The organism is Micromonospora sp. DT62 (assembly GCF_049847285.1).
GTDB classification, from domain to species: domain Bacteria; phylum Actinomycetota; class Actinomycetes; order Mycobacteriales; family Micromonosporaceae; genus Micromonospora; species Micromonospora reichwaldensis.
Window position 1 is genome coordinate 1 of sequence record NZ_JBNCOB010000013.1, and the last position, 56938, is coordinate 56938.

At 73.6% G+C, this 56938-nt stretch carries 51 protein-coding genes, 1 tRNA gene and 1 pseudogene (1 of these 53 cut by a window edge); 16 read left to right on the forward strand and 37 right to left on the reverse strand.

All coding sequences use genetic code 11. The features are described from left to right. Positions 1 to 124: 124 nt before the first annotated feature. Positions 125 to 197 (forward strand) — tRNA-Arg (locus ACPXCB_RS18755). Between the two features lie 492 nt (positions 198 to 689). Here ACPXCB_RS18755 and ACPXCB_RS18760 read toward each other — a convergent pair. From ACPXCB_RS18760 to ACPXCB_RS18870, 23 genes are all read right to left on the reverse strand, one after another. Next, on the reverse strand, positions 690 to 998 hold the full coding sequence (locus tag ACPXCB_RS18760; RefSeq protein ID WP_425876941.1) for a hypothetical protein: 309 nt from the start codon (positions 996 to 998) through the stop codon (positions 690 to 692). Positions 999 to 1781: 783 nt separating this feature from the next. Next, positions 1782 to 2306: a flavin reductase family protein gene (locus tag ACPXCB_RS18765; RefSeq protein WP_425876942.1), complete on the reverse strand. Its 525-nt coding sequence runs from the start codon at positions 2304 to 2306 to the stop codon at positions 1782 to 1784. 4 nt (positions 2307 to 2310) lie between these two features. Then, positions 2311 to 2682 carry a VOC family protein gene (locus tag ACPXCB_RS18770; RefSeq protein WP_425876943.1) on the reverse strand — a complete coding sequence of 124 codons (372 nt, stop codon included), beginning with the start codon at positions 2680 to 2682 and terminating at the stop codon, positions 2311 to 2313. Positions 2683 to 2737: 55 nt separating this feature from the next. Then, positions 2738 to 3658 (reverse strand): methionyl-tRNA formyltransferase, encoded by a 921-nt coding sequence (locus ACPXCB_RS18775; protein ID WP_425876944.1) that lies wholly within the window; start codon positions 3656 to 3658, stop codon positions 2738 to 2740. Then, positions 3655 to 4881: an argininosuccinate synthase gene (locus ACPXCB_RS18780; protein ID WP_282313095.1), complete on the reverse strand. Its 1227-nt coding sequence runs from the start codon at positions 4879 to 4881 to the stop codon at positions 3655 to 3657. The genes ACPXCB_RS18775 and ACPXCB_RS18780 overlap by 4 nt, the downstream gene beginning before the upstream one ends. Positions 4882 to 4886: 5 nt before the next feature. Continuing rightward, the gene (locus ACPXCB_RS18785; protein ID WP_425876945.1) at positions 4887 to 5645 is read right to left on the reverse strand and encodes a HalD/BesD family halogenase; all 759 of its coding nucleotides are present in this window, start codon (positions 5643 to 5645) and stop codon (positions 4887 to 4889) included. A 13-nt stretch (positions 5646 to 5658) separates the two neighbouring features. Beyond that, positions 5659 to 8088, reverse strand: coding sequence for a condensation domain-containing protein (locus ACPXCB_RS18790; protein WP_425876946.1), 2430 nt, complete (start codon positions 8086 to 8088; stop codon positions 5659 to 5661). Further along, the gene (locus tag ACPXCB_RS18795) at positions 8081 to 9646 is read right to left on the reverse strand and encodes an amino acid adenylation domain-containing protein (RefSeq protein ID WP_425876947.1); all 1566 of its coding nucleotides are present in this window, start codon (positions 9644 to 9646) and stop codon (positions 8081 to 8083) included. The genes ACPXCB_RS18790 and ACPXCB_RS18795 overlap by 8 nt, the downstream gene beginning before the upstream one ends. Positions 9647 to 9656: 10 nt before the next feature. Next, on the reverse strand, positions 9657 to 10598 hold the full coding sequence (locus ACPXCB_RS18800; RefSeq protein WP_425876948.1) for a hypothetical protein: 942 nt from the start codon (positions 10596 to 10598) through the stop codon (positions 9657 to 9659). After that, positions 10595 to 11290: a 4'-phosphopantetheinyl transferase family protein gene (locus ACPXCB_RS18805; RefSeq protein ID WP_425876949.1), complete on the reverse strand. Its 696-nt coding sequence runs from the start codon at positions 11288 to 11290 to the stop codon at positions 10595 to 10597. Before ACPXCB_RS18805 ends, ACPXCB_RS18800 begins: the two co-directional genes overlap by 4 nt. After that, on the reverse strand, positions 11284 to 12423 hold the full coding sequence (locus tag ACPXCB_RS18810) for an acyl-CoA dehydrogenase family protein (protein ID WP_425876950.1): 1140 nt from the start codon (positions 12421 to 12423) through the stop codon (positions 11284 to 11286). The genes ACPXCB_RS18805 and ACPXCB_RS18810 overlap by 7 nt, the downstream gene beginning before the upstream one ends. Next, positions 12416 to 13573, reverse strand: coding sequence for an acyl-CoA dehydrogenase family protein (locus tag ACPXCB_RS18815; RefSeq protein WP_425876951.1), 1158 nt, complete (start codon positions 13571 to 13573; stop codon positions 12416 to 12418). The genes ACPXCB_RS18810 and ACPXCB_RS18815 overlap by 8 nt, the downstream gene beginning before the upstream one ends. Next, complete coding sequence (locus ACPXCB_RS18820) at positions 13570 to 13812, reverse strand: phosphopantetheine-binding protein (RefSeq protein WP_089002193.1); 243 nt, start codon at positions 13810 to 13812, stop codon at positions 13570 to 13572. The genes ACPXCB_RS18815 and ACPXCB_RS18820 overlap by 4 nt, the downstream gene beginning before the upstream one ends. A 7-nt stretch (positions 13813 to 13819) precedes the next feature. After that, positions 13820 to 15070: a type III PLP-dependent enzyme gene (locus ACPXCB_RS18825; RefSeq protein WP_425876952.1), complete on the reverse strand. Its 1251-nt coding sequence runs from the start codon at positions 15068 to 15070 to the stop codon at positions 13820 to 13822. Next, positions 15063 to 16562, reverse strand: a complete 1500-nt coding sequence (locus ACPXCB_RS18830; protein WP_425876953.1) for a class I adenylate-forming enzyme family protein — start codon at positions 16560 to 16562, stop codon at positions 15063 to 15065. Before ACPXCB_RS18830 ends, ACPXCB_RS18825 begins: the two co-directional genes overlap by 8 nt. Continuing rightward, positions 16559 to 17797, reverse strand: coding sequence for an acyl carrier protein (locus tag ACPXCB_RS18835; protein WP_425876954.1), 1239 nt, complete (start codon positions 17795 to 17797; stop codon positions 16559 to 16561). Before ACPXCB_RS18835 ends, ACPXCB_RS18830 begins: the two co-directional genes overlap by 4 nt. Positions 17798 to 17807: 10 nt before the next feature. Then, positions 17808 to 19139 (reverse strand): TrpB-like pyridoxal phosphate-dependent enzyme, encoded by a 1332-nt coding sequence (locus ACPXCB_RS18840; RefSeq protein WP_425876955.1) that lies wholly within the window; start codon positions 19137 to 19139, stop codon positions 17808 to 17810. Beyond that, the gene (locus ACPXCB_RS18845; protein ID WP_151453759.1) at positions 19136 to 19405 is read right to left on the reverse strand and encodes an acyl carrier protein; all 270 of its coding nucleotides are present in this window, start codon (positions 19403 to 19405) and stop codon (positions 19136 to 19138) included. Before ACPXCB_RS18845 ends, ACPXCB_RS18840 begins: the two co-directional genes overlap by 4 nt. Beyond that, positions 19402 to 20682, reverse strand: a complete 1281-nt coding sequence (locus ACPXCB_RS18850) for a glutamate-5-semialdehyde dehydrogenase (protein WP_425876956.1) — start codon at positions 20680 to 20682, stop codon at positions 19402 to 19404. The genes ACPXCB_RS18845 and ACPXCB_RS18850 overlap by 4 nt, the downstream gene beginning before the upstream one ends. Continuing rightward, positions 20679 to 21419, reverse strand: a complete 741-nt coding sequence (locus ACPXCB_RS18855; RefSeq protein ID WP_425876957.1) for an SDR family NAD(P)-dependent oxidoreductase — start codon at positions 21417 to 21419, stop codon at positions 20679 to 20681. The genes ACPXCB_RS18850 and ACPXCB_RS18855 overlap by 4 nt, the downstream gene beginning before the upstream one ends. Continuing rightward, a complete protein-coding gene (locus tag ACPXCB_RS18860; RefSeq protein WP_425876958.1) occupies positions 21416 to 22141 on the reverse strand; it encodes an alpha/beta fold hydrolase in 726 nt (241 codons plus the stop codon). The genes ACPXCB_RS18855 and ACPXCB_RS18860 overlap by 4 nt, the downstream gene beginning before the upstream one ends. Beyond that, the gene (locus ACPXCB_RS18865) at positions 22138 to 25329 is read right to left on the reverse strand and encodes a non-ribosomal peptide synthetase (protein WP_425876959.1); all 3192 of its coding nucleotides are present in this window, start codon (positions 25327 to 25329) and stop codon (positions 22138 to 22140) included. The genes ACPXCB_RS18860 and ACPXCB_RS18865 overlap by 4 nt, the downstream gene beginning before the upstream one ends. Then, a complete protein-coding gene (locus ACPXCB_RS18870; protein ID WP_425876960.1) occupies positions 25326 to 25574 on the reverse strand; it encodes an acyl carrier protein in 249 nt (82 codons plus the stop codon). The genes ACPXCB_RS18865 and ACPXCB_RS18870 overlap by 4 nt, the downstream gene beginning before the upstream one ends. Positions 25575 to 26344: 770 nt before the next feature. Between ACPXCB_RS18870 and ACPXCB_RS18875 the strand changes: the two genes are divergently transcribed. Genes ACPXCB_RS18875 through ACPXCB_RS18885 form a run of 3 tightly spaced genes read left to right on the forward strand, consistent with a single transcriptional unit; the run spans position 26345 to position 31166 of the window. Then, positions 26345 to 27703, forward strand: a complete 1359-nt coding sequence (locus ACPXCB_RS18875; protein ID WP_425876961.1) for an MFS transporter — start codon at positions 26345 to 26347, stop codon at positions 27701 to 27703. Continuing rightward, complete coding sequence (locus ACPXCB_RS18880; protein WP_425876962.1) at positions 27700 to 29250, forward strand: amino acid adenylation domain-containing protein; 1551 nt, start codon at positions 27700 to 27702, stop codon at positions 29248 to 29250. The genes ACPXCB_RS18875 and ACPXCB_RS18880 overlap by 4 nt, the downstream gene beginning before the upstream one ends. Before the next feature lie 41 nt (positions 29251 to 29291). Next, entirely contained in the window at positions 29292 to 31166 is a 1875-nt protein-coding gene (locus ACPXCB_RS18885; RefSeq protein WP_425876963.1) for a BTAD domain-containing putative transcriptional regulator, read from the forward strand. Between the two features lie 80 nt (positions 31167 to 31246). On the opposite strand, the gene ACPXCB_RS18890 is transcribed toward ACPXCB_RS18885, so the two are convergent. Then, positions 31247 to 31642 (reverse strand): RidA family protein, encoded by a 396-nt coding sequence (locus ACPXCB_RS18890; RefSeq protein WP_151455537.1) that lies wholly within the window; start codon positions 31640 to 31642, stop codon positions 31247 to 31249. 237 nt (positions 31643 to 31879) lie between these two features. On the opposite strand from ACPXCB_RS18890, the gene ACPXCB_RS18895 reads away from it, so the two are divergent. After that, entirely contained in the window at positions 31880 to 32857 is a 978-nt protein-coding gene (locus ACPXCB_RS18895; RefSeq protein ID WP_425876964.1) for a zinc-binding dehydrogenase, read from the forward strand. 9 nt (positions 32858 to 32866) lie between these two features. Here the strand turns inward: ACPXCB_RS18895 and ACPXCB_RS18900 are convergent, their stop codons facing one another. The 3 genes from ACPXCB_RS18900 to ACPXCB_RS18910 form a co-directional block, all read right to left on the reverse strand. Further along, the gene (locus tag ACPXCB_RS18900) at positions 32867 to 33529 is read right to left on the reverse strand and encodes a class I SAM-dependent DNA methyltransferase (RefSeq protein ID WP_425876965.1); all 663 of its coding nucleotides are present in this window, start codon (positions 33527 to 33529) and stop codon (positions 32867 to 32869) included. Between the two features lie 247 nt (positions 33530 to 33776). Then, positions 33777 to 34376 carry a ClpP family protease gene (locus ACPXCB_RS18905; RefSeq protein WP_425876966.1) on the reverse strand — a complete coding sequence of 200 codons (600 nt, stop codon included), beginning with the start codon at positions 34374 to 34376 and terminating at the stop codon, positions 33777 to 33779. A 138-nt stretch (positions 34377 to 34514) separates the two neighbouring features. Further along, positions 34515 to 35012 (reverse strand): helix-turn-helix domain-containing protein, encoded by a 498-nt coding sequence (locus tag ACPXCB_RS18910; protein WP_425876967.1) that lies wholly within the window; start codon positions 35010 to 35012, stop codon positions 34515 to 34517. A gap of 195 nt (positions 35013 to 35207) precedes the next feature. Here ACPXCB_RS18910 and ACPXCB_RS18915 point away from each other — a divergent pair, with 195 nt between their 5' ends. Further along, the gene (locus ACPXCB_RS18915) at positions 35208 to 36221 is read left to right on the forward strand and encodes a potassium channel family protein (protein ID WP_425876968.1); all 1014 of its coding nucleotides are present in this window, start codon (positions 35208 to 35210) and stop codon (positions 36219 to 36221) included. Between the two features lie 298 nt (positions 36222 to 36519). Further along, positions 36520 to 38340, forward strand: coding sequence for a trypsin-like serine protease (locus ACPXCB_RS18920; protein ID WP_425876969.1), 1821 nt, complete (start codon positions 36520 to 36522; stop codon positions 38338 to 38340). Positions 38341 to 38472: 132 nt separating this feature from the next. Here the strand turns inward: ACPXCB_RS18920 and ACPXCB_RS18925 are convergent, their stop codons facing one another. The 3 genes from ACPXCB_RS18925 to ACPXCB_RS18935 form a co-directional block, all read right to left on the reverse strand. Next, positions 38473 to 39507, reverse strand: coding sequence for a 2-oxoacid:ferredoxin oxidoreductase subunit beta (locus ACPXCB_RS18925; protein WP_425876970.1), 1035 nt, complete (start codon positions 39505 to 39507; stop codon positions 38473 to 38475). Next, positions 39500 to 41347, reverse strand: a complete 1848-nt coding sequence (locus ACPXCB_RS18930) for a 2-oxoacid:acceptor oxidoreductase subunit alpha (protein ID WP_425876971.1) — start codon at positions 41345 to 41347, stop codon at positions 39500 to 39502. The genes ACPXCB_RS18925 and ACPXCB_RS18930 overlap by 8 nt, the downstream gene beginning before the upstream one ends. Before the next feature lie 313 nt (positions 41348 to 41660). Next, complete coding sequence (locus tag ACPXCB_RS18935; protein ID WP_425876972.1) at positions 41661 to 43070, reverse strand: hypothetical protein; 1410 nt, start codon at positions 43068 to 43070, stop codon at positions 41661 to 41663. Between the two features lie 131 nt (positions 43071 to 43201). On the opposite strand from ACPXCB_RS18935, the gene ndhC reads away from it, so the two are divergent. Further along, on the forward strand, positions 43202 to 43579 hold the full coding sequence (ndhC, locus tag ACPXCB_RS18940; RefSeq protein ID WP_425876973.1) for an NADH-quinone oxidoreductase subunit A: 378 nt from the start codon (positions 43202 to 43204) through the stop codon (positions 43577 to 43579). Between the two features lie 81 nt (positions 43580 to 43660). On the opposite strand, the gene folP is transcribed toward ndhC, so the two are convergent. Next, positions 43661 to 44530, reverse strand: a complete 870-nt coding sequence (folP, locus tag ACPXCB_RS18945; protein WP_425876974.1) for a dihydropteroate synthase — start codon at positions 44528 to 44530, stop codon at positions 43661 to 43663. 200 nt (positions 44531 to 44730) lie between these two features. Here folP and ACPXCB_RS18950 point away from each other — a divergent pair. The 4 genes and pseudogenes from ACPXCB_RS18950 to ACPXCB_RS18965 form a co-directional block, all read left to right on the forward strand. After that, positions 44731 to 45270: pseudogene (locus ACPXCB_RS18950) on the forward strand (DivIVA domain-containing protein); the annotation flags it as partial. 347 nt (positions 45271 to 45617) lie between these two features. Next, positions 45618 to 46115 carry an SRPBCC family protein gene (locus tag ACPXCB_RS18955; protein ID WP_425876975.1) on the forward strand — a complete coding sequence of 166 codons (498 nt, stop codon included), beginning with the start codon at positions 45618 to 45620 and terminating at the stop codon, positions 46113 to 46115. A 190-nt stretch (positions 46116 to 46305) separates the two neighbouring features. Beyond that, complete coding sequence (locus tag ACPXCB_RS18960; protein WP_425876976.1) at positions 46306 to 46887, forward strand: DNA-3-methyladenine glycosylase I; 582 nt, start codon at positions 46306 to 46308, stop codon at positions 46885 to 46887. A 13-nt stretch (positions 46888 to 46900) separates the two neighbouring features. Next, on the forward strand, positions 46901 to 47530 hold the full coding sequence (locus tag ACPXCB_RS18965; protein ID WP_425876977.1) for a hypothetical protein: 630 nt from the start codon (positions 46901 to 46903) through the stop codon (positions 47528 to 47530). A gap of 193 nt (positions 47531 to 47723) precedes the next feature. On the opposite strand, the gene ACPXCB_RS18970 is transcribed toward ACPXCB_RS18965, so the two are convergent. Together ACPXCB_RS18970 and ACPXCB_RS18975 are read right to left on the reverse strand one after the other, a co-directional pair. Continuing rightward, positions 47724 to 48515, reverse strand: coding sequence for an enoyl-CoA hydratase-related protein (locus ACPXCB_RS18970; RefSeq protein ID WP_425876978.1), 792 nt, complete (start codon positions 48513 to 48515; stop codon positions 47724 to 47726). A gap of 2 nt (positions 48516 to 48517) precedes the next feature. Next, the gene (locus ACPXCB_RS18975) at positions 48518 to 49336 is read right to left on the reverse strand and encodes a PaaX family transcriptional regulator C-terminal domain-containing protein (protein WP_425876979.1); all 819 of its coding nucleotides are present in this window, start codon (positions 49334 to 49336) and stop codon (positions 48518 to 48520) included. Positions 49337 to 49525: 189 nt separating this feature from the next. Between ACPXCB_RS18975 and ACPXCB_RS18980 the strand changes: the two genes are divergently transcribed. Both ACPXCB_RS18980 and ACPXCB_RS18985 read left to right on the forward strand, forming a co-directional pair. Further along, positions 49526 to 49693, forward strand: coding sequence for a DUF3117 domain-containing protein (locus tag ACPXCB_RS18980; RefSeq protein WP_007455245.1), 168 nt, complete (start codon positions 49526 to 49528; stop codon positions 49691 to 49693). A 129-nt stretch (positions 49694 to 49822) separates the two neighbouring features. Further along, positions 49823 to 51289 (forward strand): leucyl aminopeptidase family protein, encoded by a 1467-nt coding sequence (locus tag ACPXCB_RS18985; protein ID WP_425876980.1) that lies wholly within the window; start codon positions 49823 to 49825, stop codon positions 51287 to 51289. 46 nt (positions 51290 to 51335) lie between these two features. On the opposite strand, the gene ACPXCB_RS18990 is transcribed toward ACPXCB_RS18985, so the two are convergent. Beyond that, positions 51336 to 51923: an O-methyltransferase gene (locus ACPXCB_RS18990; protein ID WP_425877060.1), complete on the reverse strand. Its 588-nt coding sequence runs from the start codon at positions 51921 to 51923 to the stop codon at positions 51336 to 51338. A 279-nt stretch (positions 51924 to 52202) separates the two neighbouring features. Here ACPXCB_RS18990 and ACPXCB_RS18995 point away from each other — a divergent pair, with 279 nt between their 5' ends. Continuing rightward, positions 52203 to 53546, forward strand: a complete 1344-nt coding sequence (locus tag ACPXCB_RS18995; RefSeq protein ID WP_425876981.1) for a S1C family serine protease — start codon at positions 52203 to 52205, stop codon at positions 53544 to 53546. 74 nt (positions 53547 to 53620) lie between these two features. Beyond that, complete coding sequence (locus ACPXCB_RS19000) at positions 53621 to 54043, forward strand: preprotein translocase subunit TatB (RefSeq protein ID WP_425876982.1); 423 nt, start codon at positions 53621 to 53623, stop codon at positions 54041 to 54043. A 107-nt stretch (positions 54044 to 54150) separates the two neighbouring features. Here the strand turns inward: ACPXCB_RS19000 and ACPXCB_RS19005 are convergent, their stop codons facing one another. The 3 genes from ACPXCB_RS19005 to ACPXCB_RS19015 form a co-directional block, all read right to left on the reverse strand. Beyond that, the gene (locus ACPXCB_RS19005; RefSeq protein ID WP_421457120.1) at positions 54151 to 55299 is read right to left on the reverse strand and encodes an Mrp/NBP35 family ATP-binding protein; all 1149 of its coding nucleotides are present in this window, start codon (positions 55297 to 55299) and stop codon (positions 54151 to 54153) included. 162 nt (positions 55300 to 55461) lie between these two features. Beyond that, complete coding sequence (locus tag ACPXCB_RS19010; protein WP_425876983.1) at positions 55462 to 56076, reverse strand: DUF1003 domain-containing protein; 615 nt, start codon at positions 56074 to 56076, stop codon at positions 55462 to 55464. Beyond that, positions 56069 to 56938, reverse strand: partial view of a magnesium transporter MgtE N-terminal domain-containing protein gene (locus tag ACPXCB_RS19015; RefSeq protein ID WP_425876984.1) — the 3' portion only. It continues 417 nt past the right edge of the window; only the last 870 of its 1287 coding nucleotides appear in the window; its start codon lies beyond the right edge, outside the window — the gene reads right to left on this strand; the stop codon is at positions 56069 to 56071. The genes ACPXCB_RS19010 and ACPXCB_RS19015 overlap by 8 nt, the downstream gene beginning before the upstream one ends.

Sequence of the window (56938 nt, forward strand, 5' to 3'; positions counted from 1 at the left end):
CGGAGTACTTCTTCGGTGCAGGCATCGCTGGTGTTCCTCCCAGGTTTCGATGTCTCCATCAAACCCGGTGCGGGACACCCTGCCACCCCAGGTGAACGCCTGGGTCGCTAGACTAGGCCCTCGCGCCCTCGTAGCTCAGGGGATAGAGCATCGGTTTCCTAAACCGTGTGTCGCAGGTTCGAATCCTGCCGGGGGCACCTCGAAGATCAGCCAAAGCGCCATCTGAGCAGCGGATACGTCCGTACGTCGATCGATCGACCTGTGCAGCCGGATGCCACCTGAAGCCGCCGTTTGCAGCCGTGTGCGAAACACGTGCAATGACCTCGGACCGCATGAGTGGGGCTGTTCGTGCAGGTCAGTGTCCCCGCCAAGGATGAACGATGGGATGCGCGTCTGCAGTGTCACGAACCCGCACTGACGCGTGCTCAGTGGTTGACCGCATGGGCGGCTGTTTCGCGCTGCTCGACGGCACGACTCGTCGAACCAGATAACGATCTTGTTGGGGTGGCGGCGAGGAAAGCGGCCCGCGGAGCGGAGTGTCGGTCGACCAGTGAACGCACCGCGGCGACGTTGTGCGTCTTGCGGGCGAGCTGGTACGTCCTCCGCGCCCCGGGCAGATCGCCGACGACCGGAAGGAGTGCGCCTGGTGGTGCCCGACGAACTCCTTCCGGCTATCGGCGAGCGGTGGCTCAGTTGAAGGTGTAGCAGTACAGCTGCACGTTGGCGGTGTAGTAGTAGTCGCTGACCTTCGTGCTGCTGCTGTAGGTCGTGCGGCAGTCGAGGTAGGTGTTGAAGCCGCCCATCTGGGCCTTCCACTTGGCGTCGTTCTCTGCCGACCAGATGGCGAGCGAGGCGGAGGATCCCGAGCCGTAACCCGTGTACCAGCCGACTGCGTTGGCTCCAGCGTCGGCGGACGCGGGGGCCGCACCCACCAGCATGGACACCGCGGTCGCGCCGGTGACGGCGGTGGCAGCGAGGATCTTTCGAATCGCGCGCATTGAAGCTCCGTTCTGTTCGAAGGGATGCCCTGAGCCTGCCACGAGAATCAACTACTGTCAATTCAATCGTGCCTGGTGTTGAAAGTTGTTAAATCGTTCGTGGGGCGCGAAAGCGGTTTCGAGGATGTCGTCTGCTGCCCCGGTGCAGGTAGAGGGCTTGAGGCGGCGTTCCGTGCCGCGATCCAGGCGGTAACAACTGCTTTCAGGTCGGTGAGACTGCGCCTGGCAAACCGACGCTGCGTACCTGATATGTGGTTCCAGTTCGGTCCTGGTCCGCCCGTTCGACGGTGCGGAGGAAGCGCACAACTCCTGGTGGAGGCGTATGCGCTGGGTCTGGCCGATGGGCCCACGTCCACCGCGGCAACAGGTCGGTGGTGCTGTGGCAGACGTATTCTATGGTCACTGTCCGTCAAATTGGGGCAATCCCAGAGGGCATGACCACGGGGCGGCGCGGGCCGGTTCGTAACTGGTCGTTCGACCTGGCGCACCATGCTGTTGTTGGCCGCGATCGAGGTGGTTATGGCGACCGGTGCGGGGACGAGTTGCGGAGTCGCGGTCGAGCCGCCCTTGGGCGTTGGACCATTTGCCGCTTGCTCTTGCCCTAATGGCTTGGAGCGCCTTCCGTGGCAGCGCGGGCGAAGGGAATTGGCCATGACGCGACACTGCTCGTCCCGAAAGGGAGGGGCTCGTTTGTCTGGTTGCCATCCTCTGCACTCCGTCGTCGTACCCGAATCGCAGCCCGCGCGGCGCGGGGCGGCGGACGCCGCCGGGTGGGGTGGGCCTTCACGCGGCTGACACCGCCGGGGGCGCCGGCGCGATCGACCGGTACGACCCGTGGAGATAGAGCAGCGGCGCCTTCGCCGGATGCAGTGGGCCGTACGACACCGCCTCCCCGATGACCACCGAGTGGTCGCCCTGGTCGGAGAGGTCGCGTACGCGGCAGTCGAAGTAGGCCAGTCCCTCGCTGAACACGAGGCAGCCGGTGGCCGGCGCCCGGTGCACCCGGACGCCGGCGAACGCGGCCGCGCCGGAGGGCCGCCGGGCGTCGGCGAACCAACGGGCGACGTCCCGTTGGTCCGCCGCCAGCACGGTGACCGCGAAGATGCCGGAGTCGCGGATCTGGGTGAGCAGTCGACTCCGGTGCTTCAGGCAGGTCAGGACCAGGGTGGGGTGCAGCGAGACGGTGGTGAACGAGTTGACCGTCATCGCCAGCGGGATGTCGTCGTACACGCTGCTGACGATGCCGACGCCGGTGGCGAACGCCCCGGCGGTACGGCGGAACTCCACTGCCCGGTCCTGGTTGGTCATGGCGTCAGTCCTGACCCCAGACCAGGCAGAACGGGTGTCCCACCGGGTCGGCGTAGACGCGGAAGCCGTGGTTGCGGCTGCCGCCGCCGCGCAGCCGGGTGGCGCCCAGCCGCAGCACCGCCTCCTCGGCCTCCTGGATGTCGTCCACCTCCACGTCGAGGTGGGCCTGCTGCGGGAAGGCCGGATCCGGCCACTGCGGCGGCTGGTAGTCGGCGACGCTCTGGAGGCAGAGGCGGGGATGCCCGTCCGGGCCCTTCAACGTCACCCAGTACCCGTCGCTGTCGGCCCACTCCAGGCCGGTCAGCTCGACGTAGAACTCCGCCAACTTCTCGGCGTCCGGACAGTCCAGCACCACCGAGTGCAGTCGACCGATCATCCGACCTCTCCCGTCATCGTCGTACGCGCGATGACCGGCGCCCCCGGTCACCGTGTCAGTGAAGGTACTCGCCGAAGGTGGTGAAGTAGTCGATGGCGCGCACGGGTGGCCCGGTCTCGGTGGAGACCTGGAGCAGCACCACCCCGCGGTCGTCGCCGTCGCCCGGTCCGCCGCTGGCGACGACCACACCGCCGTAGTCGGCCTTGACGATCCGGCCGGGCGTGCCGCCGTGCGCCCGGGTCGGCCGGGTGGCGGCCTTGACCCACAGCCGGAACCCCCGGTGCGTCGTCCACGCGTTGACGAACGGGTCCGACTGGCCGCGCACCAGGTCGCAGATGGTGGTGGCGCTGTCCCGCCAGTCGATGCGGGTGTCCTCGACCCCGATCCGGTGGTAGAACGACGCGCCCTCGGGCGGCTGCGGCTCGCCCCGGTGCCCCTCGGCGACCCGCTCCAACGCCTCCAGCGTGACCGGCACGTACTCCGCGAGGAGGCGCTCCAGGATCTGGCCGGCGGTGTCGTGCGGGCCGATCTTCACGCGGGCCTGGGTGATGATCGGGCCGGTGTCCAGCTCCTCCGCCATGTAGTGCACGGTGAGGCCGGTCTCCTCCTCGCCGTTGCGGATGGCCCAGTTGACGGCGCCGAACCCGGCGTACGCGGGCAGCAGCGCGTCGTGCGTGTTGACCGCGCCGCGTTCCGGAATGCGCAGCACCTCCGCCGGCACCCGGGTCCGCCAGTTCGTGGAGACGATGAGCTCCGGTGCGAGGTCGCGCAGCTGCTCGTGCAGGTCGGGCTCGCGAGCGGTGGCCGAGTAGCGCACCGGCAGTCCCAGGTCCGCCGCGGCCAGCTCCACGTCGGGCTCGCCGAGCCCGCTGAACTCGGCCCGGTGGGTGAGCACCAGCAGCACCTCGTGGTGCGGCGCGATGCCCCGCAGCACGGTCGCGCCGAGCTCGCCGTACCCGAAGAAGACGATCCTCACGGCTTCGCCGCCCCGGTGGCCCGCCCGGCCCGGAAGCGGACGGTGTTGACCCGCAGCCAGCCGGAGGAGTCCCGCTGGTCGAACACGTCGTCCGCCTCGAAGGTGGCGAACGCGGTGTCGTAGCGGCTGTGCGGGGAGCGGCGGCCGATCACCTGGACGGTGCCCCGGTGCACCCGCAGGATCGCGTCGCCGGTGACGTCCTGCTGGCTGAAGTCGATGGCGGTCTGCAACATCAGCCGCTCGGGGGCGAACCACAGGCCCCGGTAGACCAGGGCGGTGTACTTCGGCATCAGCTCCTCCTTGAGCTGCGCCACCTCCGGGTCGAGCACCAGCGACTCCACCGCCCGGTGGGCGTGCCAGAGCAGGCTGCCCGACGGGGCCTCGTAGATGTTGCGGGTCTTCATGCCGAAGATCCGATTCTCCACGATGTCGAGCCGGCCGATGCCGTGCCGGCGGCCGATCCCGTCGAGCGTCTCCAGCACGGCGCTGGCCGACAGGGGCGTCCCGTTGACGCCGACCGGGTTGCCGCCCTGGAAGTGGATCTCCACGGTCTCGGGCTCGTCCGGGGTGTCGGGAAGGTCGCGCACCCGGAACAGCAGCCCCTCGGGCGCGGGCTGCGCCGGGTCCTCCAGCGCCTCACCCTCGTACGAGGTGTGCAGCAGGTTGCTGTCGATGGAGTACGGCCGTTCGCCGCTGCTCAGGTCCAGCTCGATGCCGTGCCTGCCGGCGTACGCGAGCAGGTCGCTGCGGGAGGCCAGGTCCCACTCCCGCCACGGGCTGATCACCGTGAGGTCGGGGCGCAGCGCGGCGAACGTCATCTCGAAGCGGATCTGGTCGTTGCCCTTGCCGGTGGCCCCGTGCGCCACGGCGTCGGCGCCGACCTCCTCGGCCACCCGCACCTGCGCGGCGGCGATCAGCGGCCGGCCGATGGAGGACCCCATCAGGTACTGCCCCTCGTAGAGGGCGTTGGCCCGGTACATGGGGAAGGCGTAGTCGCGGGCGAACTCCTCGCGCAGGTCGACCACCCGCACCTCGTCGGCGCCGAGCTTCTCGGCCTTGCGGGCGGCGGTGTCCAGCTCCTCGCCCTGCCCGAGGTCCGCGATGAACGCGGTCAGCCGGCAGCGGTACCGCTCCTTGAGCCAGACCAGGGCCACCGACGTGTCGAGCCCGCCGGAGAAGGCGAGCACGATGTGCTGGGGGGCGATGTTGTTCCGAGTCGACATGATGGTCACACCTCTCCGGCGGGCACGGTCGCCCACAGCTGGTCCATGGTTTCGTGGGTGAAGTCGCGGGTCAGGTCGGACGTCGAGGCGTACCCCATGTTGATGATCTTGCGGCGGCCCTGGCGGACCGGGGCTACCCGGTGCAGCGTGGTGTTGGTCCGCATCAGGTACAGGTCGCCGGGGAACAGCTCCATCGAGTAGATCGGACGGCTGACCAGCGCCCGGTTGATCTCCGGACGCTCCTTGTTCCAGACGGTGTTGGGCACGCACTGGACGAAGCCGCCATGCTCCACCGGCGGGCACTCGACCACCCAGACCAGGGCGAAGGTGAAGTCGTCCCAGTGCCAGCCGTGGGTGTCGCCGTCCTTCTCCAGGCAGGTGATGACGAACTGCTCCGGCTCGTACGGGCAGGGGTGCACCGGCTCGCCGGCCACCTCCGACAGCACCCGCAGGATCGGCTCCGCGGTGTAGATCCCGTTGATGACGGTGCCCAGTTCGGCGATCTCGGCCCGGGTCACGTTGCGCATCCGGCGCGGCGTGTAGTCGGTCTCGGCGAACCGCAGGTCCCGGCGCGTGCCGGCCTTGTCGATCAGCTCGTTGACCTCGTCGGCGACGGCCTTCTTGACGCTGTCGGGGGCGACGAAGGAGACCTTCGCGTGCCCCAGGTAGGAGAAGTCGCGGCGGGCCGTGGCGATGTCGTCCGGCGCCACGTTGCGCTCCACGTGCTCCCGCAGTTCCTGGTACAAGACTCTCGAGTCGAACACGGATCCTCCTTGGTTAACCTCGCGCCGCCGCGACGCGCGCGAAATCGATGACGGCCGCCGCCACCTGCGTCACGGCCGCGGAATGCAACACTCCGAAGTGGTCGGTGCCGATCCGCTGGGACCGGGCCGCCCCGACCCGCGCCGTCCACTGGGCGAGCTGCGCGTCGAGCAGGTCCGCGCCGATCACCAGCCCGGGAGTGTCGACCGGGCCGTCGTGGACGTACTCGGCGCTGGCCCGGACGTGGCGCTCGTAGCTGCGCCACCGGTGCGCCAGCAGCGCCGTGGGCACGGGTTGCTGGACGGCGGCCAGGCTGGCCGCGAGCGCGCCGAGGGCCAGCCGCTCGTCGAAGCCGGCCGGCTCCGGGCCACCCGTCACCCGGGGCCTCGGGGCGTCCGGCTCCAGGTCGAGGGCCCGGTGGATGTTCTCGGTGAAGGTGTCGAAGCGCTGCCGGACCTCGTCGGCCGGCAGCTCGTACCCGACCGGCGGGGCCGAGTCCAGCACGACCAGCGCCGAGCGCCGTCCGACCTGGTCGGCGGCCATCTGGTAGGCGACCTGACCGCCGAAGGACCACCCGCCGAGCAGGTCCGGGACCAGCCCCGCCGCGTCCAGGTCGGCCCGGTACCGCTGGGCCAGCGCCGCTACCGTCGGCAGCTCCGCGCTGTCGCGGGAGGCGGTCACCCGCCAGTGCTCCGGCAGCTCCGCCAGCAGGTCCTGGTAGTCCTGCGGGCTGCCCCCGGCGCCGTGCACGAGGTGCAGGTGCGGCCCCGGGCCCGCCCGCAACTCCACAAGCGTCGACTCCGCCGCCACCGGCTGCGACCCGTTGCCCAGCAGGTCGGCCAACCGGCGGGGGGTCGGCTCGCCCAGCCACCGCACGACGTCCACCGCCGGCCGCCCGTCGGCCGTCAGCGCGTCCACGAGGCGCAGGGCGCTCAGCGAGTTGCCGCCGGCGGCGAAGAAGTCGACGTCCGCGTCGGCCGGCGGACCGCCGAGCACGTCGGTCCAGGCGGCGACGACGTACTGCCAGTCCGCCGACTCGGGCAGCGGGCCGGTCGCCCGGTCGCGGTCCACTGTGGCCGGGGCCGCGCGGCCGGCCCGGGCGCGGGTGGCGACGTCGAACGAGCCGACCGTACGCTGCGGCTCGGCGCCGCCGTCGGCCAGCACCTCGTCCAGGTCGTGCAGCAGGGCCAGCACGCTGCTCTCCCGGTAGCGCCCGGTGTGGTACTCGATCTCGGCGAGGTAGCCGCCGTCGGCCTCCCAGACGGACATCGCCAGGTCGGCCCGGGCGGCCCGGTTCGGGCTGGGCAGCAGCGTCGCCGGGACCGGGCCGAGCCGCAGGTCGGTGCCGATCGGGCCGAGGTAGCTCAGCAGCAGCGGCGCGGGATCGCCCAGCGCGCTCCGGGTCGCCTCGGGCAGCGCCCCGAACACCACCGGGTACGGCACCGCCTGGTGGGTCAGCATCTGCCACATCCCGTCCCGGGCGGAACCCACCACCCCCGCGACGGTGTCCGCCCCGTCGACCGTGGCCCGGGCCACGCAGAGGTTGGCGGTGTACCCGAGCAGCGCCTGGTCGCGGGCGGTCATCCGGTTCGCGGTCACCACGCCCACCGCCACGTCCGGCCCGGCGCCGGCCCGGGCGAGCACGATCTGCGCCGCGCCGAGGATGACCGCGAACGGGGTGGCGAAGGTGGCCTTCGCCAGGGCGGCGATCCCGGCGCCCGCCTCGGCGCTGAAGCCGTAGCACAGGATCGCGCCGGGTGCGCCGCTGGCCACCTCGCCCGGCAGGTCGGGTTCCAGGACGGCGGAGGCGGCACCCGTGAGCGCGTTGCGCCAGTACGCCAGGCTCTTGTCCCAGCGGCCGTCCGTGCGGGCCGCGGCCTGCTCCCGCGCGTACGTGCTGAACGGCACCGGGTCGGCCGGGAAGCTGACGGCACGTCCCTCCCGCGTGGCCGCGTACGCCTCGGACAGCTCGCCGACGAGCAGCTGGACCGCCCAGCCGTCCAGCACCACGTGGTGCACGGTCAGCAGCACCTCGTGCCGGTCGCCGACCCGGACCAGGGTGATCCGGGCCAGTGGCGCCGCCTCCGGTTCCATCGGCCCGGCGTGCACCTCCTCGGCGACGAGCCGCAGCAGGGTGCCCGGGTCGGCCGGCCCCGGGTCGTCCACCTCCACCCGGTGCAGGCCCACGACGATCCGGGGCGCCACCACCAGCGTGACGGCGTCCGCCTGCCGGACGACCGAGGTCCGCAACGCCTCGTGCCGGTCGACCATCGCCTGCCAGGCGACGGCCAGCGCCGCCTCGTCGAGCGGCTCATCGACCGCGAGCCGCCAGGTGAGGTGGTAGACGGACCGGTTCCGGGCCCGCTGGTGCACCCACCACAGGGCCTCCTGCATGCCGGTGGCCGGGACCGGGCCCGGGACCGCCCCGGCGTGCTGCTCAGCCACGGGTGGCGAGCAGCTCGGAGGTCAACCGCTTGCGGTCGACCTTGTCCACCTCGGTCAGCGGGATCTCCGCCCGGTGGTGGAACGCCCGTGGCCGCATGTACGGGGGCAGGTGTCCCACCAGGTGGGTGAGGTCGTCGTCGGCCAGCGCCGCGCCGGTGTAGACGGCGTGCAGGTCCAGCTCCCCGTCGGCGCCGGCCACGGTGAGCACCACGGCCTCCACCACGTCCGCGTGGGCGCGCAGCGCGGCCTCGATCTCGGCCAGCTCGACGCGGTTGCCGCGCACCTTCACCTGGTGGTCGATGCGGCCCTGGTGCACCAGCTCGCCGAACTCGCGACGGACCCGGTCGCCGGTGCGGTACCAGTGCTCGGCGGTCAACGGCCCGGTGCCGTCGTAGAGCCGGGCCCGGTCGCCGTCGAAGGAGACGAACCGGCCCGCGTTCTCCGTCGGGTCCAGGTAGCCGGGGAAGCGCTGCTCACCGCGGACGCACAGCTCGCCGTCGTCGCACGGGCGCAGGTCCTCGTCGAGCAGCACGTAGTCGAGGTGCGGGTAGATGTCCCCGATCGGCACCGACCGGTTCGACGACTCGATCCGGGCGGCCGGGTCGGCGGGCACCTCGTACGCGGTGACGATGACCGTGGTCTCGGTGGGGCCGTAACAGTTGATCACGGCGGTGTTCGGCGCGGCGGCCGTCCAGTCGTTGACCTGCTCGATGGTCAGCGGCTCCCCGCCGAAGGAACTCAGCCGCAGCGTCGGCATGCTCTCCGGCGCCAGCGCCCGCAAGCGCTTGGCGAACGAGATCAGCGACGGCACGGACAGCCAGTGCGTGAGCCGCTTCGTGTTGATGAAGCGCACCGGCGTCAGCACGTCGCCGCGCTGCGCCACGCACAGGGTGGCCCCGGTGCCCCACGCGCCGAACATCGCCAGGATCGAGCCGTCGAAGCACATCTCGAAGGTCTGCGAGACCCGCGACTCGGGCCGGAACCGGTACCGCTTGGTCACCTCGGTCAGGAAGGAGTCGACGTTGGCGTGGGTCGCCGGCACGCCCTTGGGCTTCCCGGTGGTGCCGCTGGTGAAGATGATGTACGCGAAGTCGTCGCGGCCCCGCTCCACCTCCGGCGGGATCTCCGCCGCGTCGCCCGGGGCGAGGAACCGGCGCCAGCCCTCACCGGTCAGGTCGAGGACCGTGACGGTGGTCTGCGCGCGGAACTCGGCCAGCCCGTCGCCGGAGGTGTCGTCGACCATGACGAGGTCGAGCCCCGCCTCGTCGGAGATGGCGAGGTTCCGGGCCGCCGGATTGGCGGGGTTGAGCGGCACCACCGTCGCACCCAGCCGCAGGGCGGCCAGGTAGGCGATGTAGCCGACGAGGCTGCGGGAGGTGAGCAGCCCGACCCGTCGGGGTGGCCGTCCCGGCGCGCGCTGCATGGCGGCCGACAACCGCTCGGCCGCGGCCCGCAACTCGGCGTAGGTCAGTGCGTCCGAGGCGACCTCGATCGCCACGTTGTCCGGGTACTGCCGGGCTGACGTACGGAACCAGTCGTAGAGGGTACGGGTCTGCATCGCACATCCTTCACAAGGTCTGCCGGTGCGGGCGTTCCGCCGCCGGCGCTGGGGTGGTCGACCGGTCTCGTTCCAGGTGCCGCAGGTGGTCGAAGGTGGTCCGCACCAGCGCGGACCGGGGGCGTCCCCGACGGGCCGACTCCACCGCGAAGCGCAGCGCCCGGGGCAGGTCCGCCCAGGCCCGCACCGCCTCGTCGTCGCCGAGGTGGCGGTACCGGAACGTCCGGTGCTGCGCGACGGCCCACAGGTCGTCCAGGTGCGCCCCGGCGGCCTCCGGGTGCGCGACGACGTGGTCGCGGAGGAACTCCAGGGCCGCGTCCTCGTCCAGCAGCCAGTCGCCGGGCAGCTCCGGCTCGTCCCCGGGGGCGCCGGTACGGACCAGCCACTGCGGGTGCCCGCCGGCCGGCGGGGGCAGCCAGAAGCCGAAGGCCAGCGCGTTGCGCCGCTCCTGCTCCGGGCGCCACGCCGGCGGCGGGGTCATCGCGGCGAGCAGCCCGGCGGTGCCGAGCCAGCCGGCGTACGGCTCCTGTTCGCCGGCGGGCAGCAGCCCGCTGAACCCGTCGACCACGTGCCAGTCGTCGCCGCGCCGGTCGTCGACCAGCAGCCAGTGCGGCGCGTGGGCGGTGCCGCCGGCCGAGGGGGACCAGGGCAGCGCCGCGTTGTCGGTGACCACCAGCACCCGGCCGTGGCGCCGCAGCTCCGCGTCGACGGACTCGACGACGCCGTCGACCGGGGCGGTGGCCCACGCCAGCCGGGTGCCGTCCGGCAGCCGGTCGAGCGGCACCCGGTGGTGGGAGAAGGCGAGCTGCCCCTCCGGCAGGTCCGTGCGCACCGCGACGCGTACCGAGTCGGCGAACCGGTCGGGGGTGTCGGCGAACTCGCCGGCCCGGTAGCCGGCCAGGTTGGCGGTGTAGCAGCTCAGCCCGGCGAAGCGGGGGTCCGGGGCGGTCATCGCGTACCCACCAGGTGCGCCACGCTCGCCGGCACCCGGCTGTGCCCGCGCAGGCTCACCCACCGCAGGTCGGCCCAGTGGCCCGTCCGCCGTCCCGCCGGCACTGGAATGGCCCAGGGGCGGCCGGCGAGGCCCGCGCCGGTCGCCTTCACGCACGCCTCCTGCACCGTCCAGATCCAGGCGAACTCGCGGTCCCGGGCCGGTGCGGGCAGCCGGTCCAGGGCGGCGCGGACCGCCGGGGCGCAGCAGCGGCGCAGCAGGGCCGGCGGCGCGGGCACGGGCACCTGGACGTCGACGCCGACGGGCACGCCCCGGCCGATCGCGGCGGCCACCGTCCCGGCGTCGTGGGACAGGCTGACGCTGATCCCCGGCCACTCGGGCAGGTGGGGCTGGCCGCCGTCGCGGGCGGCGATCGGCGTGGCGCCGGCCGCCCGGCCCAGCTCGGTGGCGAGCAGCAGGCGCAGCAGCGCCCGCGCGGCCAGCCGTTCGGCGCGCGGGCCGGCGGGGAGGTCACCGACGGTCGCCAGGTCCGCCGGGGCCGGCGGAAGGTGGGCGAGCAGCCGCTGCTCGGCCACGGCCACCCGCACCCGGGCGCCCAGCCGCAGCCGGACGATGCCCCGGTGGCGGCCCGTCGGGTCCCGGCGCGGCCGTGCCCGGCAGGCCAGCGCCGTCCGCTGCCGGGCCGTCACCACGGCCGGTCCCGCAGCAGGTCCGGCACGTGCTCGGCGATCCCGGCGAGCATCGCGCCGGTGGCGCCGCCGGCCGTGGCGAACATGCCGGCGGCGGCCCGCAGCTGCGCCAGCCCGCCCTCGGCGTACGCCTCCGCGCCGAGCAGGGCGGCGCACTCGCCGAGCACCACGTCCAGGCCCTGCGCCACCGAGGTCTTCAGCAGCATGCTGGTCACCAGGGGCTCGGTGCTTCTCCGGTGGGCGTCGCAGGCCGCCTCGATCCGCCACGCCTCCACCACGCACCGGGCGAACCGCTCCCGGATCGCCGCGTTGTCCCAGGCCCGGCCGTCGCCGAGGGGACGCTCGACGAGCCGGCGGTGGGTGTCGGCGAGCACCCGCCGGCACATCGCGGCGGCCCACACGCCGCCCGCGAAGCGTTCCGTGGCGATGTGCCGGGCGAAGCTGACCATGCCCCGGCCGGGCCGGCCGACCAGGTACGACCGGTCCAGGCACACCTGGTCGAAGTGCAGGTCGCCCAGGCCGGCGCCGGTCAGCGGGGTGCCCCGGGTCGCGGACACCCGCACGCCGGGGGCGTCGGTGGGCACCAGCACCCACACGAAGCTGGTGAAGTGCCGCTGCGGGCGGTGCCGGGCCAGCACGAGCGCGTGGCCGGCGGTGCGGGCGTTGGTGATCCACCGCTTCCCGCCGTCGAGCACCAGCGACCGGTCGTCGAGGCGTACCGTCGTGCCCAGCTCCATCAGGTCGGAGCCGGCGCCGTCGCGGTCCGTCGCGGCCAGCGCGAGCGTCGCGCGACCGGCGACCGCGTCGAGGTACGCGGCCCGCACCGGCCCGTCCGCCGGCTCCGCGTCGACCTGTTCGCGCAGGACGGGCAGCGCGCTGGCGACCTGGACGCAGACCGACAGCACCACCCCGACCGGGCAGTACGCGTCGAGGGTGCCGAGCAGCCCCGGCAGCTCGGCCGGCCCGAGGTCACGCAGCAGGCCGTGCTCGCCGAGCGCCCGCCAGACGGCCCGGGCGTCGGCGGGGGTGGCCAGCCCGCGCAGCGCCGCCTCGACACGCGCGGCCACGTCGGCGCCGGGCGCCTCCGAGCCGGGTGCCGTGGTGGCCGCCGCAGGTGCCGTCCGCAGCTCAGGCAAGGTGCACCTGCCGGTCGCGCAGCGTCAGCGCCCCGTTGACCAGCAGCAGCCGGTCGTTGGCGTAGTTCAGCGAGGCCGACCGGAGGTCCCGGAAGACGCGCTCCAGGTACAGCGGCGACGACCTGAGGTAGCCGTGCCGCAGGCCCACCAGCTCCACCATCTCGTCGGCGGCGGCGAAGCACTGCTCGGCGGCGTGCACCTTCAGGGAGTTGACCAGCAGCTGCGTCGACGGGTCGGCCACGTCGGGGCTGCCCTCCACTGCGGCGACGGTGTGCCGCAGCAGGGCGTTGACCAGGTCGAGCCGCCCCCGGACCCGGGCCAGCCGGGTCAGCAGCAGCTCAGAGGAGGGATCGAACTGGCCCCGGCCGGCGTCGCGGATGTGGTGCAGGATCCGCGACAGCGCACCGGTCGCCGCGCCGAGCCACGCCGCCGACCAGCCGATGTGCGCCAGCGGGCCGAAGGTGGGGGCGACGATCTCGCGGAACTTCCCGGGAGCGCCGATCACCTGGTCGGCCGGCACCCGCCCGGTCAGGCGCATCGGCACGCTCTGGGTGGCCCGCATCCCGAGCGGCTGCCAACCGCCGCGCACCTCCAGCGTGAGCTGGTCGCGGCGGGCGTACACCAGGGAGACCTGGCTCGGCGAGGTGGCGTCCGGTGCCAGCGTGGTGATGAGGTACGCGTCCGCGTGCTGGCCGCCCGTCACGATCGGGGCGTCCCGGTCGATCGTCAACGTCCCGGCGTCCTGCCGGACCGTCGACTCCGAGCTGAGCAGGTGCCCGCCCTTGCCGCGTTCGGTGGTGACCGAGGCGAGGTAGACGTCGCCCTTGCCGAGCTCCGGCAGGAGCCGCGCGGCGAGGGGCCCGTCGGCGTGCCGGACCACCGCCACCACCTGCTGGCAGTGCATCGCGAAGATCAACGCGACGGACATGTCCACCCGGGCCAGCCGCAGCGTCACGTCGACGAGGTCGCCGAGCCCGCCGCCCCCGCCGCCGTGCTCCGCCGGCACCAGCAGGCCGAGCAGCCCGGTCGCCCGCATCGCGTCCAGCGCCGCGACGGGGAACTCCGCCGACTCGTCGGCCTGCTCCGCGTGCGCGGCGGCGGCGGCCAGCACCTGCTCCAGCGCGCCCTCGTGGCGGGTCGCGGTGCTCACGCCGCCCGCCCCCGCAGCGACTCGATGGTGTTCCACAGGCTGCCCGCGGTGGCGAAGGTGCTGTCGGTCAGCAGCTCGTCGGGCATGGACACGCCGTAGGTGTCCTCGATGGTGAACAGCAGCTCGATCGCGCGCATCGAGTCCAGGCCCAGCTCGTTGAGCGAGGCCTCGGCGGTGATGGGCTGCGTTCCCGCGTACTTGAGGAACGGCTTGAGCAGGTCCGGAAAAGCGGCGTCCATTGTCAGATCAACCCCTGTCGCTGCCGATGACGGTGTGCCGGGTGAGCTCCAGCCGGGTCACGCCGGTGATCCGGCCCCCGGCGACGGTGACCTCGACCGGCATGGGATGCGCGAGGAAGGCCACCAGGCTGGCGTAGAGGCCGTACGCGCCCACGTTGGGCACGGCGACCAGCTGGCCCGGGACCAGTGGCGGGAGGGCTGCGGCGCGGGCCCACGTGTCCAGCGGCGTGCACAGCGGACCGGTGACGATGGTCCCGGGCACCGGCGCGCCGGCCGTCGCGTCCACGGTTACCAGGTCCGGCACGATCGGGGGCAGCCGGCGCAGCCCGGACATCCCGCCGAGGTGGTGGATGCCCGACTCCAGCACGACCACGGTGGCGCCCTGCGACCGCTTCACGTCGAGGACCCGGGTGACCAGCGTGCCGCAGGTGCCGACCAGGTACCGGCCGGACTCGAAAGCCACCCCCGGCCCGCGCTCCGGCCAGCCCGGGAAGGCGTCGCCCAGCAACGCCGTCAGCCGGTCCGCCAGCTTCGGCAGGTCCGGCCGGTCGCCGGCCCGCGCGAAGGGCGCCCCGAAGCCGCCGCCCAGGTCGATCAGTTCCGGCTGCGTCCCGGTCGCCGCCGCCAGCCGCCGTACGGTGTCGACGGACTGGGTGAACTGGGCGAGCAGGGCGTCCTCGCCGTCGACGTTGCTGCCCATGTAGAGGTGGAACCCGACCGGGGACACGTTCCGGCGCGGCCCGAACAGCTCGGGCCGGTCCAGCACCCAGCGCACGTCCGCGCCGAACTGCGAGGCGACGCCGGTCATGGTGAGCCCCTGCCCGGGGGCCGGGGTGTCGTCGTTGATCCGCACCAGCGCGCGTACCTCGACGCCGTGCTCGCGGGCCACCCGGTCGAGCTGGTCCAGCCCGTACGGCGAGTCGACGGAGAAGAGCCCGACGCCGGCCCGTACGGCCTCGACCAGGTCGACGTCCCGCTTGCCGGGGCCGGTGTAGAGGATCTCGGCCGGGTCGCAGCCGGCCGCCAGCGCGACGCGCAGCTCGCCGGGGGAACAGACCTCCGCCCGGCACCCCGCGGCGGTGAGGTCGGCGACCACCGTCGGGTGCGGGTTGGCCTTGAGCGAGTAGAACAGCTCGGCGGGCCCGGGCAGGGCGGCCCGCAGCGCGGCGTACGAGCGGGCCAGCTCGTCGGTGTCGTAGAGGTACGCCGGGGTCTGCGGCGCGTCCGGCCGGTCGAAGAGTTCCGCGAGTTCAGACACGGGCGCGCTCCGACCACATCCGGTACAGCTCCGCCCGGTCGACCTTGCCGTTGCGGGTCAGTGGGATCTCCGGCACGACCAGGCAGGTCCGGGGCGTCTTGATCTCGTCGAGTTCGGTGCGCAGCGCGGCGAGCACCTCCGGCGCGGTCAGCTCGGTCACCGCGAACAGGGTGGCCGAGTCACCGCCGTCCTCGGCGCGGGGCGGCAGCACGGCGGCGGCCTGCACCTGCGGTATCCGGTACGCCGCCGCCTCCACCTCGGTGACGCTGACGCGGATGCCGCGTTCCTTGTAGATGTCGTCGCGCCGGCCGACGAAGTAGAGGTAGCCGTCGGCGTCGAGCCAGCCGTGGTCGCCCGTGCGCAGCTGGGGGAAGAGCCCCTCGGCGCGGGGGAAGCGCTGCGCGGTGAGCTCCGGGCGACGCCAGTAGCCGGCCATCACGTGCGGGCCCCGGACCACGATCTCGCCGACGGTGCCGGGCGGCACCGCCGCGCCGTCCGCGTCCACGATCAGGATCTCGGTGCCCGGCAGGGCCCGCCCGGAGGCGCCGGGCCGGCGCAGGTCCTCGTCCACCGGCATGATCGCGGCCCGCTTGCACTCGGTGAGCCCGAACATCAGCTGTACGCGCAGCGTGGGGATCCGGGCGCGCAGGTCGCGCATGACCTCGGGCGGCATCGCCGCGCCGGTGTTGGTGAGCAGGCGCAACGCCGGCACGGCCGTGCCCGGGCGGGACAGCATCCGGGCCAGGCCCCGGGCGAGGGCGGGCACCGCGGGCAGCACGGTCGCACCGCTGTTCACCAGGTGCCGGGGCAGCGTCGGGCCGGTGTCGGCGGGGGAGGCCAGGTGCAGCCGGGCGCCGGCCAGCGTGCTGAGGAAGATCTGGTACATGCCGTAGTCGAAGGAGAGCGGCAGGGCGCACCACACGACGTCGTCGGCGCGGTAGCCGAGCTGGGCGGCGATGGCCCCGGCGGCGAAGACCACCTGCGCGTGGGTGGACACCACGGCCTTCGGCATGCCGGTGCTGCCGGAGGTGTAGATGAGGCAGACCGGGTCGACGGCCAGCGGGGCCGCCGCCGGCTCGGCGTCGGGGCCGTCGCGCACGATCCGGCGCAGCTCCGCCGTGCCGACGGCCGGCACCCCGTGCTCGGCGGCCACGGCGAGCGCCCGGGGGTTGTCGGTGACGAGCAGCGCCGGTTCGGCGTCGGTCAGCACGTGCGCCAGGGCGATCGCGGGGGACTGGTCGTTGACCACGCTGAACACGGCGCCCGCCCGGGAGCAGGCGTACAGCAGGGCGGGCAGCAGTGGGTCGGTGGGCAGGCAGACCACCACCCGTTCGCCCCGGCGGACACCCCGTCCGGCCAGCCAGCCGGCGAGCCGCCGACTGGCGGCGTCCAGCTCGCCGTAGCTCTGGACCAGGTCGCCGTGGGCGATCGCCGGCGCGTCCGGCCGGGCGGCCGCGGTGCGGTCCAGCAGCTCGTGCAGCAGCCCGCTCACCGGCCTGACACCCCCTGCGTCGCGGGCCGGGCCCGCTCGAACACGGCGCCCAGCGAGTCGAGGTCGTGCAGGGCCGGGCCGGTGAGGTCGTCCGGGTCCAGCTCCACCCCCAGCCGGGTCTCCGCCCGCTCGATCACCTCGACCAGCCGGAACGAGTTGAAGCCCGACAGCGTCCGCAGTGGACGCCCGTCGACCGGCACCTCAGGGCCGACGCCGAGGACGCCACGCACCTCGTCGGCCAGCACCTCGCGGATCCGGCCCGGGTCGGCGGTCGACCCGCCCCGCGGTGGTGGCACCGGCCCGGCGTCGGCTAGCCGCCCGGCGAGCGCCACGTCGTCGCGCAGCAGGCCGGCGAGCTGGTCGAGGACGGGGGCGGGGAAGACGCCGCCCCGGCGGACCCGGCGCATCGCCACGTAGCTCTGCCCGGCGAGCGCGAGCCAGGCGTCGGCGCGGGCGGCGGCCTCCCGTGCCGCGTCGGCGGCGTCCGGGTCGCCGGCCAGCCAGGCGGCGTGCAGGGCCCGGGACCGGCCGAGCAGCCACACGTCGAGGACCAGTTGGGCCGCCGCCTCCGCCTCGCCCGCCCGCCGCTGGACCGCCGCCAGGTAGTCCTCGATCCGGTCGGCCTCGGCGCGCAACGCGGCGGCGTTGTCCCGCAGGACCGCCGCCCGGTCGAGCACCGGGGCGCCGTCGGCGACGACGGTCATCGCGGTCGCGCGGGGCACCGCCGCGTCGAAGTCGGCGGCCGACATCCGCCACGTCCCCGGTCGCGCGTCACCCCACTGGGTGGAGTTGTGGTAGCCGTCGACCACGACGTAGTGCTCACCGGCGTCGACCAGCAGGAAGCTGTGCTCCATGTGCTGGTTTCCGGCGTACGGCAGCCAGCTCATGGTGAACGTGTCGGCGACCACGTAGAGCGGCGAGTGCTCCGCCACCAGCTCGCGCAGCCGCGCGCCCGGCACGTCGTCCCAGCGTCGGGCGACCCGCAGGCCGAGCAGGTCGGCCGCCTCGGCCAGCCGCTGGTCCACCGACGCGGTCACCGCCGGCGTCCCGGCCGGCCCCTCGGCGGTGTGGAAGCGCAGGGTGGCCCCGAGCGCCAGGTGCGCGCTGGGCCCGTAGGCCCGGTCGGCCAGCGCGGCCAGGTTCACCTGGACGCAGTCCAGCAGGTCGGCGCGGAGACCGGTCAGCACCGGCGTCCACTCCCGGCTGCGCGTCGGCACCGCAGGCACAGCGACCATGTCACGCCCTTCAGATCTCGTGGACCGCGCGGAGCGACGCCGTCGCCGCCCGCAACGCGTCCGCGTCGGCCGGCCGGTCCTCGGGCAGACCGGCGAGGAGCTTGTCGTACGCGGCCAGGTCGAGCAGGCCGTGCCCGCTGACGCAGACCAGCACCCCGTGCCGCGCCGGATGCCCGGACTCGCGCCCGGTCGCGACCCGGGCGGCGGCGGCCAGCGCGTGACCCGACTCCGGCGCGGGCAGCACGAGCTCGGTCAGGGCGAACGTGCGGCCGGCGGTCAGCGCCTCCCGCTGGCCCACCGCCAGCGCCGAGATCTGCTCCCGGTGCCGCATGGCGGAGATCAGCTTCGCCGCGCCGTGGAAGCGCAGCCCGGCCGAGTGCGACGCGGGGATCGCGTACCCGCTGCCGATCGTGTACATCGGCTCCATCGGGCCGGTGCCGGTGGAGTCGGTGTGGTCGTAGGCGTACACCCCACGGGTCAGCTTCGGGGTGGCGCTGGACTCGACCGCGATCAGGTCGGCGGGCACCTCCAGCTCGCCGGCCCGCCAGGCGGCGAAGAACGGCAGGGCCAGCCCGCCGAAGTTGCTGCCGGCGCCCACGCAGCCGATCACCGCGTCCACGGTGGCGTCGACGGCGGCGAGCTGGTCGATCGCCTCCAGGCCGATCACCGACTGGTGCAGGATGCTGTACGTCTCGCCGCTGCCGATGCAGAACGCCCGCTTGGGATCCGCCCGGGCGTACTCGACGGCCTCGCCGATGGCCAGCGCGAGGCTGTTGCCCTGCCCCGGCTGCTCGGCGGCGGCGCGTCCCACCCCGGTCAGCGGGCTGGGACTGGCGTGCAGCTCCGCGCCGTAGAGCCGCATCAGGCTGCCCCGGTACGGCTTGTCGCGCAGGCTCCCGCCGACCATGAAGACGGTGCAGGCCATGCCGAACGCGGCGCAGGCGGCGGCGAGGGCGCTGCCCCACTGCCCGGCGCCGGTGCCGGTGACCAGCTCCCGGAAGCCCGCCCGGTGGTAGTAGTGGGCCTGCGCCAGCGCGGTGTTGAACTTGTGGCTGCCGGAGATGTTCCCGCCCTCGTACTTGACGTAGATCGGGACGGTGGCCCCGATCTCGGCCTCGAAGCGGCGGGCCCGCCACAGGGGCGCCGGCCGGTAGGCCCGGTAGCGCTCGGCCACCGGCTCCGGGATCGGCCAGAACTCCCGGGCCGACACGCTCTGCCGGATCAGCTCCAGGGGCAGGGTGGCGGTCACCGGGCCGTCGGTGTTCTCCGGTGTCACGTCCGCGGGCAGTTCGTAGCCGAGGTGCGGCAGGACGCTGCGCCAGGCCCGGGGCGTCTCGGTCACGACTCCTCCTTCACCACGTCGGCGACGACGTCGACCAGGTCCGCGACGGTCGTGAAGACCCGCCCGGCGAAGATGTCGTCCGGCAGCGTCACGTCCAGCTCGTCCTCCAGCCGGACGAGCATGCCGAGGAAACCGAGCGAGTTGACCCGCAGCAGGTCGCCGTTGAGGGGCTCGTGGTCGTCGACCGTGCCGGGGTCGACCGCGAGCCGGGACTCGCGTACGACCAGCCGTTTCACCGCCTCGTTGATCAGGGACCGGTCCGTCATGCCGCCTCCGTCCCGTCGCCGCGCAGCCTGCCCCCGGCGTCGACGACCCAGCTCCAGGTCAGCAGGGCGGACAGGTCGACGGGCCCGCGTACGTGCAGCCGTCCCGTGCTGATGGACAGCTCCGGTCCCAGCGCCATCGTCGGGCCGTCGTGCAGGCGCAGGGAGCCGTTGACCACCAGCGCGGCGGCGTCCACCCTGGCCAGGAACCCGTCCACGACCGTCGGGTCGGTGGCCACCACGCCCTCGGTGTGCCGGGAACCGAAGCGGCGGATGTGGGCCGCCGCCTCGTCGAGGCCGGCGACGGGCCGGATGCCGACCGCGCGTTCCAGGAACTCGCGGCCGTCGTCGGCGGCGGTCAGCTCGGCCACCGGCGCCCCGGCGGGCACGGCGGCGGCCAGCCGGGAGTCGACCCGCAGCAGCCACGGCTCGGCCAGCCCGGCGCCCGCCCGGAGCAGGGCCCGGGTCAGCTCCTCGGCCACGTCGGCGTGGGCCAGCACCAGTTCGAGCGTGTTGCACGCGGTGGGCTCGCCCAGCTTGCTGTCGAGCGCGATCCGGGCGGCCAGTTCCAGGTCGGCGCTGCGGTCGACGTAGAGGTGGTTGACCCCGCCGCCGCTGGCGATGACCGGGATGGTGGAGCTGGTCTGGCAGTAGTCGATCAGCGTCGGGCTGCCCCGGGGGATCAGCACGTCGACCGCGTCGTGCCGCTTCAGCAGGGCCCGCACCAGCCGGCGGTCGGGGTCGGTGACGATCCGTACGGTGCCGGCGGGCAGCCCCGCGTCCGCCAGCGCCTGCCCGACGACGACGGCGAGGGCCCGGTTGGTGGCCGCGATCTCCGACCCGCCGCGCAGGACGGCCACGTTGCCGACCGCCACCGGGAGCAGGGCGCCCTCCACCGTCACCGTCGGTCGCGCCTCGAAGATCATCAGAACCACGCCGAGCGGCTTGGGCAGCCGGCGTACGGTCGCGCCGTTGCCGGCCTGGTGCCCGGCGCTCGGTGCGGTCACCGCCGGCAGCGCCGCACGGGTCCGCGCGATCAGGTCGACCAGCGCGTCGAGGTGGCGCTTGCCGAGCGCCAGGCGGTCCACCAGCTCGGGGCCGAGGCCCGCCTCGGTGCCCCGGGCCACGTCGGTGGCGTTCGCCGCCAGGACGTCGGCCCAGCCGGCGGCGAGCCGGTCGGCGAGCGCCGCGCAGTACCGGTCGTAGCGCCCGTCGCCGGGCGGGGGCAGCTCGGCCCGGGCCCGCGTCGCGCCGTCCAGGATCTCGTCCACATCGGTCACCACATGAACTGCCCACCGTCCACGATCAGCTTCTGCCCGGTCAGGTATCCACTCGCCGGCCCGACGAGGAACTCCAGGGCGTCGGCGATCTCCTCGGTGGTGCCGATGCGGCCCCGGGGGATCTCCGCGACCACCGCCGCCCGGGCGGCCGGGTCGTCCAGCCGGAACCGGGTCACCAGTTCGTCGGTCTCGGTCATGCCCGGGATCAGGCAGTTGACCCTGATCCGGGGCGCCAGCTCCAGCGCCAGGCACTTGGTGAGCTGGAGCAGGCCGGCCTTGCTGGCGCAGTAGTTCACGCCGTTGCGGCGGGGGCGGATGCCGGTGGTGGCCCCCACGTTGACGATCACGCCGTCGCGCCCGGCCGCCAGCATCGCGGGCGCGAACGCCCGGGTCAGGTGGAAGACGCCGGAGAGGTTGGTGTCCAGCACCCGCCGCCAGTCCTCGGTCGACATCTCCAGGAACGGCCGGTCGATGTTGATGCCCGCGTTGTTGACCAGCACGGTCGGCGGGCCGTGCTCCGCGAGGACCGTCTCCACGGCGGCGCCGACCGCGGCGGCGTCGCCGACGTCGAGCCGGACCGGGTGGAACGCGGCGCCGAGCTCGGCCGCCGCCGACGCCGCCGCGACGGCGTCACCCCGGTACGGCGCGACCACCCGGTGCCCCAGCTTCACCAACCGGCGGCTGAAGGTGAGCCCGATGCCCCGGGTGCCGCCGCTGACGACCGCCAGCGGGCTCATCGCAGCACCGCGCCGGAGGCCCGGCCGATGAACGGCGTCACCTCGTCGACGAGCTGCGGCAGGCGCTCGGGGTCGAAGACGTCGAAGTGCCCGGCGTCGAGCCGCCCGGCGCTCAGCTCCGGCGCCAGTTCCCGCCACCGGGCCTCGGCCTCGGCGCGGAACCCGAACTCCTCGTCGGTGCACATCAGCATCAGCACCCGGCCGGCGTACGACCGTTCGGCCCGGTAGTCGGCGAGGGCGGCGACCTGCGTGTCGAAGACCCGCCGGACCCGCTCGACGGTCGCCGGGGCGGGGCGCGGCCCGAGCATCCCGACGACGGTCTCGCGGACCCGGGCGTCCTCCTCGGCCGTGGCGCGGCGCGGCAGCGGCGTCGCGTCCACCAGCACCAGATCGGGCAGGTGCCCCCGCTCGGCCAGCCGGACGCACAGCTCCCAGGCGACCGAGCCGCCGAGGGACCAGCCGAGGACGGCCGCCGGGACCGTGCCGTCCGCGTCCAGCGCCTGCGCCGCCGCGTCGGCCATCTCGGCGATGCTGAGTTCCGGCTCCTCGTCGGGCAGCAGGCCGGCCGCGCGTACCGCCGCGACGTTGTGGGTCTCGCCGATGGCTGCGGCGAGCCGCAGGTAGGGGTGCAGCCCGCCGCCGGCGCCCGGCAGCAGTACGCACGCCGGTCGGGCGCCCCGCCGCAGCAGGGGGACCAGCCGGCCGGGCAGCCTGGTCGTCACGGCGTCACCGCCGAGTCGCCGCCGCGTCCCGAGCGGACGAGCCCCGCCAGGGTGGCCACGGTGGGCGCGGCGAAGAAGTCGACCAGCGGCACCGCCACCCCGTAGCGCTCCTGCACCTCGGCGAGGGTGGTGAAGATGTTCAGCGAGTGGGCGCCGTACTCGATGAGCGGGCGGTCCGGCCGGATGCCCTCGACGTCGAGCACCCCGCCCCAGAGCCCGGCCAGCTCCCGCTCCAGATCGTCGGCGTACGCGACCTCGGCGGTGTCGGCGCTCTGCTGCTCGACCAGCAGCTCGTCGGCGAGCCGCAGCAGGGCGTCGCGGTCGGTCTTGCCGGTCGGCGTGGTCGGGACCCGGTCGACGGGGAAGATCCACAGGGGACGCATGTAGACCGGCAGCGCCGTGGTCAGCCGTTGACGGACCTGTTCCGGATCGACGGTCGAGTCCGGGTCGGGGCGGACGAACAGCCCGAGTTCCCGGTCGGCCCCGGAGCCCCGGACCACCGCCACCGACTGTCGGACGCCGTCGACCTGGTTCGCGACCGCCTCGATCTCGCCCAGCTCGATCCGGTACCCCCGGATCTTGACCTGGGTGTCCATCCGGCCCAGGAAGACCAGGTCGCCCCGGTCGTCGCGGATTACGAGGTCCCCGGTGCGGTACATGGTCGCGTCGGGCGCGCCGGAGAACCGGTCGGGCACGAACCTCTCGGCCGTGATCTCCGGGTCGTTGATGTAGCCGTCGGCGGGGCAGTCCCCGCCCAGGAGCAGCTCGCCGGCGACGCCGGGCGGGGCGAGGTGGCCGGTGGCGTCGACCACGTACGCGCTCACCCGTGGGTACGGCTGGCCGATCGGCACGTGGGTCGGCCACACCGCGTCCCGGTACGACAGCCGGTGCGAGGTGACCGCGTGGGTCTCGGTGGGGCCGTACAGGTTGACCAGGGTGCAGTGCGGGTGGGCGAGGAAGAAGTCGCGGATCTCGTCGTCGACGATGAGCTGCTCGCCGGAGACGCACAGGTAGCGCAGCGCGGGCAACCGGGTGCCCCGGCTCGCGGCGGTCTGCACCAGGGGGCGCAGCGCCGCGACCGGCAGGTAGACGTGGGTCACCTCGGTCCTGGCGATCCGGCTGAGGACGGCGGTGAACATCCGCCGGTCGGCCGGCTCGCGGGAGACCACCGTCCCGCCCGCCGCCAGGGTCGGCAGGATCTCCTGGAAGGAGACGTCGAAGCCGAGCGGGGCGTACTGGAGAAAGCGGGTCTCGGCGTCCATGCCGAGGGCCGCGATCTGCCAGCTCGTGAGGTTGGCCAGGGGCCGGTGTCCCATCTGGACGCCCTTGGGCTGCCCGGTGGAGCCCGACGTGTACATCACGTAGATCGGGGCGTCGGGATCGGCCAGCGGGTCGGGCACCGGCTCCGTCGTGGCGGCCAGGTCCGCCACCGCGACCGTGGGCACGTCGGGCACCAGGGCCTCGCCGACGACGAACTCGCAGCCGGCCCGCCGGACCATGTACTCCAGCCGCTCGGCGGGCAGGCCCGGATCCAGGGGGAGGTACGCCGCGCCCCGGCGGAGGATGGCCAGGATGGCGGTCACCGTGTCGCAGAGCGTCGTCGCGGCGAGGCCCACCACGGCCCGGGGGCCGACGCCGTGCGCGGCGAGCCCGGCGCTGATCCGCTCGGCCTCGGCCAGCAGCTGGCGATAGTCGAGCCGGCGGGTCGGGTCCTCGATCGCGGGGGCGTCGGGCCGCTGCCGGGCCGCCGCCGTCACCCAGTCCCACGGCGTGTCGCCGGTCAGCGGGCTGGTCCAGCCGTCGGAGCGGACGCTGGCCGTGGCGGAGGCGTCGGCGAAGAGGTCACCGAGCCGTTGCGAGCCGTCCCGGACCGCCCCGCGTACGGCGTCGCGCAGCGAGGTGAGCAGCCCGTCGGCGACGACCGGTGCGACGAGCTGCCGGTCGTACTCGAGTTCGAGCAGCCAGCGGCCGTCGACGGGGGTGGCGCCCAGCCAGAGGTCGAACTTGGCGGTGCCGTTGCCGGGCTCCAGGACCCGCAGCACGGCCCCGCCCGGTTCGGGCGTGAAGGTGTCCTGCATGGCGAGCATCGCCGAGAACAGCGGGTTGCGGTTGCTGGACCGGTCGGGCCGTACGTCGGCGACGAGCCGGTTGAAGGTGACGTCGACGTTCGCGCGGCAGAAGTCGATGGACTCCCGGACCACCTTGCCGAGATGCTCGTCGACGGTGCGGCTCCACTCCACGTCGACGGTGACCGGCAACGTGTTGACGAAGAAGCCGCCGAGGTCGAAGGCGCCGATCGTGCGGCGGGCCATGAACGGACTGCCGACCAGGACGCTGGACACGTTGCCGTGCCGGGCCAGCACGGTGCCGTAGATGCCGGAGAAGAAGACGAAGGGGGAGATCTCCAGCCGCCGGCAGGTCTCCGACAGCGCGGCCGTCTCGGCCTGGCTGAGGTACCAGCTGACCCGGTCGCCGGTGAACTCCGTCTGCGCGGCGCGGCCGGGCAGGGGGGCCAGCACCAGGGGCGGGACCTCCCGCAACCGGGCCGCCCACTCCCGGGACCGGTCGACGACGCGGTCGGAGGTGGCGGTGCGGTTCTGCGCCGCCAGCTCCTTGACGAAGGCCTTCTCGCGGGCGGCGCGCCGCTGCTCGACCTCCACCCCGGCGAGGCGGCCGGACAGCGCCTCCTGGAGGTCCCGCACCAGGGGCCCCATCGACACGCCGTCGAGGATGATGTGGTGGTCGCAGAGGAGGACGGCCACCCGGGGCTCGTCGACGCAGCGGACGACGGCGAAGCGGTACGCGGGGCCGTTGGCCAGGTCGAACTCGGGTCGGCCGATCCGCCGCTGCGCCGCGCCGACGGCCTCCTCGAAGTCGCGCAGCCGGGCCGTGACCCGTTCGAGCGGGAAGTCCTCCGGACCCGGCGGCGGGGTGAGCCGCGCGTGCATCTCCGGGAGCAGCCCGAAGACCTGGCGCATCGCCGGCTGGACGGCGACCACCGTGGTCAGCGCGCGCTCGATCGTCTCGTCGGGGATCGACGGGTCGATGTCGAAGCGGACGAGCTGGTTGTAGACGGCGCGGCCGGGCGAGCGTTCGTTGACGACCAGCAGCCCCTTCTGCGATTCGGTGATCGGCAGTCGCACCGGCCCGGTGTCCGTCGCGGGTTCCGTCCCGGCTGTCGTGGTCACCGTGTGCCCCCGGTCTCGGCGCCCACGGCGCTCAGCTCGCGTAGCCACTGCTTGAGGTCACCGACGGTGCGAAGGTCCACCAGGCGGGTGGCGTCGATCTCCGCGTCGTCGTCCTCGGCCAGCTCGACGGCGAGCCGCAGCAGGGACAGCGATTCGAGGCCGGCCTCCAGCAGGGGGGTCGAGTCGTCGAAGGCCACCGACGCGTACTTCGCGATCGTCGTGTCGAGGTCAGCTGGAGTCGTCATCCCTGCTTCCCGTTCACCTTGAGGTCGGCCGCGCCGCAATGATCGGAAACCGGGCGAGGAGCCGGGCCGCCGATCGAGGTGGGGGTCGACAGAATTTGCGCTTGGAAGTTCTACGGGTCCGAGCATCCCGGCGCCGATGTTCTCTCGATGTTCCCGGGATGGAATGTCGTTGGTCGCTGATTCGGGCGGCACCCCGGAGCCCGTTCGGCTTCCGGGCGGGGTGGCGTAAAAGGGGCGCTGGCCAGTGGCGGAGGCGGGGAGGCGGTGCCCGGCGAGGCGGCAATGCCGCCGTAATCGCCCCAGATCCGGCACGGGGCGACAGAAACCCCCGTACGTATTATTCGGGTCCCGGACGGGCTGTCGTCGCCGCCGCCGGAAGGGGCGCCGACCCACTGACGTGAGGATGGACACGTTCCCCCGGATGACCTATGGTGCAACCAGCGCAACGCAGAGTATTCCCATAAGGCGCGAAAGGGACTTTCCGCGATTGTTGGAGCCGCCTGTCGATACCCGTACGAGCACCCTGTCAACGCGCGGACCCCGATGACCTGCGACTCCGTTCAGCCCCGGCGACCGGTTCGATCGGAATTGCCGGCGATGGCCGGGGCGGAAGTGCAGGATCGGTCCCCGACCCGCCCGGCATTGTGTGTCAGCTAATTGACAAGCGCGGTCGGGTAAATGGTCCCTTATCGTTTGTCCGGGTGCTGTGCGAACTCCGCGGCGGAGTTCTGATTCACTTCTCCCAATTCAAGACCGTGCGAGGGATTGTCGTGGCCACAGCTCAAACCACAGCACAGGCGGATCCGCCCGGAGCCAGGCGGAACGAATGGATTCTGGTCATCTTCACGGGCACCACCAACATCGCCGACGCGGTGGCCCGGATCGCCCTCCCGCTGCTCGCCGCCCAGATCAGTCGATCACCCGTCGTGGTCACCGCCGTCGCGGCCATCATGAGCCTGCCGTGGTTGGTGGCCGCGCTGCACGTCGGGGTCTTCGTCGACCGGATGGACCGGCGGGCCCTGCTGATGGGCGCCGAGATCGCCCGGATGGTCTCCGTCGGCGCGCTCCTCGTCGCCGTACTCTTCGCCAGCCCCACGCTGGCGCTGATCTACGCCGCCGCCCTGGTCATCGGCCTGGCCGACGTGGTGGCCGGGATCGCCGGAGTCTCCATCGTCCCGTCGGCCGTGCCGAAACACCGCTGGGAGACCGCCAACGCGCGGATCACGGCCCTGGAATACCTGTTCAACGGCTTCGCCGGGCAGCCGATCGGCGGCTTCCTGGTGGCGGTCGGGTTCGGGCTCGCGCTCAGCGTCACCGGCTTCGCCTACGTGGCCGGCGCGGTCCTGCTGCTCCTGCTGGTCGGCAACTTCAAGGTCGCGGCCCCCGTGCGCAAGCGCTCGGTCAACGAGGACATCCGCGAGGGCCTCCGGTTCCTCTGGCAGCACCGGCTGCTCCGGACGATGGCGCTGCTCATCGCGATCATGGCCGGCTGCTGGGCGGCGTGGCTGGCCCTCATCCCGGTCTACGCCGTCGGCGGCCCGCTCGGCCTCGACGAACGGCAGTACGGCTTCCTGCTCACCGGCCTCGGCGCGGGCGGGGTGATCGGCACCGTCATCGTCGGGCCGGTCAACCGGTGGATCGGCCGACGCTGGTCCATGTTCACCGACATCGTCGGCGCCTTCGCCCTCGTCGCGGCCCCGGCGCTGCTGCCCGCCGCGCCGTCCAGCGCCTGGGCCATCGGCGCGGCGGCGTTCCTCGCCGGTGCCGGCGGCACGATGTGGACGGTCAACTCCCGGTTCATCACGCAGTCCCTGGTGCCGGCCGACATGCTCGGCCGGTTCAGCGCCGCGAGCCGCCTCGTGGCCTGGGGCATGACCCCGGTCGCCGCGATCCTCGCCGGCCTTCTCGCCGAGTTCTTCTCCTACCAGGTGGCGTTCGGCTTCTTCGCGGTGCTCTGCGTACTGCTGATCTACCCGTTCTTCAAGGTGGTCACCCGGGAGCGCATGGCTGAGGTCGACGGCCCGGCCGCCGCCCCGGCGTCCGACGGCCCGGACGACAGCGGGGGCGCCGGCACCGCCGACGACGGCGGGGACCTGCCGGAGGCGGCGACCACCGGCGGCTCCCGGTGAGCGCGGGCGGCCCGACGCTCTTCCAGGGGTTCACCGACGCGGTCCGCCGGCATCCCGACGCCCCGGCGCTGCGCGTCGCCGGGCACGAGCTGACGTACGCCGAACTCCTGGACCGGGTCGAGCGGCTGGCCACCCGGCTGGTCGCCCTGCACGGCCGCCCGCCCCGGGTCGTCGGGCTCTGCGCGTCGCGCAGCCTCGGGGCGTACGTCGGCTATCTCGCCACCCTGCGGCTGGCCGCGACCGTCGTGCCGCTCGGCCCCGACGCGCCGGCGGAGCGGATCCGGCGGACCTGCGCCCACGCCGGGGTGGACGCCCTGCTCGCCGACGACGCGGGCGGCCGGGTGGCCGACGAGGCGGCCGGGCCGGTCGGCGTCCTGCACCTGCCCGACACCCCGCAGCAGCGCTGGTACGACGTGCCGGCCGAGCGGTGGACGGACGCGTACGCCGGCGGCCCCGACGACGTCGCGTACACCCTGTTCACCTCCGGATCCACCGGCACGCCCAAGGGGGTGCCGATCCGGCACCGTAACCTCGCCCCCTACCTCGCGCACTGCGTGCAGGCCTACCAGGTGGGGCCGGGGTCACGGCTGTCGCAGACCTTCGAGCTGACCTTCGACCCGTCGGTGTTCGACATGTTCGTCGCCTGGACGTCCGGCGCGCTGCTGGTGGTCGCCGCGCCCGGCGACACCCTGGCCCCCGTCCGCTACGTGAACGACAACCGGATCACCCACTGGTTCTCCGTACCGTCGGTGATCTCCCTGGCCCGCCGCCTGCGCACCCTGCGTCCCGGCAGCATGCCGGACCTGCGGTGGAGCCTCTTCGCCGGTGAGCAGCTCACCCTGGCCCAGGCGAGGGCGTGGGCGGACGCCGCGCCGGGCAGCACCCTGGAGAACATGTACGGGCCCACCGAACTCACCGTCACCTGCACCCGCTACCAGCTTCCCGCCGATCCGGCGCGGTGGCCCCGCACCAGCAACGACACCGTGCCGATCGGGCGCATCCATCCGCACCTGGAGGGGGCCCTGCTGGCGGCCGACGGGACCGCCGGGGACGACGGCGAGCTCTGCGTGCGGGGCGGCCAGCGGTTCGACGGCTACCTCGACCCCGCGCAGAACCTCGGCCGGTTCGTCGACCACGACGGCCGCCGGACGACGCCGGTCGACGGCCCGCCCGGCCCGGCGAGCTGGTACCGGACGGGGGACCGGGTCCGCCGGGAGGACGGTGAGCTGGTCCACCTGGGCCGGCTCGACGACCAGGTCAAGATCCACGGCTACCGGATCGAGCTGGGCGAGATCGAGTCCGTCCTGCGCCGGCACCCGGGGGTGCACGACGTCGTCGTCCTGGCGCTGCCCGGTGCCGGAGCGGTCGAGCTGCACGCGCTCTACACCTGCGACACCGTGGCGGAGGCGGCCCTGGCCGCACTGGTGGCCGACCACCTGCCGCCCTACATGGCGCCGGCGCGGTACCACCGGGTCGAGTTCTTTCCGGTCAACGCCAACGGCAAGGTCGACCGCCGGCGGCTGGCAGCGGACGTCGGACTGGTCTGAGCGGCCCCGACTCCCACCACGCTCACGAATCGAGAGCAGAGATGCCCATCCCGCGGCAAGCACCACCCGCCCGCCTGCGTTTCCGGTTGATGGGGCCGGTGGAGTTCCACGACGGCGTCCAGTGGCGGGGGATCGGCTCGGCGAAACAGCGTGCGTTGCTGGCGATGCTGCTGCTCAAGGCCGACCAGGTGGTGTCGCTCGAACAACTGGTGGCCGAACTCTGGGACGACGACCCGCCGGCCTCGGCCAGCGGCCTCGTCGCCGGGTACGCGTGGCGGCTGCGCCGCGCCCTGAACGACCGCGACGGCCGCGTCCTGACCACCCGCAGTCCGGGCTACCGCCTGGTGGTCGCCGCGGAGACGATCGACATCGGCGAGTGCGAGCGGCTGATCAGGCAGGCCCACGCCGATTTCGCGGCCGGCCTGCCGGGCGCCGCTGTCGAGGGGTTCGACGCGGCGCTGGCGCTGTGGCGCGGTGCCCCGCTGGCCGACGTCCGGCCGACCCCGCTGGTGATGGCCGAGGTGGCCCGCCTGGAGGAGACCCGGATCGCGACGGTCGAGGCCCGCATCGGCGCCGAGCTGGAGCTGGGCCGGCACGGCATGCTGCTGCCGGAACTCAAGGTGCTGGTCAGCCAGCATCCGCTGCGGGAGCGCCTGCACGCCCACCTGATGACCGCCCTGTACCGCGACGGCCAGCAGGCGGTCGCCCTGGGTGCGTACCGCGACCTGCGGCGGTTGCTGGTCGACGAGCTGGGCATCGAGCCCAGCGAGTCGCTGCGCGACCTGGAACAGCGGATCCTGCGCAACGATCCGGCGCTGCGGCTGCACCACCCGGGGGCCCGCCCACCCGTCCGGGTGGTCACGCCGATCCCGCCGGCCTCCCGGTTCCCCGCCGACCCGGTGGCCCTGCACGGGCGGGCGGCCGAGCTGGGCCGGCTCGTCAAGGGCGTGCGGTCCGGGCGGCCGGGCGTGGTCCAGGGGCTGGCCGGCGCCGGCAAGACCGCCCTGGCGGTGCGCGCCGCGCACGAGCTGGCCGCGGAGCACCCGGGCGGGTCGGTGTTCGTACCCATGGGCGGGGGGACACCCGACGGGCCGGCGGAGGCCGCCCGGGCGGTGCGGGTCCTGGCCGAGGCGCTCGGGTTGTCGTCGCCGACGGGCGATCACCCCGCGTCGGGCTGGTCGGCCCTGTTGACCGGCCGTCGGGTCGTGGTCGTCCTCGACGACGTGGCGACCGCCGCCCAGGTACGCGTCCTCGGGCCGGTGCCCGTCGGCTGCGCCCTGATCGTCACCTCACGCTCCGGGATGACCACCCTCGACGGGGCCACCCGGGTCTCCGTCGGCTCCCTGGACACGGACGACGCGCTCGACGTGCTCCGGTACCACCTCGGCGCCGAGCGGGTGGACGCCGAGCCCGAGGCGGCGCGCACGCTCGTGGAGCGCTGCGACGCGCTGCCCCTGGCCCTGCGGATCGCGGCCGCCCGGCTGGCGACCCGGCAGAACTGGTCGCTCGCCGCCTTCGCCGCCCGGCTGGCCGACCCCGCCGCCCGGCTCGACGCCCTGGTCTGCGAGTCGATGTCGATCCGGGACTGCCTCGCCGGCGCGGTGCGGGTGCTGACCCGCTACGGCGACGGCGACGGCGTGGCGCTGCGGGCGCTGCGGCTGCTGAGCCGGCTGGACCGGGGCCTGGTCGGCGTGTCGAACCTCGCCGCGCTGTCGGGCCAGCCGATGGCCGCCGCCGAGGTCGCCGCCGAACGCCTGGTCGACGCGGGGCTCGCCGAGGCGCTGCCGGACGGCCGCTACCGGATCCCCGAGCTCGTCCGCGCCCACGTGCGCGAACTGGGCCGCAGCCCGGAGTGCGACCAGGTCGTGGCCCTGCGCGGTCAGCATCCCACCACGACTGCCCGACCGCGCCGGTGAGCCGGCCGGTACGGGCATGCGGCGCGGCGGCCCGGCTGCCGGCGGCTGGTCGTCGCCGGGTCGGCCGTCGGACCGGCCGGTCAGGCGACGGCGATCGCCTCGATCTCAATGATCCACTCCGGGTCGAAGATCCCGGTGACGATCACCGTCAGCGCGGGGCGGTGTGCGCCGAGCACCTCGTTGCGGACCTTGGTGTTGACGTCGGCGTGCCGGCGGTCGGCCAGGAACGTGGTGACCTTGACCAGATTGTCGACGTCCATGCCGGCGTCGGCGAGGACGGCCCGGATGTTGTCCCAGACCAGCCGGCACTGCGCCTCGGGGGTGGCCGGGACGTGGCCGTCCCGGGACTGGGGGATCTGCCCGCTGATGAACAGCATCCGTCCGGCGGTCTGGACCTCCAGCGCGTTGTGGTAACCGCCCGTGGCCTCCGGCACCGATTCGGGGTTGATCGGCCTCATCTGCATGGTCTCGATCACGTGTAGTCCTTCCGATTGTCCGGGAGAATCCGGATTACGGACTGTGACCTTAGTCTAAAGGTCGTCCCGGGGGACCGAATCCCGGACGGACCGGAACCGCGTCTCGTCCGGGTGCTTTCTGATACCCGGATCGGGCTCCCGCCCAACCTTCCCCGGCGAGGGGGACCCCCGATGGTGGCGCCGACCGGCTGACTCCGGGGTTGACCTGAAGCGGCATTGAGGTTGTCGGATGGGGGCATGCGTGCCATTCGGCTTCACGAGTTCGGTCCCCCCGGAAACCTGGTGCTCGACGACCTGCCCGACCTGACACCCGGCCCCGGCCAGGTCCGGATCGCGGTGTCGGCGAGCGGCGTGCACCTGCTCGACACGACCCTGCGCCGGGGCGAGGCCGGCGGCCCGCTCCCGCTGCCCGACCTGCCCACCATCCCCGGCCGGGAGGTCGCCGGCGTCGTCGACGAGCTGGGCGAGGGCGTGGACGGGGCGTGGCGCGGGCGGCGGGTCGTCGCGCACCTGGGCATGGTGCCGGGCGGGTACGCCGAGCAGGCGGTCACCGACGTCGGCTCGCTGTACGCCGTACCGCCGGGGTTGACCGACGCCGAGGCGGTGGCCGCGGTCGGCACGGGCCGTACCGCCCTCGGGGTCTTCGACCTGGAACGGCCGACGGCGGACGACGTCGTCTTCGTGCCCTCGGCGGCCGGCGGGGTCGGCTGGCTCCTGGCGCAGGCCGCGCGGACGACCGGCGCCACCGTGGTGGCGGCGGCGCGCGGTGCCGACCGGACGGCGAAGCTGCGCGAGCTGGGCGCGGACCTCGTGGTGGACTACGGCCGCCCGGACTGGGCCGAGGTGGTGCGGGACCGGGTCGGCGGACTGAGCCTGGTGTACGACGGGGTGGGCGGCGCGGTGGGCCGGGCAGCCCTGGAGCTGACGGGGCCGGGCGGCCGGTTCATGATGTTCGGCTGGTCGGCGGGCGAGGCCACCCGGATCGACACCGGCGACGTCATCGGCCGGGGCCTGACCGTGGGCTGGCTGGGTCAGCGGATTCGCGCCCTGCCCGGCGGCATCCCGGCGCTGGCCGCCCGGTCGCTGGAGCTGGCCGGGCAGGGCTGGTGGCGACCGCTGGTCTCGACCTACCCGCTGGCCGACGCCGCCGCCGCGCACGCCGACCTGGAGGGGCGCCGGGCGCTCGGCAAGGTGGTGCTGACCGTCGCACGCTGACCCGGCGCCTCAGCCGGCCGGCCGGCGGGCCACCAGGTACGCCTGCGGCGTGCGCTCCGGCTGGCTCCCGAAGGCCTCGGGCTCGCGCACCATCCGGACGCGGACGTCCAGCCCCGCGTCGGTCAGCAACTCGGCGACCCGGTCCGGTCGGCGGCGCCGGAATTCCAGCGAGACCGGGTGGCCGAGCGCCTCGGTCAGGTGCAGCGGCTCGTCGCCGACCTGGAACGCCAGGACCAGGTGACCGCCGGGCGTCAACGTCCGGTGGAAATCCGCGAAGGTGGCCGGGAGCAGCTCGTCCGGGACGTGGATGGTCGAGTACCAGGCCACGATGCCGCCGAGGGAGGCGTCGGGCAGCCCCAGATCGGGCATCGCGCCCACGTCGAAGCGCAGGTCGGGGTGGGCCCGGCGGGCGACCTCGACCATCCGTGGGGAGAGGTCGACGCCGAACGCGTCGAGCCCGAGCCCGTGCAGGTACCCGGTGAGCCGGCCGGGTCCGCAGCCGACGTCGGCGACGGGCCCGTTCCCGGCGGCGCGCACGAGGTCGGCGAAGGCGGTGAGGACCGCCCGCTCCCACGGGTTGGCGACCAGCTCGTCCTGGAGCCGTTCGGCATAGTCGACGGCCAGGGCGTCGTAGGACGATCGGGTGTCATGCGGGTGCCCGGATTCGATCACGTCCAGGCACGCTACCGGTCCTGCGCGCCGGACCGCGAACACCTGCGCTACGCGGCGTAGGCGGACGTAACGAGATTCGTGCACAAGACGCTGCGCCGGCAGTCCGCGCGGATTCCTACTGGCGGGAATAGGCTCCGTCGTATCGGCGGCCAGCACGGTGATGGCCATCGCGTACCGGAGGTCGGACGCGGATCGAGGGGGCGCGTCCGGCGCCGGTGTCGCCGCCTCCCGTCGCGGCCCGGCTCCGTCAGCTCCCCGGAAGCTGCTCGGCCCTCGTGACCACCCGGTCGATCAGCCCGTACTCGCGGGCCTGCTCGGCGGTGAACCACCGGTCGCGGTCCCAGTCCCGCTGGATCTCCTCCAGGCTGCGCCCGCTGTGCCGGGCGATCAGCTCCTGCATGGTCCGCTTCACGTGCAGCATGTTCTCCGCCTGGATCGTGATGTCCGCGGCGGTGCCGCCCATCCCGCCGGACGGCTGGTGCATCATGATCCGTGAGTGGGGCAGCGCGTAACGCTTGCCGGCCGTACCCGCGCAGAGCAGGAACTGCCCCATCGAGCCGGCGAAGCCGAGCGCCACCGTCGCCACGTCGTTGCGGACGAACCGCATCGTGTCGTAGACGGCCATGCCCGCGCTGACCGAGCCACCCGGCGAGTTGATGTAGAGCACGATGTCACGCTCCGGGTCCTCGGCGGCGAGCAGCAGCATCTGGGCGCAGATCTGGTTCGCCGAGGCGTCGGTGACCTCGGTGCCGAGGAAGATGATCCGCTCCTTCAGCAGCCGGTCGAACACCTGGTCGCCGAAGGACGGCTGCCCACCGTCCAACATCCGTACGTCGACACCGATCATCGCGTCCGCCCTTCCGGCACTGCCGGCGGGCGACCGGAGGGCGCCCGGGGGACCGGCATCTCCAGCCTGCGCGGAACGGGAGGCGCGGGGCCAGCCATTCTGCCGGCGGCAGATCAGCCGACGGCAGAACGGGCCGGCCTAGACGACGGTCAACGTCCGTGCGCCCGTCCGCGTCCGCCCGCAGCCCAGCGCGATGCGGGTACGCGGGCCGGAGCGCCCGCCCACGGCGGAGGCGGGCCGCCCGACCCGCAGGGTCGTGCCGCCCGGGCGCGGAGCCAGGTGGAGCAGGGGGCCGCCGGCCCGGGGAGCGACCCGCGCGGCCGGGGTGGCGGCGTCGGGCCGGCCGACCTCCGCCCGCTCCAGCCGGGTCAGGCCGGCCCGGGGCGCGGCCGGGATGCGCGGCTCGACCCGACGCAGGTCGTCGCGCGCCTCTTCCAGCAGGTCGGACAGGTGGATGCCGAGCGCCCGGCAGATCGCCGCGAGCACCTCCGAGGAGGCCTCCTTGCGACCGCGTTCGACCTCGGACAGGTAGGGGACCGACACTCCGGCGGCCTCGGCCACTTCGCGCAGCGTGCGGCCCTGCCGCAGCCGGAGCCGGCGTAGCACCCCGCCGATCACTCGTCGCAGCAACGACATGCGGGCCTCACTCTCGGGCTCGTCGTCCGGGACACCCCCATCATGCCCCCTGCCGGGCGCGCGGGTCGTCCCGTCGTGTCGCGCGCCGTGGGGCGAGCCGTGGTGACCCGGGTCGACGACCCAGCCGTGCGAGATCCGCGTAGGCCGCTATGTTGTGGTCGTGCAGGCGACGACAGGGCCGGGACAGGCCCTCACGTGATCCACTTTCCGGCCCAGCGACGGGGCCCCCTGAGCGCGCTGAGTCTCCGGCTGGCCGCCGCCCTCGGCCTGGTCTTCGCCACCGTCGCCGTGGTCTACCTCGACCGGGACGGCTACCGCGACGTCAACGAGGACGCGCTGACCCTCCTCGACTGCTTCTACTACGCGGTGGTCACCCTCTCGACCACCGGCTACGGGGACATCACCCCGGTCAGCCAGACGGCCCGGCTGATCAACGTCGTCTACATCACGCCAGCCCGGGTGATCTTCCTGATCATCCTGGTCGGCACCACTTTGGAAGTGCTGACCGAGCAGTACCGCACCGGGCGTCGCCTGTCGCGGTGGAGGAGAGCCGTGAAGGACCACGTCATCATCTGCGGCTACGGCACGAAGGGCCGCAGCGCGGTCTCCGCCCTGCTGGAGAACGGGCTCGACAAGTCCCGGATCGTGGTGGTGGAACGCAGCGGTCCGGCGCTGCGGCAGGCCACCTCGGCCGGCCTGGTGGCGATCGAGGGCTCGGCGACCCGCTCGTCGGTGCTCAACGAGGCGCACGTACGCAACGCCAAGGCGGTGATCATCGCGACCGACAGCGACGACGCCTCGGTCCTGGTGGCGTTGACCGTACGGCAGCTCACCGCCGGGCAGGTGCGGATCATCGCCGCCGCCCGGGAGGCGGAGAACGCCCCGCTGCTCAAGCAGAGCGGCGCCCACCACGTGATCGTCTCCTCGGCCACCGCCGGCCGGCTGCTGGGCCTGTCCACCTCGGCCCCGCCGCTGATCGACGTGGTGGAGGACCTGCTCACCCCCGGCCAGGGCATGGCGCTGGCGATGCGCTCCGCCGAGCGCTCCGAGGTGGGCCGCTCGCCCCGCGAGCTGGAATCGCTGGTCATCGCCCTGGTCCGGCGGGGCAAGGTGGTCACCCTGGCCGACAAGGCCGGCGCGGTCATCGAGACCGGCGACATGCTGGTGCACGTACGCGACGACCGTCCTCAGGCGACCGTCGCTCCCTGACCGGTCCCGCCGTGCGTCGTGCCCGGTCAGGCTCTTGGGCTGAGTCAAGAATCCCCTTTACGGATCTATCTCGACGACGGAATGCTTGCTACCGTTTGGCGGCTCGGAATTGCCAGCGGGCGTGACAATTGACCGCAGTCGACGTACTGTCGCTGGCTCCGGCGACGGGGGCAACATCTTTCGCGCGGAGGCTCTGGCCTCGGGCGTTGACTGTCGTCTTCCCGTCCGGTCGGGCATGTCCGCTGCGCCGTTCCGAGTGCCTCGTTAATCGAACGACGGGAAACAATAAGTGGCTGAAGTGGCAAATTCCGCAGGATCCGGACGGCGCTGGTCGGCCGGCGTCGTGGCGGGCCTCGCCCTGGCGGGCGCGGCAGTCGTCGCGCCCGTGACCGTCGCGCAGGCCGCCCCCGCCGGGGGTGGCGTGTACGACGCGGCGAGCGGTTCTCAGGCCGAGCGCCCGAGGAAGCTGCCGAACCTGCAGAAGGGCAAGATCGAACTGCCCACACCGGGCGCCAAGGGGCCTCGCTTCCAGTCGGGTACGAGTGCGAAGCCGCGCATCGTCGGGGGAGGCCTCGCCAGCGCGTCGGAGTTCCCGTACATCGTCGGTGTCGTCAGCACGCTGCAGATCGACGGCACGTACTACTGGTGGTGGTGCACCGGCACGATCGTCGCACCCAACAAGGTGCTGACGGCCGCGCACTGCACCGCCGACGGCCCGGGCACCACCCGGGTCATCGCCGGCAACGACCAGCTCCTCGACGAGCAAGGCAACATCCTCGACGGCAGTGGGTACGTCGCCGAGGTCGGTTCCACCTGGACCCACCAGGGCTGGAACATCGTCGAGAACTACAACGACCCGTCGGTTCCGCTGCGGAACGACATCTCGGTGCTCACCCTCAAGAAGAACCTGCCGACCGAGTACACGCCGGTGTCGCTGAGCACGCAGGGCGACGCGACGCCGTACGTGGCCGGCACCTCCGCGGTGATCGCCGGTTACGGCATCGCCTACGACGGCGCCGGTAACGAGGTCGACGACAGCCGGCTGCGCAAGGCGACGGTTCCGATCCGGTCCGACTCCGTCTGCGGCAGCTACATGGTGCAGTACGACCCGGCCGGGATGACCTGTGCGGGTGAGGGCGGGGGCACCCCGACGAATCCGGTCCCCGACACGTGCTCCGGCGACTCGGGCGGCCCGCTCATGGTCGGCGGCAAGCAGGTCGGTGTCACCACCTGGGGTTCCGTCGTCTGTGGTTCGGAGCCGGGCTACTACGTGCGGCTGAACAACTACGTCAACACGGTGAAGGCCGACTTCACCCGGCCGCCGCTGATCAACGCCGACTGGTCCGGCGACGGGCACACCGACCTGATCGGCCGGGACACCGCCGGCAACCTGCAGCTGTTCTACGGCGCCGGGTTCGCCAACAACGGGGTCGGCGGCTTCTACTACGCTCCCCGCCAGATCAACTCCGGTTGGGGCAGCTTCAAGCGGGTCTTCCGCGTCTACAACTGGAACGGCGACCACAAGCCGTCCATCATGGCGATGAAGACCAGCGGCGAGTTGTACATCTACAACAGCGACGGCGCGGGCAACTTCGTCGGCGGCGGCAAGCTGATCGGCACCGGCTGGGCGAACTTCACCGCCCTCATGGTGACCAACAACTGGATGGGCAACAACCGGCCGAGCCTGCTGGTCCGCAAGTCCAACGGCGATCTCGTCCGCTACACCAGCAACGGGGCGGGCGGCTGGGAGAACCCGGCGGGTACCCGGATCGGCACCGGCTGGAACGGGTTCAACCTGTTCCTCACGCCGGGCGCCTGGAAGGGCGACGGACTTGAGGTGATCATCGGCCGTACGTCGACCGGCGTCCTCAAGATGTACCAGTCCGACGGCGCCGGTGGTTGGACCAACCCGGCCGGCACCCAGATCGGCAGCGGCTGGGCCAACTTCAAGAACATCATGACGCTGGGCGACTGGAACGGCGACAACATGATGGACATGCTGGGCATCAACAGCAGCAACCAGATGCGGCTCTACACCACCAACGGCAAGGGCGACTGGATCGATGCCAGCGGCAAGGTGATCGCCAGCGGCTGGGGCGACTACAACCTGATCTTCTGATCAGGGGAGTCCCATCCGGGAAGTAACGAAAAAGGGGCCCGCAACCGACCGGTTGCGGGCCCCTTTTTCGTCGTACCGGCAACCGTGGCGGCCGGTCGCGATTCTTGGCGGGATGGCGGCCGGCCGCGCCGGTCAGAGGATGGTCCAGGTGTCCCCGCTGGCGAGGAGGCCGGTGAGCTGCTGCTCAGGGGTCTCGGTGACCTTCGCCTTCGCCTCGGCGAGCTGCTCCTGCACCACGCTGTCGTACGACGGCCGGTCCACCGAGCGGAACACGCCGATCGGGGTGTTCCGCAGGTCCAGGCCGGGCAGCCGGGACAGCGCGAAGGCGTACGCCGGGTCGGTGACCGTCGCGTCGTGCACGACGATCTCACCCGGGCTGACCGACGCGGTCTCCCGGACCTCCAGGCCGAACCCGCCGGGCGGGTGCACGACGCAGAACTGCCCGTCCTTGCCGAACGTGATCGGCTGCCCGTGCTCCAGCCGGATCAGGAAGTCGTCGCGGGTGGCCGGCTCCTTGAGCTGGTCGAACGCGCCGTCGTTGAAGATGTTGCAGTTCTGGTAGATCTCCACGAACGCCGAGCCCTGGTGCTCCGCCGCCGCCCGCAGCACCGACTGGAGGTGCTTGCGGTCCGAGTCGATGGTGCGGCCCACGAAGGTGGCCTCGGCCCCGAGGGCGAGCGACAGCGGGTTGAACGGCGCGTCGGCCGAGCCCGCCGGGGTCGACTTCGTGACCTTCCCGACCTCGGAGGTCGGCGAGTACTGCCCCTTGGTCAGGCCGTAGATCCGGTTGTTGAACAGCAGGATCTTCAGGTTGACGTTGCGGCGCAGCGCGTGGATCAGGTGGTTGCCGCCGATGGAGAGGGCGTCACCGTCGCCGGTCACCACCCAGACCGACAGGTCGGGCCGGGAGACCGACAGGCCGGTGGCGATCGCCGGGGCGCGGCCGTGGATCGAGTGCATCCCGTAGGTGTTCATGTAGTACGGGAAGCGGGAGGAACAGCCGATGCCGGAGACGAACACGGTCCGCTCGCGGGGGATGTTCAGCTCCGGCATGAACTGCTGGATCGCGGCGAGGATCGCGTAGTCGCCGCAGCCGGGGCACCAGCGCACCTCCTGGTCGGACTTGAAGTCCTTGGCGGTGAGCTTGAGGGCGACGGGCTCAGACATTCTTCAGGACCTCTTCCAGCATCGTCTCCAGCTCGGCGGCCGTGAACGGCAGGCCGCGGACCTGGTTGTAGCCGATCGCGTCGACCAGGTACTTCGCCCGGATCACGTGGGCGAGCTGGCCGAGGTTCATCTCGGGGATGACCACGCGGTCGTAGGAGCGCAGCACCGTGCCGAGGTTGGCCGGCATCGGGGCGAGGTGTCGCAGGTGCGCCTGCGCGATGGCGTGGCCGCGCTGGCGCAGGCCCCGGCACGCCGCGCCGATCGGCCCGTACGTGGAGCCCCAGCCGAGCACCAGCACGCGGGCGTCGCCGTCCGGGTCCTCGACCTCGATGTCCGGCACCGGGATCGTCTCGATCCGGGCCGCCCGGGTGCGCACCATGAAGTCGTGGTTCGCCGGGTCGTACGAGATGTCGCCGGTCTTGTCGGCCTTCTCCAGGCCGCCGATGCGGTGCTCGAGGCCGGCGGTGCCCGGGACGGCCCACGGTCGGGCCAGGGTCTCCGGGTCGCGCAGGTAGGGCAGGAACGTGGTGCCGTCGTCGCCGTTGGGCTTCGTGGCGAACTCGACCCGCAGGTCGGGCAGCGACTCGACGTCGGGCAGCAGCCACGGCTCGGAGCCGTTGGCGACGTAGTTGTCGGACAGCAGGATGACCGGCGTGCGGTAGGTCAGCGCGATCCGGGCCGCCTCGATGGCCGCGTGGAAGCAGTCCGACGGCGACTTCGGCGCGATCACCGCGACCGGCGCCTCGCCGTGGCGGCCGTAGAGCGCCATGTTGAGGTCGGCCTGCTCGGTCTTGGTGGGCATGCCCGTGGAGGGACCGGCCCGCTGCACGTCGACGATGACCAGCGGCAGCTCCAGCGCCACCGCGAGGGAGATCGTCTCGCTCTTGAGCGCGACGCCCGGGCCGCTGGTGGTGGTGACGCCGAGCGAGCCGCCGTACGACGCGCCCAACGCCGCGCCGACCGCGGCGATCTCGTCCTCGGCCTGCATGGTGAGCACGCCGAAGCGCTTGTGCTTGCTCAGCTCGTGCAGGATGTCCGAGGCCGGGGTGATCGGGTAGGCGCCCAGGAAGACCGGCAGCCCGGAGCGGACGCCGGCGGCCACCAGGCCGAGGGACAGGGCCGCGTTGCCGGTGATGTTGCGGTAGGTGCCCGGCCGCATCTTCGCCGGCTTGACCTCGTAGCGGACCGCGAAGTCCTCGGTGGTCTCGCCGAAGTTCCAGCCGGCCCGGAACGCCGCGACGTTCGCCGCGACCAGCTCGGGGCGGGCGGCGAACTTGCGCTCCAGGAAGCGCAGCGTCGACTCGTACGGCCGGTTGTACATCCAGGAGAGCAGGCCGAGGGCGAACATGTTCTTGGCCCGCTCGGCGTCCTTCTTGGACACCGCGAGCTCGGCGAGCGCGCCGACCGTCATCGAGGTCAGCGCCACCGGGTGCACCACGTAGCCGGCGAGGGAGTCGTCCTCGAGTGGGTTCGACTGGTAGCCGACCTTGGCCAGGTTGCGCCTGGTGAACTCGTCGGTGTTGACGATGATGTCCGCGCCCCGCGGCAGGTCGGCGAGGTTCGCCTTGAGCGCCGCCGGGTTCATCGCCACCAGCACGTTCGGCGAGTCGCCGGGGGTCAGGATGTCGTAGTCGGCGAAGTGCACCTGGAAGCTCGACACGCCCGGCAGGGTGCCGGCGGGAGCCCGGATCTCCGCCGGGAAGTTCGGCAACGTGGAGATGTCGTTGCCGAGCTGCGCGGTCTCCGAGGTGAACCGGTCGCCGGTGAGCTGCATGCCGTCGCCGGAGTCACCGGCGAACCGGATGACCACCCGGTCCAGTTGACGGATCTGCTTGGTCACGCCTGCACCTCGCTTCGCTGGGCGCGGTCGCGCGGGCGGCTGAACGTGATGGTGACCTCGCCTTGCCCGGCCACGTGACCTCCTTGACGCACCGCTGCACCAGACCCGCCGAGGCGGGCCCGGTCCGCTGTAGTTACCTCACCTGAGAGCCTACGTCGAATCGCGGCTCCAACCTTCTCGGAGGCCGCCCTGTGGGATGCGATCCAGCGAGATTCCACCCCGATTTGAGGTGTTTCCGTCCGCCCGCCGTAATCCAGATCACCGGTCGCGGGGTGGGCGGGACGCAGACCTTGTCGGACCGGGGCCGCCCGGGTCACTCGGTCGGTGCCGTGGACGGTCCACCCGCCGGGGCGGCCATCCGCCGCCGCAGGGAGGTGGTCGCCAGCGTGAGGGCGAACACCACCAGCAGCGTGGAGACCACGATCAGCAGGATCGCCGTCCGCCGTACCGAGCCACCTTCGCCGTCGCCGCTGACGGCCGCTGGGTCAGCGGCGAGCACGCCCTGCGACCCGGTCGGCGCGGGCGGCGAGGCCACCGGGGTCGCCAGCGCGGCGGCGGCGGTGATCCGGAAGCTCATCTGCACCTGCCGGGCCCGACCGCTGCGCGGGTCGAGCTGGCCGCGCACCGCGCCGGCCAGCGGGGCCTGCCGCTGCGCCTCGGGGGTCGCGGAGACCGGCAGCCGCAGCTGCGCGGTCCGGCCGGCGGCGAGGGTGCCCAGCTCGCAGCGCGTACGGGAGGGGTCGATCGCGGTGCAGCCGGACGGGGGCGTCGGCACGGTCACCCCGGCCGGCAGGACCACCTCGATCCGGCCCTCGGCGTCCACCTTCCCGGTGTTGCCCAGGCGCACGTCGAGCCCGCTCGACCCGCCACTGATGTCGAAGGAGACCGCGTCGGCGTCCAGCCTGATCCCGGGCACCGGCGGGCCGGGCGGGAAGAGCACCGCGAACCCCTCGTCGTCGGCCACCGGGCCGGGCACGCCGGGGGCGGTCGCGGTGACCCGGACGGAGCCGCTGAGCGGCATCCGCTTCCAGGCGTCGCCGTCGACGCGTACCCGGAGCAGGGTGCTGAACCGGGCGCCGGGCGCGCTGGCCCACTCCCCGCAGCGGTGCTGCCCACCGCCGACCAGGGCGCAGCCCGCGGTGCCGGCGTCGGACAGCCCGGCCGGCAGCGTGTAGGCCAGCCCGATCCGGGCGGGCGTGGCGCCCGTGTTCGTGATGGTCACCCGGAGCGTGGTCACCGTGCTCGGCGCGTTCCAGTACGCGGCGGTCAGGGTGATGTCGTCGGTCGTGACGCTGACCCCGGCCAGGGGCGCCGGCGGGGTGGCGGCGGGCGCGGAGGGCCGGACCGGCGGCACCGACGGCGCCGGGGGCGGTGCGGCGGTGGTCGGCGCGGCGGTGGTCGGCGCCGGCTGCTCCGGAGCCGTCGTCGTCGGGGCCGGCTCGGTCGTCGGGGCCGGTGGCGTGGTCTCCGGCGGCGGCGCGGTGGTCGAGGGCGCCTCGGTGGGCACCGGCCCCGTGTCCGTCGGATCCGCCGTGGGCGTGTCCCCGCCCGGCTCGCCGGCCGGCTCGGTCGTGGTGGAGGCGGCCCGGGCGGCGGTCGGTGCGGCGGTCGCCCAGCCGGGCACCGCGGCGACGGTCAGTCCGACCGCGAGGCCGATCGCCAACAGGGGCACGGCGCGTCGGTCACGCGCCCGCCGGCCGGGCCGTACGTCCACGCGAGCCATCTGTCCTCCGGTGACGATGAGTGAGATCCCAATATTCGACAATTGTTGCCAGAGGGCACTAGTCCCGCCGGGAAACGAATCCGTAACGGGTTTGACCCGGGCCGCGACGAGGAGCGGTAGGCTCAGCGACCGTGACCGGTTACCTGGGCTCGTACGCGACGCTCGGGCTGCTGCTGCTCGCCAGCGTCCTCTTCTTCGTTACGGCGTTCTCGGCCAACCGGGTGTTACGTCCTGCCCGTCCGGCGGATCCCTTCGGCAAGCGCACCAGCTATGAGTGCGGCCTCGACCCCGTCGGCGCCGACTGGGCGCAGATGCAGATCCGTTACTACGTGTACGCGTACCTCTACGTGTTGTTCGCCGTGGAGTCGGTGTTCCTCTTCCCCTGGGCGGTCGTCTTCGACCGGCCGGGGTTCGGCATCGTCACGGTCGTGGAGATGGCGGTGTTCGTCGCGGTGCTGGCGCTCGGCATCCTCTACGCCTGGCGCAAGAACATCCTGCGCTGGTCCTGACCTCAGCCTCGGTCAGCCACTCACCACCCTGTCCCGCCGTGGGCGGCCGACGGTCGCCCCGCCGTCCCCGCACGGCGACGGTCAGGCGAGGCCGCGCCGGGTCAGCGTCGGCGGACGGTCGCCCCGGATCGAGGCGACCATGTCGAGCACCCGCCGGGTGGGGCGGACCTGGTGCGCGCGGAACACCCGGGCGCCCAGCCAGGCCGAGACCGCCGTGGCCGCGAGCGTTCCCTCCAGCCGTTCGGCCACCGGCAGGTCCAGCGTCTCGCCGATGAAGTCCTTGTTCGACAGGGCCACCAGCAGCGGCCAGCCGGTGCCGGAGAGCTCGCCGAGCCGGCGGGTGATCTCCAAGGAGTGTCGGGTGTTCTTGCCGAAGTCGTGCGCCGGGTCGATCAGGATCCCGTCGGCGCGTACGCCCAGCGCGACCGCGCGTTCGGCGAGCCCGGTCACCGTCGTGAGCACGTCGGTGACCACGTCGGCGAAGGCCGCGCGGTGCGGGCGGGTCCGGGGCGCCAGGCCGCCGGCGTGCGAGCAGACCAGGCCGGCGCCCGTCTGCGCCGCCACCTGGGCCAGGGCCGGGTCGGCGCCGGACCAGGTGTCGTTGAGCAGGTCGGCGCCCGCCGCCACCGCCTCCACCGCCACCTCGGCCCGCCAGGTGTCGATCGAGATCACCACGTCGGGGAAGGCGGCCCGGACGGCGGCGATGGTCGCCACCGTGCGACGGATCTCCTCGGCCACGTCGACCTCGGCACCGGGACCGGCCTTGACCCCGCCGATGTCGATGATCTCGGCGCCCTCCTCGACCGCCCGCTCCACGGCGCGCAGCGCGCTGTCCTGCGCGAAGGTCGCCCCCTGGTCGAAGAACGAGTCCGGCGTGCGGTTGACGATCGCCATCACCACCAGCTCGTCCGGGCCGAACGTGCGCCCACCGAGCCGAAGCGCCCCGGCCATGCCGCCTCCTGAAGGTCCGCCGCCGACCCGTCCCCGCCGTCGGCCGATGACGACGCTAGCCGGTCCGCCCGGGTCGGGCCCCGCCGGTCCGCCGTCGCCGCCTCCCGTACGGGTGCGTCGGGCGGGGGTCTTCGGTACGGATCCGGGGCGCGGCGGGTGGCGGGGTCGCTCCCGGCGGTTCGACATGCCACGATCTGTGCATGGGTCAGGTTCTGCTCCTGCTGGTCGTGGCGTTGACCGTCGCGGCGGTCGTGTTCGGGGTGACGGTGCTGGTCTCCGGCCGGGATCCCGGCCTGGTGCCGGCCGAGCCGGACGGACGGTCCGTGCCGCTGCCGGCGTCCCGCCCGCTCGCCGAGTCCGACGTGGGCGAGGTCCGGTTCGACACGGCGTTGCGGGGCTACCGCATGGCCCAGGTCGACCACGCGTTGCGCCGGGCGGCCTACGACATCGGCTACAAGTCCGAGCTGATCGGCGTGCTGGAGGCGGAGGTCGCCGCGCTGCGCGAGGGGCGGACGGCGGATGCCGACGCCCTGCGCCGGGCGCGGGAGCAGGCGGCCGGGGCCGCCGCCGCCGAGCCGTCGCCGGAGGCCCGGGGGACGGTGCCAGGCGGGGCCGACCGGCCGGACGGGCCGGGGGACACGGACGTGGTCGTCGCGCCGATCCCCGCGTTCGCGGGCCCGACCGTCGCGTCGGCGGCGAAGGACGCGACGCCGGCCGGCCCCGCAGCCGCCAGGCACCCCGGCGACTCGGCCTTCGCCCGGCCCGGAGCCGATCGCGCCCCGGCCCGGACCGGCGAGGACGACGCCGACACCGCCGTGGACCGGACGGGGGCGGACGACACCGCCGTGGACCAGTCCGACACGGACGACACCGCCGTGGACCGGCCCGGGGCGGACGACACCGCCGTGGACCGGCCCGGGGCGGACGACGCGGCCGTGGGCCGGCCCGGGGCGGACGACGCGGCCGTGGGCCGGCCCGACGCGGACGACACCGCCGTGGAACGGTCCGACGCGGGCGACGGCACGACGCGGCCGGCGGGTGACGCGACCAGCCCCGGCCCGGTGGTCGGGTCGGGGTCGGAGTCGAAGTGACCGGTCCGGAACCCGGCGACGACCTGCGCGACGTGGCGCAGCCCGGCGCTGGCGAGGTCACCGCCACGGTGATCGTCGACGCGCCGGCCGAGCGGGTCTTCGCGGCGCTGACCGCCTGGGAGCGGCAGTCGGACTGGATTCCCTTCACCACCGTCCGGGTGGTCGAGGGCGACGGCGGCGAGGGCAGCCTGGTCGAGGCGGTCACGGCGTTCGGCCCCGCCGTGCTGCGTGACGAGATGCGGGTGGTCCGGGTGGACGCGCCCTACGAGGTGGGCGTGGTGCACTGCGGGAAGCTGCTGCGCGGCCCCGGCGTGCTCCGCTGCACGCCGCTGGAGCGGGACCGCACCCAGGTGGTCTGGCACGAGTGGTTCCACCTGCCCGGCGGGCCGGCGGGCCGGGTGGCCTGGCCGGTGCTCTGGCCCGGGTCGAAGTTCAGCCTCAGCCAGGCGCTGAAGAAGTTCGGTCGGCTGGTGGAGCAGGGCCGGCTCCCCTGATCCGGGGCGGCCGGGGATGTGCCCCGTCGGGTGACTTGGCCTGATCGACTCGATGTCGCCGACATCGGGGTGTCGGCGTGACCGGGACGCCCCGATGTCGCCGAACTCGGGCGGACCGGGCCCGGCGGCCGAGGCGCGGCGCGGGGCCGCAGGGCGCGGGCCCGTCGGGGCCGTGCCCTAGCGTGGACGCGTGACTGACCTGGTGATCGGCGCCGATGGGCTGCCGCGATGCGGCTGGGGGCACAGCACCCCCGACTACGCCGCCTACCACGACACCGAGTGGGGCCGGCCCCTGCGCGGCGACGACGCGCTCTACGAGCGGCTCACGCTGGAGGCGTTCCAGTCGGGGCTGTCCTGGCTGACCATCCTCCGCAAACGCCCCGCGTTCCGGCTGGCCTTCGACGAGTTCCGGATCGAGACCGTGGCCGACTACGGCGACGCCGACGTCGCCCGGCTGCTCGCCGACGCCGGCATCGTCCGCAACCGGGCCAAGATCGAGGCGGCGATCGCCAACGCCCGGGCGGCGCTGGAGCTTCCGGAGGGGCTCTCCGCGCTGCTCTGGTCCTTCGTCCCGCCGCCCCGGCCGGCCCGACCCACGTCGTTCGCGGAGGTGCCGGCGCTCACCGCCGAGTCCACCGCGATGGCCAAGGCGCTCAAGAAGCGGGGCTTCCGCTTCGTCGGCCCGACCACGGCCTACGCGCTGATGCAGGCCACCGGGATGGTCGACGACCACCTTGCGGGCTGCCACGTCGTGGCGGCGCGGGCGGCGTGATGGGATGGAGGCCATGACGACCGACACCGCGCACCGGGTGGACGGGGCGCGCCCCGCCGACGGCACGGGCGCCTGGGCGGTGCTGCTGCCCACCGGGCGCTACGAGGCCGAGCGGCTCGTCCACCACGACACGCTCGAGTTGACCGGCCTGGCCGACGCCGCCCGACCTCGACCCCGACCCGGCGACCGGGTGGCCGTGCTGGTCGACGCGCCGCCCCGGCTGGTGGCGCTGGGCCGGGTCACCGGGGCCGGCGGCGAGGAGCGGGAGGACCCGGACGACCCGCAGTCCGAGCGGGTCGAGGCGCCGCTGGTGGTGGCGTACACCCGGCGGGCCTTCGACGAGCCGGCGCCGGCCGACGCGCTGGCGCTCGACGGGCCGGTGACCGCGCTGGACCCGGCGGCCTTCGGGGCCCTGGCCGACCGGCTCGGCCCGCCGCCGCAGAGGCGTTCCTGGCTGGTCAGCCTGGACCTGCCGATCGAGGCCGCGTCGCCCGCCGAGGCGGTCCGCCTGTTCTGGGCCTACGTGCAGGAGTTGGGCCCCCGCGAGCTGCCGGCCTTCGTCTCGCCCTCCGGCGACGAGCTGGCCATGCAGGCGTTCGTGCTCGGCGCGGAGGCCAACCAGGATCCGGAGGAGGACGACTGACCCGACCGGCGACCTCCCGCGACGACCCCCGGCCACCGCCGGTGATCCACGCACGGGCGGCTCACCCCGCCGGAGGCCCGGCCCACCTCAGTCGGAGGCCCGGCTCACCCCAGCCGGAGACTGGCCCAGCCCGCCGGAGGCCGTCCGGCCTGCCGCCTGCGGCATGCGGGGCCGGGCCGGGCCGGGGGAGGCGTCAGCGGCCCTCGAAGACCGGCTTCTGCTTGTTGACGAAGGCGAGGGTGCCGGTGCGGTGGTCGGCGGTGCCCCCGCAGATCGACTGCGCCTGCGCCTCCGCGGACAGGGCGTCGGCCAGCGTGCCCGCGTCGGCGATGGAGAGCTGCCGCTTGATCGCCCCGTACGCGACGGTCGGGCCGGCGGCCAGCCGGGCGGCCAGCTCCTGCGCGGTCGGCAGCACCTGCTCGTCGTCCTCCACCAGGCGGTTGAGCAGCCCGATCTGGCAGGCGTCCGTCGCGCCCACCGGCTCGGCCAGCATCAGCAGCTCGATGGCCTTGGCGTGCCCGACCAGCCGGGGCAGCGTCCAGGAGGCGCCGGTGTCGGCGGCGAGCCCGACCTTGGCGAACGCCATCAGGAAGCTGGTCGACGGCCCGCCGATGCGGATGTCGGCCAGGAAGGCCAGCGAGGCGCCCGCCCCGGCGGCCATCCCCCGCACGGCGGCGACCACCGGCTTGGGCAGGTTGGCCAGCCGGGCGGCGATCGGGTTGTAGTGCGCGCGGACGGTGTCCAGCGGGTTGCCGTCGGTGGACTCCAGGGTCTGCACGTGCTCACGCAGGTCCTGGCCGGCGCTGAACGACCGACCCGCGCCCGCGAGCACCACCGCGCGGCAGGACCGGTCGGTCTCCAGCTCGGCCAGCGTGTCCCGCAGCGCCTCCTTGAGCGCGACGTCGAGCGCGTTCATCGCCGTGGGGCGGTTCAGCGTCAGGGTGACGACGGCGTCGGTGCGGTCGACGAGCAGCGGCTCGGTCACTTCTAACGACCCTTCTGTCGGGCGATGCGGTTGCCGGAGTCGAGGCACTGCTCGACGTACCGGTCGGCGGCCGGCCGCAGCCGCGCCGCGTGCCGGTCGAAGAAGCTGGCCGCGGCGGTGCCGGGCCAACGCTCGGGGAGCAGCGCCGGGGGCAACTGCGGGTCCCGGAACAGGAAGGTACGCCACGCGTGCACGAGCCGGAACCGGGCGGCGTACGCCTCCTCGTCGAGGCTGCGCACGGTGACCCCGGCCAGCAGCGGTCGCTGCTCGGCGACGAACTGCTCGTACGCCTGGCCGATCTCCGTCAGGTCCCAGGCCCGGCGCACCACGCCCATCGCGCCGGGGGTGCCGGCGGTGTGCGCGGCGGTGAACCGCTCGTAGCGCACGCCCGCCTCGTCGAGCAGCACGTCCACGTCCTCGCCGGGCCGGGTCGCCACCCAGGTGCACTCGTCGAGGGTGCCGTAGCCGAGGAAGGTCAGGTTGGCGGCGAGCCGCTGCCGGTCCCGCCGGGACAGGGGGGCCTCCAGCACCAGCAGGTCGAACCGCCCGTCCCAGGTGATCCGGCCCGTCCGGTAGATCCGCGCCGCCGCCTCGTCCAGCCGGCGGGCGGCTTTCGGGGTGATCGAATATCCCGGTCCGGAGGTCAGCCGACACGGGTCGAGCCACCCCTGGCGGACCATCCGGGAGACCGCCGTACGCACGGCGGGCGGGGCGATCCCGAGCGGCGCCAGCAGCCTGACCAGGGCGGCGACGGGTGCCCGGCCGCCCCTCGCCCGGAGGTGGTCGCCGTACAGGTCGAAGAGTGCCGACCGTGCCTGCATGACCGCACATTGTGACAGGCCTTCTCAGGATAAGCTAGATGCTGTTACATCAATGCTGCTTCGGTTTGGGTCCGGCGGTGTTCATCAGGGAAAATCGTTGGTCGACACCCCCGCATAGGTTGCGGTGGTCAAGACGAAGTGGCTGTGGGGCAACCCACCGACCCTGGTGTAGGTCTGAGGGGAGACAACATGGCGGCGATGAAGCCGCGGACGGGCGACGGTCCGCTGGAAGTCACCAAGGAGGGCCGGGGCATCGTCATGCGCGTCCCGCTGGAGGGCGGTGGCCGGCTCGTCGTCGAGATGACTCCCGACGAGGCCAACGCGCTCGGTGACGCACTGAAGGCAGCCGCCGGCTGACCGAGGAACGGTCCGCGCGTCCGCGTGGGCCTTTCGTCAACCCCTGAGCCACCGGCCCCGCCGGTGGCTCAGGGTCTTCATTCCCCGCGGAGCCACGCTCCGCGAGCTTTCCTGGAGGTACGGCTCCGCGTGCTCGCCATCCGTCTGCTCGCCGAGCCGGACCGGCTCGACACCCTCGTTCTGCCCGTCCGGCCAGGTGCGGCCGGCGACGAACCGGCCCGACCGGCCCCGACCGGGGCGACGCTGCCCGACGGCGTGGCCGAGGAGGCCCTCGCCCTGGTGCCGGCGGCACGACTGACCGGGCGCCCCGGTGAGGTCCAGGCACAGCTGCGGCCCGGGCGCGACCCCGGCCGGCTGCTGCTGCTCGGCATCGGCGTGGGCGACGAGGCGGGCTGGCGGACGGCCGGCGCGGCTCTGGCCCGGGCCGCGAAGGATGAGACACGCGTCACGTTGGCCATGCCGACCGGTGCCACGTCGGCGGCCGTACGCGGACTGGTCGAGGGGCTGCTGCTGGCCTCGTACCGGTTCCGGCTGACCGACGCCGGCACCGCCCCCGCCCTGGCGGAGGTCGACGTCGTGGTGGCCGACCCGGACGCGCACGGCACGGCCCTGGAGGTGGCCCGTACGACGGCCCGGATGACCCGGTTCGCCCGCGACCTCACCAACACCCCCTCGTCGGTGAAGAACCCGCAGTGGTTCGCCGAGCAGGTCGCCGCCCTCGCCGCCGACGTGCCGGACCTGCACCTGCGGGTACGCGAGCCGGAGGAGTTGGCGGCCGAGGGCTTCGGCGGGATCCTCGCCGTCGGGGGCGGTTCGGCCAGCGGCCCGCGCCTGGTCGAGCTGGACTGGCGACCGGCCGACGCGCGTACCCACGTGGTGCTGGTCGGCAAGGGGATCACGTTCGACACCGGCGGCATCTCGATCAAGCCGGTGGCGTCGATGAAGCTGATGCGCAAGGACATGGCGGGGGCGGCGGCGGTGGTCGCGGCGACCCTCGGCGCGGCGGCCCTGCGCCTGCCGGTCCGGGTCACCACGCTCGCGCCGCTGGCGGAGAACATGCTCAGCGGCTCGGCGTTCCGCCCCGGCGACATCATCCGCCACTACGGCGGCACGACCAGCGAGACCACCAACTCCGACGCCGAGGGGCGACTGGTCCTGGCCGACGCGCTCGCGTACGCCGTCGCCGAACTCCAGCCCGACCTGCTGGTCGACCTCGCCACGCTCACCGGGGCGAACGCGGTCGCGCTGGGCAAGCGCCACGGTGCCCTCTACAGCGACAACGACGGGCTCGCCGCGGACGTGCTGGCCGCTGTCGCCGCCGCCGGCGAGGCCGCCTGGCGGATGCCGCTGCCCGCCGACTACGCCGAGCACCTCGGCAGCGACCTGGCGGACCTGCACAGCTCGCCGGACCGGGGCGCCGGGTCCGTGATGGCCGCGCTCTACCTGCGGGAGTTCACCGGCGGGCTACGCGACCGGTGGCTGCACGTGGACATGTCCGCGCCGTCGTGGGCCGACGGCGACGACGCCGAGCTGACCCGGGGCGCGACCGGCTGGGGCGTACGCTCGCTGCTGCGCTGGCTGGGCTCGCTGGGTTGACCGCCCGGCGGCGCCCGCCCCCGGCGGGCCCCCGGTCAGCGGCGGGTCAGCACTTGACGGCGGCGAGCAGCCCGTGGCCGACCGGCAGCAGCGCCGGGATCCAGTGTTCGGACTCCCGGATCGCCTTGATCGCCTCGCGGACGGTCACCGTCTCGACATCCCGGGCGGCGGGGTCGCCGATCCGACCGCCGGCCAGCGTGCCGTTGAGCGCGACCACGCCGCCCGGACGCAGCAGCCGCAGCGCGGCGTCCACGCAGGCGGCGAACCCGGTCGCCTCCGCGTCCACGAAGACCAGGTCGTACGCGCCGTCGGCGAGCCGGGGGAGCACGTCCAGCGCCCGGCCGGTGATGATCCGGGTGCGACCGGCGGCGAAGCCCGCCTCGGTGAAGATCCGCCGGGCGATCCGCTGGTGCTCGACCTCGACGTCGATGGTGGTGAGTACGCCGTCGGCGCGCATCCCGCGCAGCAGCCAGACCCCGCTGACTCCCGTGCCGGTGCCGATCTCCACCACCGCCCGGGCGCTGCCGGCGGCGGCGAGCAGGCGCAGCGCCGCGCCGGCGCCGGGGGTCACCGCCTCGAGGCCGACCTCGTGGGCCAGGGCGCGGGCGGTGCGCAGGACGAGATCCTCGGTCACGTACGACTCGGCGAAGTGCAGGGTCTGGGCCGTCGAATTGCCGGAACCGGCGACCGTGGCGATGGGACACCTCCGGGCGGCATGCGTGGTGCGGGGGCGGGTGGGCACTGTGAGCCTAGAGGCGACGTCGAACGGGCGCAGCCGCGCGTCCGCCACCCGACGATCACGGTCGGCAACCGGTGACTCCATCCGTGGCATCCGTGTAATCCTGGAAGCGGTGTTCCGGCCAGCGCGACCGGGCGACGCTGTCGCCGGGTCCGTGGAGCGCGGGATCCGGGGATGGACTGGGAGGGCACCGACGTGACCGACGGCTGGGACTGGCGCCAGCCCGGGGGAACTCCGGCGCCGGCGCGACCGCCGGTGCCCGGACATCCGCCGGTGGGGTCGCCGCCGACGCCTCAGGGCGCCGGGGGCGGCACGACTTCGCCCTGGTGGTCCGACGCGCTGGCCGACCCGTGGCGCGACCCGGCCGCGCCAGCCGCCGTGGTGCTGCCGGCCGCGCCGAGCCCCGGCACCGAGCCGGAGCCGGTCAGCGACCCGGACGCCCCGGGCCGGCCGACGCTGCGGCAGCTCCTCCTCATCCCGTTGATCACCGCGCTGCTCGCGGGCAGCCTGGGCGGCGCGCTCGGGTACGCCTTTGCGGTGCGCGGGGGTGCCGGGGCCGGCACGGTGCTCGGCGCGGACCCGCAGGCGCCCGGCCTGGCCCAGCGCAGGCCCGAGTCGCTGGCCGGAGTCGCCGAGCGGGTGCTGCCCAGCGTGGTGACCGTCCGGGTGGCGGGCCTCGGCGGCACGAGCGAGGGCTCCGGCTTCATCGCCAGCGCCGACGGGCACGTCATCACCAACGACCACGTGGTGGCGGGGGCGAACGGCAAGGCGTCGGTGGTCTTCAACGACGGCAGTTCGGCCCCGGCGACCGTCGTCGGGCAGGACCCGGAGTCCGACATCGCGGTGATCAAGGTCTCCCGGACGGGCCTGCGGCCGGTCGAGTTCGGCGACTCCGACGCGCTGGCCGTGGGCGATCCGGTGCTGGCCATGGGCTCGCCGCTCTCGCTGGCCAACACGGTCACGGCCGGCATCGTCAGCGCCCTGGACCGGACGATGCGGGCCGGCGAGCCCGGCGGCCCGACGCGCTACTACGCGGCGATCCAGACCGACGCGGCGGTCAACCACGGCAACTCGGGCGGACCGCTGGTCGACGGCGCGGGCCGGGTGATCGGGGTCAACTCGACGATCAAGTCGCTGGTCTCCGAGGGGCAGGAGGCGGGCAACATCGGTCTCGCCTTCGCCATCCCGATCAACCAGGCCAAGCGGATCACGCAGGACATCATCGGCACCGGCAAGGCCCGGCGCACGGTGATCGGCGCGCAGGTCGGCGGGTCCGGCGCGGGCACCGGAGGCGCCGGCGTACGCCTGGCGGCCGTGGAGCCGTCCGGCCCGGCGGCCGGCGCGGGGCTGCGGGCCGGTGACGTGATCCTGAAGCTCGACGGTCGGCCGATGACCGAACCGACCGACCTGATCGCCCTGGTCCGCAAGTTCGCGCCCGGCGCGGTGGTGACCGTGGAGTATCGCCGGGGCGCCAACCGGCAGAACGCCTCCGTGACCCTGGCCGCTGACGCCAAGTAGGGACCGGTCACCCCCTCCCCGGCCGGTGCCCCACGTGCGTAGTCTTGCTGCTGACGCCGAAGGAGGCCCGCGCAGTGTTCGAGAACCTGAACTGGTGGGAGATCGGTGCGCTGCTGCTCCTGGCGCTGCTGATCTTCGGTGACCGGCTGCCCGCGGTGATCAGCGACGGCCTGCGCATGGTGCGCAACCTGCGCGCGATGGCCAGCAACGCCACCACCGACCTCAGTCGCGAGCTGGGCACCGACATCCAGCTGGAGGACCTGCACCCGAAGGCGTTCATCCGCAAGCACCTGCTCAGCGAGGAGGACGAGCAGGCGATCCGGAAGCCCCTCCAGGGCGTCTACGACAACCTGCGGGCGGACGTCACCGGCGTGCACAACGAGCTGAAGGACGTGGCCTCCGCCGCCGACGTGCGCGCGAACGGCAGCCGCCCGGCGACCACCACCGGCGCCGCCCCGGCCCCCGCCCCCCGGGCCAGCTACGACGACGCGACCTGACTCCGGCCCGCCCTGCCGCCGCCGTTGGGACGCGACGGGGGCGGCGCTCCCGGGGGAACGCCGCCCCCGTGCGGGTGGCGACAGCGCCGGCCGTGGCCGGCGTACGGTCAGCGACCGGCGGGCTTGAGGCCCAGCGGCTTGCCGAGCAGCGACTCCCGGCGCAGGGCGAGCCGGTCGGCGACCTGGCCCAACGCCTTCGCGGCCGGCGACTCCGGCTCGGCCAGCACGATCGGGGTGCCCACGTCGCCGGCCTCGCGCACGCGGGTGTCGAGCGGGACCTGCCCGAGCAGCGGCACCTGCGCGCCGATGGTCTTCGTCAGCGACTCGGCGACCGCCTGGCCGCCGCCCGCGCCGAAGACCTCCATCCGGGAGCCGTCCGGCAGCTCCAGCCAGGACATGTTCTCGATGACGCCGACCACGCGCTGGTGGGTCTGCAACGCGATCGCGCCGGCCCGCTCCGCCACCTCGGCGGCGGCGGCCTGCGGGGTCGTGACGATCAGGATCTCGGAGTTGGGCAGCAGCTGGGCCAGGGAGATCGCCACGTCACCGGTGCCCGGGGGCAGGTCGAGCAGGAGCACGTCCAGCTCGCCCCAGTAGACGTCGGCGAGGAACTGCTGCAACGCCCGGTGCAGCATCGGGCCGCGCCACACCACGGCGGCGTTGCCGGCGGTGAACATGCCGATCGAGATGACCTTCACGCCGTGCGACTGCGGCGGCATGATCATGTCCTCGACGCGGGTCGGGCGGCCGTCCGCGCCGAGCATCCGGGGCACCGAGTGGCCGTAGATGTCGGCGTCGACCACGCCGACGGAGAGCCCGCGGGCGGCCAGCGCGGCGGCCAGGTTGACCGTCACGCTGGACTTGCCGACGCCGCCCTTGCCGCTGGCGACCGCGTACACGCGGGTGCGGGAGCCCGGCTGGGCGAACGGGATGACCGGCTCCTGGGAGGCGCCGCCGCCGCGCAGCTTCGCCTGGAGTTCCTGGCGCTGCTCGGGGCTCATCACGCCGAACTCGATCGTCACGCCGGTCACCCCGGGCACCGCGCCGACGGCGGCCGTGATGTCCGAGCGCAGCTTGTCCTTCAGCGGGCAGCCGGCGACGGTGAGCAGCAGCTCGACCCGTACGACGCCGTCGTCGCCGACCTCGGCGGAGCGGACCATGCCCAGCTCGGTGATGGGCCGGCGGATCTCCGGGTCGTTGACGGTGGCCAGGGCGGCCTGGATCGCGTCGGAGACGGTGCTGACGGGTGCTGACATGCCCGCAATGCTACGTCGGCGCCCCTGCCCCACCGCCGTCAGCGGGGGGCGGTGTGAGCGAATCGATGGCGACGGCTGCGTTGGCCGGCATACCGGACGAAGCGGGACGATCGAGCCGGTGCCGCTGAGCCGGTCCCCCGGCGCGGGCGGCGCCCAGGCCGCTCAGGCCTCGGCCTCCCGGCCCTCCGGGCGACCGTCGTGGGCCTGATCGCCGTCCAGGTCGTCGCGGGGCTCCTCCAGCCCGTCGCCGTGCTGCGGGACCCTGTCCTGCTGCCGGCGCTCCAGCCGCTGCCGGCGCCGGCCCGCCTCGTCCAGCTCCTCGGCCAGCCGGGCCAGCTCCGAACGGAGGAAGTCCCGGGTCGCGACCTCGCCCATCGCGTTGCGCAGCGCGGCGATCTCCCGCGCCAGGTACTCCGTGTCGGCCTTCTGCATGGTCGCCCGGCGGCGGTCCTCCTCCAGGGAGACCCGGTCCCGGTCGGCCTGCCGGTTCTGCGCCAGCAGGATCAGCGGGGCCGCGTAGCTGGCCTGGAGGGACAGCACCAGGGTCAGGAACGTGAAGGTGTACGGGTCGAAGCGCAGGTGCGCGGGGGCCAGGGTGTTCCAGGCGAACCACAGCGCGATCACGATCGTCATGTAGACGATGAAGTTCGCGGTGCCCATCCCCCGGGCGATCCCCTCGGACCACCGGCCGAAGGCCTCCGGGTCGAACCGGGGCAGCTTGACGGCCCGGGGCTCGCGCGGCTGGTCGAGCCGCTGCGCCCGTCGCTGCTCAGCCATCCGCGCCGTCCAGCGTCGGCCCGGCGGTGGACGGGCGCTCGGCGGCGTCCCGCTCCCGCCAGTCCCGGGGCAGGAGGTGGTCCAGCACGTCGTCGACCGTGACCGCGCCGACCAGCCGGTTGTTGCGGTCGATGACGGGCATGGCGACCAGGTCGTACGTGGCCATCCGGCGGGTGATCTCCGGCAGCGGGGTGGTCGGCCGCAGCGGGTCGATGTCGTTGACCACGATGCCGCCGAGCAGGTCGGCCGGCGGCTCCCGGAGCAGCCGCTGGAAGTGCACCATGCCGAGGTAACGGCCGGTCGGCGTGGTCATCGGCGCCCGGGACACGAAGACCTGCGCGGCGATCGCGGGGGAGAGCTGCGGTTCCCGGATCCGGGCCAGGGCCTCGGCGACGGTGGCGTCCGGCGGCAGGATGACCGGCTCGGAGGTCATCACGCTGCCCGCCGTTCCCGGCGTGTACTTGAGCAGCTGACGCACCGGATCGGCCTCGCCCGGCTGCATCAGGTCGAGCAGGACGTCCTGCTCGGGCGGCGGCAGCTCACTGAGCAGGTCGGCGGCGTCGTCCGGGTCCATCTCCTCCAGCACGTCGGCGGCCCGCTCGCGGTCCAGCGCGGCCAGGATCTCCACCTGGTCGCGCTCCGGCAGCTCGCTCAGCACGTCGGCCAGGCGCTCGTCGTCCAGCGCGGCGGCGACCTCGTTGCGCCGGGTGTCGGGGAGATCCTGGAGGGCGTTGGCGAGGTCGGCGGGGCGCATGTCCTCCAGCACCGAGAGCAGGTTGGCCGTGCCCCGGCTGTCGGCGATGCCGCTGAGCCCGCGTACCCGCTCCCACTCGACCTGGTGCAGGTGGCCCCGGCGGGTCAA

What these genes read in the sequence shown, in the direction of transcription:
- ACPXCB_RS18760 (WP_425876941.1), bottom strand. Translation starts at nt 998, where the DNA reads ATGCGCGCGATTCGAAAGATCCTCGCTGCCACCGCCGTCACCGGCGCG.
- ACPXCB_RS18765 (WP_425876942.1), bottom strand. Translation starts at nt 2,306, where the DNA reads ATGACCAACCAGGACCGGGCAGTGGAGTTCCGCCGTACCGCCGGGGCG.
- ACPXCB_RS18770 (WP_425876943.1), bottom strand. Translation starts at nt 2,682, where the DNA reads ATGATCGGTCGACTGCACTCGGTGGTGCTGGACTGTCCGGACGCCGAG.
- ACPXCB_RS18780 (WP_282313095.1), bottom strand. Translation starts at nt 4,881, where the DNA reads ATGTCGACTCGGAACAACATCGCCCCCCAGCACATCGTGCTCGCCTTC.
- ACPXCB_RS18795 (WP_425876947.1), bottom strand. Translation starts at nt 9,646, where the DNA reads ATGCAGACCCGTACCCTCTACGACTGGTTCCGTACGTCAGCCCGGCAG.
- ACPXCB_RS18800 (WP_425876948.1), bottom strand. Translation starts at nt 10,598, where the DNA reads ATGACCGCCCCGGACCCCCGCTTCGCCGGGCTGAGCTGCTACACCGCC.
- ACPXCB_RS18820 (WP_089002193.1), bottom strand. Translation starts at nt 13,812, where the DNA reads ATGGACGCCGCTTTTCCGGACCTGCTCAAGCCGTTCCTCAAGTACGCG.
- ACPXCB_RS18835 (WP_425876954.1), bottom strand. Translation starts at nt 17,797, where the DNA reads ATGGTCGCTGTGCCTGCGGTGCCGACGCGCAGCCGGGAGTGGACGCCG.
- ACPXCB_RS18845 (WP_151453759.1), bottom strand. Translation starts at nt 19,405, where the DNA reads ATGACGGACCGGTCCCTGATCAACGAGGCGGTGAAACGGCTGGTCGTA.
- ACPXCB_RS18855 (WP_425876957.1), bottom strand. Translation starts at nt 21,419, where the DNA reads ATGAGCCCGCTGGCGGTCGTCAGCGGCGGCACCCGGGGCATCGGGCTC.
- ACPXCB_RS18870 (WP_425876960.1), bottom strand. Translation starts at nt 25,574, where the DNA reads ATGACGACTCCAGCTGACCTCGACACGACGATCGCGAAGTACGCGTCG.
- ACPXCB_RS18885 (WP_425876963.1), top strand. Translation starts at nt 29,292, where the DNA reads ATGCCCATCCCGCGGCAAGCACCACCCGCCCGCCTGCGTTTCCGGTTG.
- ACPXCB_RS18895 (WP_425876964.1), top strand. Translation starts at nt 31,880, where the DNA reads ATGCGTGCCATTCGGCTTCACGAGTTCGGTCCCCCCGGAAACCTGGTG.
- ACPXCB_RS18905 (WP_425876966.1), bottom strand. Translation starts at nt 34,376, where the DNA reads ATGATCGGTGTCGACGTACGGATGTTGGACGGTGGGCAGCCGTCCTTC.
- ACPXCB_RS18910 (WP_425876967.1), bottom strand. Translation starts at nt 35,012, where the DNA reads ATGTCGTTGCTGCGACGAGTGATCGGCGGGGTGCTACGCCGGCTCCGG.
- ACPXCB_RS18925 (WP_425876970.1), bottom strand. Translation starts at nt 39,507, where the DNA reads ATGTCTGAGCCCGTCGCCCTCAAGCTCACCGCCAAGGACTTCAAGTCC.
- ACPXCB_RS18935 (WP_425876972.1), bottom strand. Translation starts at nt 43,070, where the DNA reads ATGGCTCGCGTGGACGTACGGCCCGGCCGGCGGGCGCGTGACCGACGC.
- folP (WP_425876974.1), bottom strand. Translation starts at nt 44,530, where the DNA reads ATGGCCGGGGCGCTTCGGCTCGGTGGGCGCACGTTCGGCCCGGACGAG.
- ACPXCB_RS18965 (WP_425876977.1), top strand. Translation starts at nt 46,901, where the DNA reads ATGACGACCGACACCGCGCACCGGGTGGACGGGGCGCGCCCCGCCGAC.
- ACPXCB_RS18975 (WP_425876979.1), bottom strand. Translation starts at nt 49,336, where the DNA reads ATGCAGGCACGGTCGGCACTCTTCGACCTGTACGGCGACCACCTCCGG.
- ACPXCB_RS18980 (WP_007455245.1), top strand. Translation starts at nt 49,526, where the DNA reads ATGGCGGCGATGAAGCCGCGGACGGGCGACGGTCCGCTGGAAGTCACC.
- ACPXCB_RS18995 (WP_425876981.1), top strand. Translation starts at nt 52,203, where the DNA reads ATGGACTGGGAGGGCACCGACGTGACCGACGGCTGGGACTGGCGCCAG.
- ACPXCB_RS19005 (WP_421457120.1), bottom strand. Translation starts at nt 55,299, where the DNA reads ATGTCAGCACCCGTCAGCACCGTCTCCGACGCGATCCAGGCCGCCCTG.
- ACPXCB_RS19010 (WP_425876983.1), bottom strand. Translation starts at nt 56,076, where the DNA reads ATGGCTGAGCAGCGACGGGCGCAGCGGCTCGACCAGCCGCGCGAGCCC.